Source organism: Pseudomonas sp. MDV22-iso1, from assembly GCF_058145095.1.
This window is the reverse complement of sequence record NZ_JBYVMF010000011.1, coordinates 113,332-169,108: the sequence shown is the minus strand read 5'-3', so window position 1 is coordinate 169,108 and position 55,777 is coordinate 113,332. Positions and strand designations below refer to the sequence as shown.

Here is a 55,777-nt window from a genome sequence, read left to right as displayed (position 1 = left end):
AACCCCAGGTCTTGCTGGATCTGTGGCAACGCCACCATGACGATGAGAAAGTCCATTTGCAGCATGAGCTGGGCGCCAAGGATGACGGTCAACGCCAGCGCTCTGCGGCTAGAGTGCCGGGATACGCCTGGCGCAGTAGCGCGAGAAGATTGAGGCATGGTCATTTCCTGGATGAATCAATGGCAAAAAAAGGGGTGGCAGACCACCAGGCGAGCTAAACCTGCGACGCACCACCATCAGCAAACAATTCGACGCCGTTGATGTAGCTGGCTGCATCACTCGCCAGAAAGGCCACCGCAGCAGCGATTTCGTGGGCCTGGCCGATGCGCCCGATGGTGCTTTTTTCACTCAATAACTTGATCACCTCTTCCGCGTGTTCGGCGAGCATATTGCGCAACGAATCGGTATCCACAGGGCCAGGGCTCAACAGGTTGATCCGCACCCCGCTGCCTTTGATATCGAGAATCCAGCTTTTCACCAACGTGCGCAGTGCAGCTTTGGTCGCACCGTAGACACTCAAGCCTGGGCCCGGATCGATTGATGCAGTGGAGCCGATGATGACGATACTGCTGCCCTTGCCCATCAGCGCAAGTGCACCCTGAACGGTGAAGGTCACGCCCTTCACATTGGTACTGAATACCCGGTCGAAATACGCCTCGGTAATGCTGCCAAGCGGTGCGACCTCGCCCATGCCAGCGTTTGCGACCAACACGTCGATTCGACCATGACGGGACTTGATTTCATCGAACAACCGGGCGAGATCCGCTCCCACTGACACGTCCGCGACCACCGCAATAGCCCGGGATCCAAGTCTTGATCGCGCCTGGTCAAGTTGCTCCTGCCGACGACCGGTAATCACCACACTCGCCCCCTGCCCTGCCAGCTCTTCAGCGATGGCGAGCCCCAATCCCGACGAACCGCCGGTAACGAGAACGACTTTGTCTTGAAATTGCATGCTGATGTACTCCGATGTGCGCTGACGATGAGAAATTTATATAGCGGACACTACATATCGGTCAGCACGGATGCAATCTATTTAGTACTTGCTACATAAAGTTCGTGCCGAGCCCCGCAGTGTTGCCCAGGCATATAGCGCTCGCTACAATGCCTGCCTTACTGAAGAGATCACCATGACCGACAAAATTCGCCAACGCCGCCCTGCTTTCGACAGAGAGGCAGGAGTCGCCATCGCCCAAGCCATGTTCCACGAGCACGGCTTCGACGCGGTGAGCCTCACGGACCTGGTCGAAGCCATGGATATCAAGCCACCCAGCTTCTACGCTGCGTATGGCAGCAAGGCTGAGTTGTTCGAGAAGGCAATGTTGCACTACGTCAGCGAGAATGCTTTGCCGCTGGACAAACTGCTCGCGCCTGGTCGGCCAGTACCTGAGGCGCTGGCCGCGTTGCTGACTGCAGCAGCGAAGCAGTATGGAAAAGACAGCACGTTGCGAGGTTGCATGGTCACCGAGGGCATGCGTGCCGACGACGAGGTCGCCCGCAAGATGGCGGAAACCTTGGCCAATGAGGGCATCAAGGCGATTCGTAATTATCTTGATCAGGCGCTACCCGAGAAAGCCCAGTGCCTCACTGACTACCTGACCGTCACCCTGCGCGGGCTATCAGCCGCAGCTTGCAATGGCATGCCGCGTAAACGGCTGATTGAGGTCGCGCAGACGGCAGGCCGGTACATTGCGTATGAGTTGGCTAACTCGCGGGTTTGAAAAAATCGACCTTCGCTCAAGAGGCGCGCGCCACTGCGCACGGCTTGGTTTGTCACTGCGCCTAGTAACCCACACCACGCACCCCGCCCGACGCTCGAATGGACTCACCAGTTATCCAATGTGAATCCTCAGAGGCGAGGAATATCGCTAGCGCCGCGATATCCTCCGGCTCGCCAAAACGACCCAACGGCGTTCCCGCCACCAGCTTCTCGCCAAACTCACCCGCAAAGTTGCCATTCGTACCGGGCGTATTGGTGTGCCCTGGCAGGATGGAATTGACCCGGATACCCCGTCCGCCCAGTTCCCGTGCCAGTGCAAAGGTCAGGGTGTCGACGGCGCCCTTGGTTGCCGAATACACGCTGGACGCCAGGTAGGGGTCGGTGCTGAGGATGGAGCTGATATTGATGATGCTGCCCTTTGCACCCAGGAGTTTGACGGCCTCTCGCACAGCCAGCAGATAGCCCAGCACGTTGAGGTTGAACTGTGTGTGGAAGGCCTCCTCGGTGAGGTCATCGATCATCTGGAACACCGCCACACCCGCATTGTTGACGAGGATATCCAGGGTTCCATGTTCAGCCTTTAAGGTATCGAACAGCCGTACAACATCGGAGCCGACGCTCATGTCGGCCCGTATGGCACAGGCGCGACCTCCCAGCTCCGTGATGTGCGCCACTACGGCCTCAGCCTCGGTCTGGCTGGAGGCGTAATTGACGATGACGGTCGCGCCCTGTGCGCCGAGTGCCTTGGCGATGCCGGCGCCGATGCCTTTGGAGGCACCGGTAACCACCGCGATTTTTCCTTCGAGTTTCATGATCAATGTGCTCTGAGTGAAAGTTCTACCAAAGTGCGCTGCCACCGGCTGGTTGCCGGAACGCAACGAACTGCATGCCTGAGTATTCCTCCCCCGCGGCCTGCGCCGTTTGCCAGTTTTTCGCGCATCCTTGCCTATTCTTCTCACATGGCTTGCGCCACCCCGACAACAGGGCCATCGTCCGGGTCATGGACAGAGCAATGACAGAACTGCGCAGCATCGTGATGCGCGCACACGACAAGTGGACGGATACCGGGTTGCCGCGGGTGCAAATGGTCCGGGCAGAGGCATGCGCCGATCAGGTCTATGAGCCAATGCTGCACTTGGTGCTTCAGGGCCAGAAGACGCTGTCGATCGGTGATGAGGTGTCTCGTTATGTAGCGGGCAGCTATTTTCTGGTGCCGGTCGATGTGCCCGCGACGGGGCAGATTCACGCTGTCGCCACTGACCAGCCTTATCTCGCGGTCAGCCTCGCCCTGGACCCGGCGGTGATCTCGACGTTGTTGATGGAAGACGACAAAACCGCAAAAGCCTTAGGCGATTCCCGTTTTGAACCCGTGGCGGCACCCGCCGAGATGATCGACGCCTGGTTACGCATGATGAGACTGCTAGATGCGCCCCATGAAGCCGCTGTGCTGGCCCCCATGATCGAGCGCGAGATTCTGTTCCGCGCCTTGCAAGGACCGCTGGGCGCCATGCTGCGCGACGTTGCGCGCCCGGACGGTCGACTGGCCCAGGTTCGGCGGGCGACTCAGTGGATCCGCGAACACTACACCGAGCCGTTTCGCGTGGAGCCATTGGCGAGGATGGCGGACATGAGCGTGGCGGCGTTCTACCGTCACTTCAAGTCCGTGACGGCCATGACGCCCATTCAATACCAGAAACGTCTGCGCCTGCTGAGGGCGCGCTGGCTGCTGCTGTTCGACACGCGGGATGCCACGTCCATTGCATACGCTGTGGGCTATGAAAGCGCCTCGCAATTCAGCCGCGAGTACGCGCGGCTCTTTGGTCTGCCACCGGCACGCGATGCAGCAAGATTCAAAGTCCCCACTGCATCGAGCGATCTGCAGGAAGCACTCGAAAAGCGTTGACTCAGGCCTGCAAAGACTTGAACGCAACGGCACTCAGCCGTCGCGTCACTCCATCCATCGAGACTACAAATCGGTGATCGTCGTCCCGGCGATGGTACTGGCAAATTCAACGCCAAATACGCTTACGGGGGTCGTAAATCCGGCCTGCCGGTCACCGTCCAGCACTCTTCGTGCCGCTTCAACCGCCGCCAGCGGAGTAAAGGTGTAGCCGTTGACCGTCTCGATCACTGAACGCAGCACGCTACCGTCAGCACCGGTCACTTGCGCCACTGCGCGGGCACGATTGGCGTCACGTTCCTGCGCGCTGGGGCCATCGGGTAACTGTGACAAATCGCCTTCGGGAAAGGCATCACCGGCGACATGCACGAACATCGCAATGTTCGGAATGCGCGTCGAATGCCAGGCGGTCACCAGATCACCGAATGACAATGGCGCACACGGAACCGGGCCGTCTCCGAAATCAAACTGGCGTGGCTGCGCGTCAGGTGTCGGGACAAGCGCCCCGTCGATTCGCGTCAGCACCCCTGCGCCGATGATCTCGCTGACGCTCATCGCCGAACCTCGGGACATCGACCCCGGGACCTGCAGCGCAATACTCAACGCCACAGGATTGGCAACGCGCCGGGCGATGTGCGCAGCCAGGCTGTCGGTGGGGACGACATCCCAGCCAACGCCCGGCAACAGCATCACCCCTGATGCTGCCGCGTCGGCACCCAAACGTTCGGCCAGCCGATAGACATTGATCTCGGCCGTGATGTCCAGGTAATCGACCCCGGCTTCAATACACGCCGCCATCAAGTCAGGCGCCGTGTGTGCAAAAGGACCCGCGAAGTTCAGCAACACACGGATGCCCGACAGCGAGCGCGCCGAGTCGGGGCCCGCCTCGAACACGCGCCAGGGAACATCCAGTTGTGCAGCAAGATCGACCAGCTGTTGGCGATTGCGGCCGGCAATTTCGAACGGCAAGCCGAGCGCCTTGGCCCGTTGTGCGGCCATGCGACCGGTATAGCCCGTCGCGCCATAGATCAGAAGAGTGTTCATTGGACGTGCTGCCAGTTCTTGTAGACGAATTCCAGGCTGTACCCGTCCGGGTCCAGCACATTGGCGGCGTAGTAATCGGGGTCGTAGTGCAAACGCGCGCCGGGGGCGCCGTTGTCGACAGCGCCATGGGCCATCGCGGCGGCATAGGCGGCCTCCACTTCGGCCTTGTTATGCGCCACAAATCCGACGTGTACGGCTTGCCCTTCCACTACGCCCTCGCGTAACCAGAAGAATATTCGGCCGTTGGCGCCAAAGCCTTTGAGATCAGGATGCCCGGGCGGGCCATCCTTGCCGTCGTAGTCCAGCCGCGCGGTAATGCCCAGTGGCGCAAGGGTTGCTTCGTAGAAACGGATGGAACGTGAGATGTCGCTGACGGACAGAAAAATGTGATCCAGCATGGTGTGGCCCTCGATGGTTCAGATGATGTAGCCGCCCGCGACTTCGATGCTCTGCGCATTGATCCAGGCGCCCTCTGGCGACAGCAACATGGCGATGACTCGCGCCACGTCCTCGGGTTCGCCCACTCGGCCCAGCGCCGTTTGCCCGGCCAACAGGGCTTCAAACTCATCATTGAGCCCGCCCCCCAGTTCGGTACGAATCGCTCCCGGTGACACCGAATTGGCCCTGATGCGGCGCTCACCGAATTCCTTGGCCATGTAACGCGTGAGTACTTCCAGGCCGCCTTTGAACGCCGCATAAGGCGCAACCCCTGCGGTGGCTACTCGCGTGGTGGCGCTGGTGAGGTTGACGATGCTTGCGTTCTCTTCAAGCAATGGCAGCAAGGCCTGGGTCAGAAAGAACGGTCCCTTGAGGTGGACATTGAAAAGACCATCGAACTGCGCCTCGCTGACCGACGCCAGTGGATTGAACAGGCCGTAGCCCGCGTTGTTCACCAGACCTGCGAGGGTACTGGCGCCCCACGTGGTCTCAAGGGCCACGACAACCGCCTCGCGGAAGGCCTTGAAGCTGGCGACATCGGCAACGTCGAGTTTTAGCGCAACCGCTTTGCCGCCGGCCTGTTCGATGCGCCGCACCACAGCATCTGCGGCGTCCGGACGCGTGTTGTAGGTGAGGATGACTCCCATGCCACGCTGAGCGGCATGCTCCGCTGCACTGGCGCCTATGCCACGACTGCCACCGGTAATGACGATAACGCCCATGTGCCCGCTCCCCTATCGATTGAATGAGCCTCCACGGTAAAGGACAGCGACTTCGCCGGCGTGGCGGTTCCTGCTCGAAACCTGCCTGTTTCTGCTTTTTGCTTGCACTGGGCATCCTCGCCACGTCAGCATGCCCACCATGAACAGCCCACTGAATGAACTCCGCGCCTTGGCCGCCAACGCCGAAAACCGTCGTACGGAGACGGGAATTCCGCGCGTCGCCATGGTCCAGGGCAAGATCCCGGAGCACATGCTCGCGGCGGTCTACGACCCGATGATCAACCTGATCCTGCAAGGCAGCAAAACCATGACCGTGGGTGACCGTACGCTGCGGTACGACCCCTCGACCTATTTCGTCATGTCCATCGAGCTGCCCGCCGTGGGCTCGGTGCACCCTGCCCCCACCGGCGAGCCTTACCTGGCCGTCAGCCTGACGCTGGATCCCCTGGTGTTATCCACGCTGCTCGCGGACTTGCCTAAACCTGCTGGACGTCACGACAACGATCCTGGTTTCTCGGTCGCCGCCACCACGCCAGAACTGATGGACGCCTGGGTTCGGATGTTGCGCTTGATGGGCAAGCCTGACGATATCGCGGCCCTCGCGCCCGCTTACGAACGCGAGATTCTCTTCCGCGTTTTACAGGGGCCGCATGGCTGGATGTTGCGCGAAATCGCCGCGCCCGACACGGCCATGGCCAGGGTGAACCAGGCCATTCAGTGGATTCGCCGCGACTTCGCCCATCCCATCCGGGTGGAGAGCCTGGCGCAAAGAGCGGCCATGAGCGTCTCGGCCTTCCATCGCCACTTCAAGGCGGTCACGACCCTCAGCCCCTTGCAGTATCAGAAGCGGGTACGCCTGCTTCAAGCGCGTATGCTCATGCTCGCCAACGCCAAAAGTGTCACGGCGGCGGCGTTCGAGGTGGGTTATGAGAGCGCAACCCAATTCAGCCGCGACTACGCGCGAGTGTTCGGACTTCCCCCCGCGAAGGATGCGGGAAGAATCCGGGAAGCAACAAAGGCCTGACAAGAATTGCGCCTCTGTTGTGTTGTTCCGAGAGCTACTGTTAAACGCCGCCGTTGGCACTGGCAGGCTGCTCCACCATTACCTCCACAAGGAACCCCAAATGCCACCCGGAAAACGTGAACTGGCGCGGATCGAACGCCGGTTGATTACCACGCTCACTGAAGCGTGCGAAACAGCAAAAGGTGAAATCAAGGGTTTTACCTGGCTCACCCACACCGCAGATTTGAACGCGCTGGCGGAAACCCTGAAGTTCATCTGGGTGTTCGAAACCGAGGCTGACAGAGAGCTCGCCCAGGTAAACGCAAAGATGCGCATCTTTGAGCTGACGGCCATCGCGTTGAGTGAGGCCGACATCGATCTGAAGCCTTCCGACCACACTGTCTGCTTCGATTCCGAGCAAGCGTGCCAACGCATTCACGGTGGCGACTGGAACGCTCGCCTGGCTCAAACGCGCGGGGCCAAAGGTGGCTGACAGTGGCTAAAGAAATGGCCGCTGTACAAAGGGCTAATGTGCGTTTGTACTGTCGCCAGTAATAGAAAAATCGCTTTTCACACAGTATTCCAAGGAGTGGTATGGGCATTTTGGATAGGTTGTTTGGTGGGCGCTTTACCATGCCCCCACCCGAGGAAACAAACCTCAGCGCTTCAGCGATCATGAAAGAATTACGGCCCGGCCCACCCGACTCCACACGGAAAAAGGCACTCGAGGCTTTTACCCAGGCGCTGTTGGCGGTGGTTCCCGAAAAAGAAAGCGCCCGACTTGTAAGGCGCGTCATGCGTAGATACGCGATGGGAGACGACGCATGCGGTGCTCTCACCGCTGGATTGCTGGAGGGTTCCAAGGCGCAAAAACTTGAACAGCTCGTTTTAATGAGCGTGGATTGGAAAGGTTTTGATGTGTTTGAGTACCAGGCTCCCTGTCTGGTGAGCGCCAACGGCTTGAAAGAGCCCTATGTCTACGTGCGAGACGGCGCTTCATCAATGCCGGAGGTGCTTGCTGAATTCGACCGATGGTTGATTCGATTTGGTAAACGTTATCTTCACCTGGACTCCGGCAGTGACAATTACGATGGTTTTATTGTTGACGCTGACCGGGTGGAAGAAACCATTGAGCTGGCCGGACGTGCGGGCATTAAAGTCAGTCTTGAGAACTTCTGACGTTGACAGTGCCTATACAAAATGGTCGGTGCGACGACCGTGTTCCAGGGTTGACGGGACTTGGAAAGCCTTTCGGCAGCGGTCACGCGTCACGGAACCCGCGTCGTCAAAAGCGTCTAAGATTCATAGAGACATCCCGCCCTTGCGAAGGAACGACTCATGCCCAGAACTCGCTCACTCATTGCCGCCTTTACCTGCCTCGCGCTGATCTGCGGCTCAGCGACTGCATTGGCCGATCCTGGTAACGGGAAGGGCCAGGGGAAAGGACAAGGAAATCCGCAAAACGGCCAAAGCCATGGCAACCAGCAAGGGCACGAAAACAAAGGTAAAAATGCTGGTGGCGATTGGGATCATGGCCCAAGCATTAATCACGGTAGCGTGCTCGGCATTGTGGGTGGCTATCGAGACTACTGGAGCGCAGGCCCTGCTTTACCACCGGGCATTCAAAAGAACCTCGCGAGGGGCAAACCGCTTCCACCCGGAATTGCAAAGAAACTCGATGGTCGATTAGTCGGCAGGCTGCCTCATTACGATGGATATGAATGGCAGCAAGCAGGCACCGACTTGATACTGGTCGCGCTGGCAACCGGGCTCATCTACGAAGTTCTCAACGGTGCATTTGATTAGTGCATGGGGTCGGAGATTGCGACACTGCACAGCCCCTTCCGTCTGTCGCCGAACTTGAACTATGCGGGGCCGATCGCGTCTGAAAGTACGCGATATCAACCCTACGGAAGCAATCATGCTTTTAAAGAATAAGAGTCTCGTTGCCGTCATGTCCTGCGCCATGATGCTTGCAGCCGCCCCATTACTCCCAGTTGACCTCTCTATCATGAACTCTGCCTATGCGAAGGACGGTGGTGGTGGTGGTGGTAACGGCGGTGGCGGTGGCGGCGGCGGTAATGGTGGTGGTAACGGCGGCGGCGGTAATGGTGGTGGTAACGGCGGTGGCCATGGCGGCGGTACAGGCGGTGGTCACAGCGGCTCAGATCACGGAAACGCCAATAGTAACGGCCGTGGCAACGGTCTAAGTAGTGATCATGCAGGCAAGGCTGTACGCGACCGTGGTGAAAGCGGTAACCACTATGGCAGTGATCGCAATGGTGATCGCGGTCATGGCTCCACGACTTCAGGCATCGCCCATTCCAACGATGCGCGAGGCGTGGCCAAAGCTACTGCCATCTCGGACTCGACTCCTGGGGATCACAATTCGAAAGGGTTGAGCAAAGCCGGAACGTCGGCAGCAAAGAACTCGCACTGATCCGCTGTAGCACGCAACCATAAAAAGGGCGCCCGACAAGGCGCCCTTTTTTACGGATTCGCGCTACTAAATAGAGGCGCTTTGTACGCGCTTTGCTGTAACAAACGGGAGCGATTTGTTTTCCATGTTGTTGACTCCACGCCCATCACTGATCGTCAGATCATCGTTCCAGACAACATGAAATTGCTTATTTCCAAGTGATTGGAGGATAGGTGAAGGAGGCGCTATTGCTCTATGGATGGCCCAGTCCCATGCGGATCACCGGTCGGCGGTAAACGATCAAACCGCAACGCATCAACGACCAGTGAAAACGCCTGGGAGGGTTGTCGACGGCTGGGGTAGTACAGATGATAGCCGCCGAAGGGTTCACACCAGTCCTCCAGTACCCGGACAAGCCGCCCTTCGCTCAGATGCGGGGCAAACTCGTCCTCGGGCAGATAGGCGATGCCCAGCCCACTCACCGCAGCATCGGCGATATGGGTGGTGGAGTTGAATATCAACTGACCGTCTACACGAACCTTGAGCTTCTTGCCCTGGCGTTCGAATTCCCATGCATCCACGCCGTCATAGGTGGGAAAACGGATATCGATACAGCGGTGTCCTGCCAGATCGCGAGGATGTTCCGGGGCGGGGTGTTTCGCGAAATAGCCTGGCGCAGCCACTACGGCCATTCGTATCGGCGGGCCAATGGGCACGGCGATCATATCCTGGGCCACCGTGTCGCTGAAGCGCACGCCGGCATCGAAACGGTCGGCGACGATGTCGCGAAAGCCATAGTTGATATCGAATTCCAGCTTGATATCCGGGTACATCTGTAGCAACGGCGCCAACTTGGGCAGCAGGGTTGTCTTGATCACGTTGTCGCCGCAGGTAATGCGTACCGTCCCGGCCGGCTTGTCGCGCAGCTCGGTCAACGCTTCCACTTCTGCCTCGATTTCATCGAAACGATGGCCCACTGCGTCCAGCAATCGCTCCCCCGCCGCTGTCAGCGATACGCTGCGCGTGGTGCGGGTCAGCAAGCGGATTTTCAGACGCGCTTCCAGTGCGGTCACCACCTGGCTCACTGCCGATTGCGTCACTCCAAGCTGTACCGCCGCGCGGGTAAAGCTGCCCACCCGCGCCACGGTCACGAAAGCCAGCAGATCATTGAAATTGGGTTTGGCCATGGCGGGCATGCTCGATCGATTGATTAGTCATGGTTATAGCCGCATTAAGCATTCATTAGCTAATCAAAATCTCATTATTGCGTAACACTACTCCGCACCCCAACCTCTCGCCATGAAAAGGAGCGAGCCTCGCGCTGCGCCACCTTCAGCTTTCCCTCAAAAGGACGCCCCATGAAAAGACTTCTCGTCATGCTCGGGTTGCTAATCAGTTCATTCACCGCATCAGGAGCCGATATGTCCAACGGTGCCGATAATTTCTTTAAAAGTGACCAGGTGACCGTGCAAAAGGTCAGCTTCAAGAATCAGTACCAGCTCAATGTCGTGGGCAATCTATTCATCCCCAAAGGGCTGGACAGCGCCAACCGTAGCCCGGCCATCATTGTTGGCCACCCCATGGGCGCGGTAAAGGAGCAAAGCTCAAACCTGTATGCGCAAAAATTGGCGGAACAGGGCTTCGTAACCCTGGCGCTGGATTTGTCGTTCTGGGGCGAAAGCGAAGGCCGACCACGTAATGCTGTACTGCCAGACATGTACGCCGAAGACTTTAGTGCCGCCGTGGATTACCTCGGTTCGCAGCCTTTTATCGACCGCCAGCGCATAGGCGTGCTGGGGATTTGTGGCAGCGGCAGTTTTGTCATTAGTGCAGCCAAGATCGACCCGCGTATGAAAGCCATCGCCACCGTCAGCATGTATGACATGGGCGCCGCCAACCGCGACGGTCTCAAGCATTCGCAAACCCTTGAACAGCGCAAGCAAGTCATCGCAGCGGCGGCCGAGCAGCGTTATGTGGAGTTCGCGGGCGGCAAGATCGAATACACCGGCGGCACAGTGCAAGAGCTGAAAGCTGACACCCACCCCATCCAGCGCGAGTTCTTTGACTTCTACCGCACCCCACGTGGTGAATTCACCCCAACCAGTTCCACGCCGCAACAGACCACCCGCCCGACGCTGAGTAGTAATACCAAGTTCATGAATTTCTACCCATTCGTCGATATCGAGAGCATTTCGCCTCGCCCGATGTTGTTTATTGCAGGTGCAAACGCCCACTCCCGCGAGTTCAGCGAAGAGGCGTTTCGCTTGGCAGGCGAACCTAAAGAGCTGGTCATTGTGCCCAACGCAGGCCATGTCGATCTGTACGATCGCGTCGACCTGATTCCTTTCGCACAGCTGACCCGATTCTTTCAGGACCACCTGAAATGACGGCTGACGTCCACTTGCCAACCAACGCCTTGAGCGAGACAGGTAAGCGTACCGGTCATTGGGGTGGCGTTTATGCAATGACGCTGTGCGTATTCGCGCTGATCGCCTCGGAGTTCATGCCCGTTAGCCTGCTGACACCCTTGGCGAACGACCTGCAGGTTAGCCAGGGCTTGGCGGGCCAGGGGCTTGCCATCTCTGGCGCGTTTGCGGTGTTGGCGAGCCTGTCGATCAGCTGGATCGCCGGCAACCTGAACAGAAAGACCCTGCTGCTGGCCTTGACCGGTTTGATGGCCCTGTCGGGCATCATTGTGGCGCTTGCCCCGAACTACCTGATCTACATGACTGGGCGAGCCCTGATCGGCGTCGTGATTGGCGGGTTTTGGTCGATGTCGGCAGCCACGGCAATGCGCCTGGTGCCGGCTGCACAAGTGCCCAGGGCACTGGCCGTTTTCAACGGAGGCAACGCCTTGGCGACGGTGGTGGCGGCGCCACTGGGCAGTTATCTGGGCTCGATTGTGGGATGGCGAGGTGCGTTCTTGTGCTTGGTGCCAGTGGCGTTGATTGCGCTGGTTTGGCAGTGGATCAGCCTGCCAGACATGCCGGCACAGAAGCGTTCGCCGGGTGCTGGCAATGTTTTCGAACTGCTGAAAAATCGCAAGGTGGCGCTGGGCATGGCCGCCGCGGGCTTGTTTTTTATGGGCCAATTTACGCTGTTCACCTACCTGCGCCCTTTTCTGGAATCGGTCACCCAGGTCAGCGTGCCCATCCTTTCTCTGCTGCTATTGGTGATAGGCGTCGCTGGCTTTTTAGGCACAACGCTGATCGGTGCTGTCCTCAAGCGCAGTCTATACGGCACCTTGACTACCATCTCACTGCTGATGGCGGTAATCGCAGCAGCCCTGATTCCTGCAGGCACCTGGGTTATCGCTGTAGCGGTATTGCTCGGACTTTGGGGCTTTATCGCGACGGCGGCACCAGTAGGCTGGTGGAGCTGGATTGCGAATGCCTTGCCGGATCATGCCGAGGCAGGCGGCGGCCTGATGGTGGCGATTGTTCAATTGGCTATCGCAGTGGGCTCCACCGTCGGCGGGGTACTGTTTGACGCGCTCGGCTACCAGAGCACGTTTATCGCCAGCGCCGTGATGTTGATGCTCGCCGCGCTGCTGACCTTTCTAACCGCTCGTTCGCCGGTGCCCCACACCCGATGACCCCTCTATTCCAAGGAGCAAGGCCATGTTTATCGATCGTCCCACTGGATGGAAGGGCCTCTGGTTCGCCGCCTTGATGCCCTTTGCTCTATCGGCTTTACCCCTCGCCGCCGCGACAGATCTGGAGAAAAAGATAGTGACTGAACAAACCCTGACTGCAAAACAACTGACCATCGCCCCTCTCGGCGCCAGCATGGCCAGCGGCGATATGCCCCGTTTACGTGATGCACTCAATCGTGGTCTCGACGCCGGCCTGACGATTAGTGAGTGCAAGGAAATCCTGGTCCAGCTTTATGCGTATGCCGGGTTCCCGCGCAGCCTCAATGCGCTTTCGCAACTGATGAGCGTGTTGCAAGAGCGCGAGACACGCGGCACTCAAGACGAACCGGGACGCGAACCGGGCCCTGTGCCGTCGGGGCATGCTTTGCTCGAACTGGGTACAGACAATCAAACCCGTCTGGTGGGCGCACCGGTCTCGGGACCGCTGTTTGAGTTCGCCCCTGCGATTGACCAGTTTCTGAAGGTTCACCTGTTCGGCGATATCTTCGCCCGAGACAACCTCGATTGGGTGGCTCGTGAACTGGCCACTGTCGGGGCACTTGCCGCGATGCCAGGGCTAGAGGCGCAGTTGGAGTCGCACCTGAAGATCAGTATGAATGTTGGCCTAACGGCGCAGCAGTTGAATCAAGTGGCTAGCGAACTCAAACACCGTGGTGACCAGGGTGCGGCTGAGCGCATTGTTTTGGCCCTGGAAAAAATCAGAGGCTGACCAGGCTACACGCGCTTGCCCTCGCCGGGATGGATACTAAAATCAGTGATCCGACAGGAGTGATCGTCATGCGCAGTTTTTCAATTCAACGTTTAGACCATGTTGTACTTCGGGTGCAGGACATCGAGCGCAGCCTGGCGTTTTACACATCAGTCCTTGGATGTGAGGTCAACAAGCGCCGTGACGACCTTGGCATGATTCATCTGAGCGCAGGGACATCGATGATTGACCTGGTTGATGTGAACGGGCCGATCGGTCGTCAGGGTGGTCAGCCGGCGGGCAAGCAAGGACACAACGTCGATCACGTCTGCCTTCGGGTTGAGCCGTTTGATGAACAGGCCATTCTCCGCCACCTGGCTGAGCGCGGTGTATCCGCGGAGAAGGCGGCGATGCGCTATGGCGCAGAGGGAACAGGGTTGTCCATTTACCTCAATGACCCGGATGACAATCAAATCGAGTTGAAAGGCCCTGCTGTGCAATCCTGATGACATTCGCCAGCCGATGAACGTGTATGCGGCGCCAACTTGAACCACGCCCGAACTGATGAGAAAGCCAGCGCTATCATTAAGAAGCAGACATTCCGCTCGGCCGCGTTCGACCCCAAGAAGCCCTTGCGGTGTGTTTTGCTGGTTATTGGCATTCATGGAGGATTCTGACTGATGGCACGCGTGGGATTGATACTGACACCCGGTTTTGCGGACTGGGAATATGCGTTCATTGCGGGCACTGGCTCCCCGTTTTACGGGATCGACGTCAGGTTTTTTGCGCCCTCTACGGGGCAGTTCAGCTCGCAGGGTGGACTGACGGTCTCTGTCGATAGCAGCTTGCAACACTGTCGAGACTGGAAGCCAGACGTGATTGTCGTGATTGGAGGAATGATCTGGGAAAGTGCAGAAGCGCCGGACATCCGGGACTTTCTTCAAGCCAGTCATTCAAGTGGAGCGACAATCGCCGGTATCTGTGGCGGAACGCTGGCACTTGCCAGGGCCGGGCTTCTCGACACGGTTCCTCATACCTCGAACAGCGCTGATTTCTTACAACAGAACGCCTTGAATTATGAAGGCCGCGCGCTGTATCAAAACAGTTCGGTAGCCGTGGTCGCAGACCGCATCATCACTGCCCCAGGCCCTGCCCCGGTTAGCTTCACCTGCGCCGTGTTCGACAGTGCCGGGCTATCTTCAGAGATCGTTTCTCAGTTCAGGTCAATGCTGGCAGCAGAACATCGGTGACCGCGTCGCCCCTGCATGTCGGGCACATTATCAGGAGATGATTTATGAGCGCTGATGACGTGCCCGCGACCATGTTTCGGTCTGGTGCTCTCTCAGCGACCCGCAAGTGTGTTGCATCGGAGAACAACCCGCCGAAAAACCAGCATTGTTGCGTTTGATTGAGTCTTTGGCACCGTTCGGTTTTTTATGAAATCGGCGCACTACACTTGAAGGAATCGATCGGGCCGGCATGGGCAAAGGGCGCTGGATACCTTGTCGTCGATGATTTCCTCGCTGGCAAGACGTCCCACTATCGCCGCCAAAGTGACGCCAGGATGCATGACACACACATAGACGCCGCCCACTTTTGGTAGATAACCGATGATGGGTAGGCCATCCGCAGGCATGGGTCTGAGTCCGACACAAGCCAATTGCACATCGATGGAACCCGTCCCATGGAGTTGGTTGCGGATTGTCCTGGCAGTTCGAAGCGCTATCGCTGCGGGCTGATTCTCAATGGCGTCGTCCAGATAATCTTCTGCTGCCAGCAACGCACCCTCCGCACTTTGTCGCACTTCCATCTCAGCGCTGGATATAAGGGTGTGCACGAGTTCGGGTTGAGACTTGTAACGGATGAAAATGGCAGGCGAGGCCTCTATTGGAAGAGACACCGCAAGCCTGTCTGTCAGTGTCGTGATGCCTGTTCCGGCCGCAAGTACGACCACATCAGCATCGATGATACCCATTGTCGTTTCAACGCCCGTCACCGTAGCGCCCCGGATTACAAAGCCCAGAACACGCGTATGGGTGTGAATCTTCGCCCCATTTGCCTGGGCACCTGCGATCAACGCATGAGTAACTGCCACTGCGTCCAGCGCCCCTTCATCAGCCGCGTACACAGCAGATTGAGGAGGATTCTTGAGATTTGGTTCAAGGCCGAGAATCTGCGATCGATCTACCAGATTTGCCGAAGCCTGATGACCTGAAGCTGACAGCGCTTCACTTGCCGTCGCGTTGAAAGACAAAGCACCTGTCCAGCGTATGTTCAGGTCAGGTAACCGGGATTCGAGTCGACGATAGGCCTCGATTGCAGCTGCGCGCAGCTCTGCAATGGGGTCGGGGTTTGCGTGTTGGGTGTTGATCCATGCGAATGAAGTTCCAGTCACTCCCGACGCGATATCTCCAGCCTCAACCACGGTGACATTCGCGCCTTTAGCAGCCAAATGATACGCCAGCGAAGCACCCACGATGCCAGCACCAATGACCACCACTCGTTTGCCCTGAGCATTTCCCATATCAACCTCCATACTGTCGACCTGCCCATGGTACGACGGCTGGAGCATTTCACCACCTGAAAACCTGATCGCTCAGAACGCGGTTTCAGTGTCTTCACCTGGCCGGCTGCGGTCTTTCGTGACAGTCAGAGAACGGCCAGAAGCGGCCATTACTGCAAGTGCCTTAAGCGTTCAAACCGATCCAGCCATGGAAGCCCACATATAGGCCAACACCTATAATCAACAAGCTGGACAGGTACGGCGCGCGGCGTGCCACAGTGCCGAGCCACGGCCAGCGGTTGGAAGCTTGTTGAGCACCAATCGCCGCCGCCGCACCGACGGATACCAATGTAAGCGCCAAGCCAAGGCTGAAACACAGGACCAGCACGCCTCCCAAGGCGACTTCCTTGACCTGAAGGCAGAGCAGCAGAACGGTAATAGCCGCTGGGCAAGGAATCAGCCCCCCTGTCAAACCGAACATGGCGATCTGACCCGTGGTGACCTCGCGGTTGGTGAAGCGCTTACGGATATCATTGGCATGGGCACGCTCATGCACATCCTGATACCCATCTATCGACAATTCCAGGCCTTCCAGCTCGGAGTGCTCCTGACTGTGTCCGTGCTCCCGATAATCCAAATCGTAATCATGGGAATGGCCCGCATGCCCAAGACTCAAACGAGCACTAAAGTCGTGAGGCTCAGGAATATCGGCGGTCGATTCCAGGAAACCTTCGCGCTCGACGAACGAGAACGTTTGAATGCTGCCATTTGAGCGGGTAGTCGTCAGTCGAACCTTTGCCGCTGACCAGGCTTGTCCATTCAACGCTTTCATGCGCCAGCGCGGAGGCATTTCCTGTTCGAAAATCGACAGTTCGATCCGCCCGTGGCCCGTATCAATGCGCTGAGTCTCATCGTGATGAGCATGGGCATGGGCATGGGCATGTTCACCGTGATGGTGATCATCACCTTGCTCGAACTTGAGCATCTGTTCGCCGCGCCAGGTACGCCACAACATCCACACCGCAATCAGAATGATCAGCGCGGAGGACGCGAGCTGGAAGTATGGCTCAGTAGTTTGAGCGTCTAGGCCTTTGCCCAGATACATGCCACCGATGGCAACCAACCACACCACTGCGGTATGCGAGAGCGTTGCGGCCAAGCCCAGCAGCACAGCCTGTTTCACCGATCCACGGATGGCGACGATGAACGCTGCCATCATGGTCTTTGAATGGCCAGGCTCAAGTCCGTGCAACGCACCTAGTAATATTGCGCTCGGAAAGTAGAGCCACGCGTGGGTGCCCCCCTGTTGAAGCAGTTCTGCAAAATTTGGCATGACAGGATCTACTTCGAGTAACGACGGATGGCTTCGAGCAACTCTTCGACGCCTGTGGCGCGCTCTTCATCGCTCAATTCAGGGTTCGCGACGTGGGCGTGCGCATGTGCTTCAATAATTTCATCCATGAGACCGTTCATTGCCCCGCGTGTGGCAGCGACAAGATGCAGCGTTTTGGCACAGTCAGCGTCCGCCTCCAGCGCCCGCTCTATAGCCTGAACCTGACCGGCGATACGTCGAACACGTTTCAACAAGTCGTCTTTTTGTCCATGCACATGCGACATACCCTACCCCCCTATCCTATATTGATGCGCATATTTACTCACAAACCAGGCATTCGCAAGCCAGCATTCGAGTGGCTCACGGCCAAAGCTGCGGTTGAAGCTGACAAAACCGTAATCTTTAGCTCAGCCTTCTGAAAGGTTGTATCCATTACGATCTTCATCGAAATTGGCAGCATCTCCTGTTTGCTCTGTCATCCTACTGACTGGGAACAAAGCGTCATGCGACCTGAAACATCAAGACGAACCTTTGTGAAGGGGCTCGCCGTCGCCGGGATTCTCGGCGGCCTCGGGCTATGGCGCACACCTGTTTGGGCGATCACCAGTCCCGGCGAGGCGAATGTCCTGGCCGGTACTGATTTCGACCTGATCATTGGTGAAACCCCGGTCAACATCACCGGCAACCCGCGCACCGCGATGACCATCAACGGCGGCATTCCCGGCCCCCTGCTGCGCTGGCGCGAAGGCGACACGGTCACGTTGCGTGTGAGGAACAAACTCGACGCTGATACTTCCATCCACTGGCACGGCATTCTGCTGCCGGCCAACATGGACGGCGTGCCGGGCCTGAGCTTTCATGGCATTGAACCGGGCGGGATGTATGTCTATCAATTCAAGGTCAGGCAGAACGGCACTTACTGGTATCACAGTCATTCGGGGTTTCAGGAACAGTCCGGCGTTTACGGCCCATTGGTGATCGATGCCAAGGAGCCGGAGCCGTTCCAGTACGACCGCGATTACGTGGTGATGCTGACCGACTGGACCGACGAAGACGCGGTCGGTTTGATGAAGACGTTGAAAAAACAGTCGGACTACTACAACTACAACAAGCGCACCGTGGGTGACTTCATCCACGACGTCAGTGAAAAAGGTTGGGGCTCCACGGTCGCAGATCGAAAGATGTGGGCTGAAATGAAGATGAATCCCACGGACCTGGCCGACGTCAGCGGCGCGACCTACACCTACTTGATGAACGGCCAGTCGCCGGACATGAACTGGACGGGGATATTCCGGCCCGGCGAGAAACTGCGCCTACGTTTCATCAACGGCTCCGCCATGACCTACTTCGACGTACGCATTCCCGGTCTGAAAATGACCGTGGTCGCCGCAGACGGTCTGTACGTCAAACCGGTGAGTGTCGACGAGTTTCGCATCGCGGTGGCGGAGACTTTCGATGTGATCGTCGAGCCGACCCAGGATGCTTATACCTTGTTCGCCCAGTCGATGGATCGCACTGGCTATGCCTGTGGCACGCTGGCAGTGAAGACCGGTGTGTTCGCGCCGATACCACCACTGGACCCGAGGCCGCTGGTGACCATGGATGACATGGGTATGGGCGGTATGGATCACGGTAGTGCGGGCGGCGACATGGCAGGCATGGATCACAGCGGCATGGCTGGAATGGGCGAAATGCAGTCCCACCCCGCGACGGAAAGCAACAATCCGCTGGTGGACATGCAAGCCATGACCACCTTACCCAAACTCGATGATCCTGGCCTCGGCCTGCGTGACAACGGTCGTCGCGTCCTGACCTATTCCGACCTGCGCAGCACCTTTGAAGACCCGGACGGCCGCGACCCCAGCCGCACCATAGAATTGCACCTCACTGGCCATATGGAGAAGTTCGCCTGGTCATTCAACGGCGTGAAGTTCTCCGATGCCGAACCCCTGCGCCTCAAATATGGCGAGCGGGTTCGGGTGGTGCTGGTCAACGACACAATGATGACTCACCCCATCCACCTGCACGGCATGTGGAGCGATCTGGAAGACGAAAACGGCCAGTTCATGGTACGCAAACACACCATCGACATGCCGCCAGGCTCACGGCGCAGTTATCGGGTGACCGCCGACGCGCTCGGCCGCTGGGCCTATCACTGCCACCTCCTGTATCACATGGAAATGGGCATGTTCCGTGAAGTTCGCGTGGAAGAATGAGGCGCTACCCATGATCAGGATCACTCCGATTTCTTTGGCGCTCGTGACCGCGAGCCTGACACTTTCCTCGGCAATGGCCGCCACGGACGACATGCAGAACATAGATCATAGCCAGATGCAGGGCATGGACCACAGCCAGATGCAAAGCATGGACGACGGCCAAATGCAGCCTGCCGCACCTACCGAAAGCCGCACGCCGATTCCGGCATTGACCGATGCCGATCGCGCCGCCGTGTTCGTCAGCCCGGGTGGGCATAACGTGCACGACTCCGCGCTCAATACGTACTTCCTCGCCGACAAACTTGAATGGCAGGACGCCGATGACGGCAACACCCTGGCCTGGGATATCTCGGGCTGGATCGGCGGCGATATCGACCGCCTGTGGCTGCGCTCCGAAGGCGAACGTACCAACGGCAAGACCGAAGATGCGGAAGTCCAGGCACTGTGGGGCCACGCCATCTCCCCGTGGTGGGACGTGGTAACCGGCGTGCGGCAGGATTTCAAACCCGGCGACCCGCAAACCTGGGCGGCGTTCGGCGTGCAAGGCATGGCGCTGTACAACTTTGAAACCGAAGCCACGGCGTTCATCGGTGAAGGTGGCCAAACCGCCGCGCGACTGGAAGGCGACTACGACATCCTGCTGACCAACCGACTCATTTTGCAGCCAACCGCCGAACTTAATTTTTACAGCAAAAACGACCCGCAACGAGGGATCGGTTCTGGCTTGTCTAACACTGAAGCGGGCCTTCGCCTGCGTTATGAAATCCGCCGGGAGTTTGCGCCTTACATCGGCGTGACCTGGAACCGTACCTACGGCAACACCGCCGATTATGCTATGGACGACGGAGAGGATCGCAGTGAGGCACGTCTCGTCCTTGGTGTTCGGCTGTGGTTCTAGAACGCGTCAACTAACAATGACAATAATTACCGCTCGAAGCGGTGAGAGGCCTTGTATGCGATTAATCAAAACCACCGCTGTTGCCATCGCACTTTCTAGTGCACTGCTTATGAGCACATTCGCTCAGGCGCACCCGAAATTGCTCTCCTCTACCCCGCAGGAGGGTGCGGACGGCGCGGCCCCCAGCAAGATCGAGCTGCACTTTTCCGAAAACCTCATGACCCAGTTCTCTGGCGCGAAACTGGTGATGACCGAAATGCCTGGTATGGCCCACTCCCCGATGCCCATGAAGGCCAAAGTCTCCGGCGGCAGCGACCCGAAAACCATGGTTATCACGCCGCTCTCTCCTTTGCCTGCTGGTAGTTATAAAGTCGAATGGCGCGCGGTGTCCTCGGACACTCATCCGATCACCGGCAACGTTAAGTTCAAAGTGAAGTAATTGATGAGCGATTGGGCCAGCATTGCCCTGCGCTTCGGCTTGTACATGGATTTGATGCTGCTCTTTGGCCTGGCGCTTTTCGGGTTGTACAGCCTTAAAGGAAGAGAGCGGGTGTCGGGTGCCGTGTTGCCTTTTCGGTCTATCGTGGCGGGTACGACGGCGCTCGGTGTGATGGTGTCTGTCGCCAGCATGGTGACGATGGCGAGTGCCATGAGCGGGGAGTCGAACTTCACTGAGCTGCGTCCGCATATTGAGATGATGGTATTTGAGACGGACGTAGGGCTGGCCTGGGTCGTGCGGATCATCGTGTTGATCGTTGGCGGTTTAGCGGCGCTGCTCAACCAGCGTGCATCGGGCGTTAGCTTGTTGGTTGCAGCTATCGCTGGCGGGATCGCCCTCGCCAGTCTGGCCTGGAACGGTCATGGGGCGATGGATGAAGGCAGTCGTCGTTTTTGGCATTTTGCAACGGACATACTGCACCTGCTGGCGGCGGGCGCTTGGCTCGGCGCGTTAGTCGCATTTGCCTGGCTGACAAGGCTCGACACGCTGAAAACCGAAGAGCGCATCAGATTGCTCGCTCGGGCCGTCACCCAATTCGAATCGGTGGGCGCTTTGATCGTAGTTGTCATCACGGTCACAGGCGTCGTGAACTACATATTTATTGTCGGCCCAAAAATCGATGACGTAGTCCTAACCACCTACGGGACTTTGTTAATCTTTAAAGTGGCCTTGTTTACTGGGATGCTGGTGCTGGCTGCACTGAACCGATTTCGTCATGGCCCGCTTCTGGAGCGGTCATTGCGGAAGGGGGAGTATCGAATGGCGGTGAATGCGTTAAGGCGTAGCGTGTTGGTCGAGTTATCGGCAGCGATCTTGATTGTGGGGCTAGTGGCTTGGTTGGGTACCTTGAGTCCCGAAATGGAGATAGCATCACATTAGTGTCGCCAATCAAGGCAACCACTGCGATGAAAGTGTTGCTCAACATAGCAGCACTCATCCAAATTTAGACAATGCTGACCGGCAGCTTTGGATCGAAACCAGCCCTTCGTGACAGGCAACACTCGGCCAATAGCAGCCCTTCATGATCGGCTGCCATAGGCAAACAAAATAGAACTGGCCGGCACCGATCTACGTGTCAGCGGTGGGTCGCACTACTTCGATATCACCAGCGCTGGTGGCTGCCAGCTGCCTTTGCCAGCGGGAAGAATCGAAGGCGGTGCAGTCTTCGGCCAGTACAGACGCATCACCAGATAGACCGTGTCGTCAGGTGCCGGCAGCCAGTTGGCTTCCTTGGCCTTGCCGGGAGAGTCCTTCTGGATATACAGCGTCAGTGAGCCATCCGCGTTTTTCTTCATGGCCGGCAGCATGGGTGAATTGATCAGGTAACGGTTGAGCGGATTCTTGATCAGCAGTTGGCTCTTGCCGTCGTACATAGTCACCGACCAAAAGGCATTGACTGGCGGCAGCTTGCCGGCCGGAAACGTAAGCGTGTAGTTGTGCTTGCTGGTATCGAGCGTCTGGCCGTTGCCGTCGGTGCGGGTGAAGGGGTACATCGCCTCAACGGCGTCATTGCCGTAAAGACCGCCCTTCGCGGCGCCGGCGCGCATCAGCCAGTCGGCCTTGTAGAACGCCTGGTCGCCAAAGAACGCGCCGACGTTCCAGCCATTGATATTTTTCATGCCACTCGAGAGAAACTTGTCAACCTTCTCATCGCCAGCTTTCATCCCCAACAAGACCACTGCCTTGTGTTCGAGCGAGAGGTCTTTGAATTCGAAACGCCGGCCGGGGCCTACGCCGATGCTGGCCAGCCTCGACCGAATCTCCTTGTCATCAGCCGATGGCGGCACATACTCCAACGCGGCCGACAGGTACTCGAAGAAATTTTCCTTGATCCCTGCCGTGGTGGCCGGTACGAAATCAATCTTCGAGGCCGCGAGCGGTGCTGGTTGATGGAGGAAGGCTGAAAGCGGCTGGACCTTGAAACCCGCCTGAACCTTCTCGACATTGGGCATGTCGGCGGGGTTAAACAACTGGGTCCGGATCAACGTCAGGGCGAAGGGGGTTGTTGAGTTGAACACTTTATCGATGCCAGGCGGTGTCGCCCCTTTCCAGTCAGGCCCTGCAATCAGGTAGTTCCCGGGGGCGCTGGCCGTTGCCCGGCTGCCGATGTAGCCGTAGTTGTAGGTATTGCCGTCGATCAGCTGCACCGAGTAATAGCGTTTTTTGGAAACTGCCGGCACGCTGATCACCAGAGGTTCAGCGCGCAAATCAGTCCAAAGTATCGAGTATGGGGTGTCGCTGTTTGGCGTAATGACGGCAGTGTCAGCGGGCGTCGCGACCCGATGTTCATTATACAGTCGGTTGAAGGGAGCCTTGAACTGGCTGGACTTGGGGTCCACCGCGAACTCGTTCATCACGGCGTAGTTCATCACCAGCGGCAAGCCGTAGATAAAGCCTTCCTCGGCGATAGCCTTCGTCTGTTCGAGGCTCGGCGCGGGTACGCCCTTGGCCACATCCGCCTTGTCTGCCTGTGTGATCGGATCGTTCTTGCTCGCACATCCCGTGAAAAGCGTTGACCCCACCACGACGAGGGCCGCAGCTAGTGTCCAGCCCCGGTTTAACGACCTTTTCATGTCCACCTCGTTTGTTCTGAGCAAGTCGGCACCATGAGTGTTCATGGCCACGGTGAAATAATTTTAACGCCTGGCCAATAACGGACGGTCCATAGAAGCTAATGGCCCATTAATCAATTCAAACGTCAGGCGCAAGCCATCTGAAGCGCCAGTCTGACGACTGAATGCCTGCAAGAACCCTAGGCACAGGAGGCTACCTCGTCAAACAGACCTGGACATTTTTGAGCTTCATCAGTCCTGCGGTCACTGCGGTTCTCGCTGTTCTGGTCGCGAAGCCGGAGTGAATACGCAGACTGGATATCTTTAGCGTCGGGTTCGCTAGACACGACCTTAACGAGCGCTCAACGGTCAACCCAAACCTGCAACAATGCTGCCTCTTCGGGCTTCGCAACTTGTGTGGCGAACGTTCAGGTATTTGAATAACAAATTCGCGGGGAGCCGCCACATTGGAATTGAGACAACTGCGCTATTTCGTAAAAATCATCGAGCTTGGCAGCCTGGGCCGTGCGGCACTTGAACTGGACGTGGGTGTGTCAGCCCTCAGTCAGCAAATCTCCAAGCTGGAAAGCGAACTGTGCACCCGCCTCCTGAATCGAACCTCTACCGGCGTGACGCCCACTAGCGCCGGTTTTGCGTTTTTACACCATGCCCAATTGACGCTACGTCAGGCGGAAAACGCAATCATGGCCGCCCACCGTGGGCGAATGAGCGGTTATGTCAGCGTCGGCTTACCACCGACTACTGCGACGGTGCTCGCGTTGCCGTTGATCAACGCAATGCGTGCGCGTTATCCGGACATCCAGCTGCATTTGGTGGAGATGCTTTCCGGCCACTTGGCGGCGCAGCTCAATGCACGGCAAATTGACCTGGCCATTCTGTTCCAGCTCGAAGGGGGTAAACGCTGGAGCGTGACCCCGCTGCTGGATGAAAAGCTGTTTGTCATTGCCTCGCCCAGCCTGCCTCAAGCGCCTTCTGGTGACAGCGTGCAGATAGCCGACCTCGGCAGCCTGCCGCTGGTGATGCCCAGCGCGCAACATGGATTGCGCTCGGCATTGATGAGCGCATTCGAGCGGGTCGGGTTAACACCCAATGTCATTATGGAGGTCGACGGTCTCGCCGTTTTGATGAACGCCGTTCGGGCCGGTCATGCGGCAACGATACAACCGGGCGCGGCCGCTGCATTGAAAGACGGGTCCGGACTTTCACTGGTCAGGATTGCCGATCCCCATGTGGGCCGGCGCAATCTTCTGGCGACGCTGGCTGACGACGAACTCTCTCCGGCGGCGCTGGCAACGCGGTTGGTTATTGTCGATGTGGCGCGACAACTGGTCGTCGATAAACAGTGGCCTGGAGCGACATGGATAGAGGGTGTCGACACGTAATCCTCTTCCACACCGGACACATGGGTCTCTCTTGACGAAAAGCCTTTAGAAAAACTAAACACCCCACGTCAATCGCAGCCTTTCGGCCATTCCTTCCCCACCCTATCGTTCTCCCCACTCGCAAGGAGCACTTCGTTCCCGCTTCCTTGCCAATCGAGGAGCGATAATGATCGATGTCTTAATCATAGGGGGTGGCAACGCTGCCTTGTGCGCCGCTCTGATGGCGCGAGAAGCGGGCGCCAGCGTGATGCTGCTGGAAGCCTCCCCGAAAATCTGGCGCGGTGGCAACTCCCAACACACCCGAAACCTGCGGTGCATGCACGACGAACCGCAGGACGTGCTGATTGATGCCTATCCGGAAGAAGAATACTGGCAAGACCTGTTGAAGGTCACCGGTGGCCTCACGGATGAAAAGCTTGCGCGCATTGCCATTCGGGCATCGTCTTCCTGCCGCGACTGGATGCGTTCCCACGGCGTGCATTTTCAGCCACCGCTATCCGGCGCTCTGCACGTGGCGCGGACCAATGCATTTTTCATGGGCGGCGGCAAAGCGCTGGTCAATGCGTATTTCCGCAGCGCCGAGCGCCTGGGTGTAAACGTTCGCTACAACACGCAAGTCACCGACATCGAGTTGGATGAGGGGAAATTCGTCGCCGCCCATGTGGCCGAACATGAGGTCGACGGTCAGCGTTTCGCCGCAGAACGCATTGAAGCCCGGGCCTGTGTGTTGGCGGCTGGCGGCTTCGAATCCAACCGTGAATGGCTGCGCGAAGCCTGGGGTCAGAACGAACGCGGTGAATGGCCATCGGACAATTTCCTGATCCGCGGCACCCGGTTCAACACCGGCGTTTTGCTACGGCGCATGCTCGACCTTGGCGCCGATGTGATCGGCGATCCGACGCAAGCCCACATGGTCGCCATTGATGCCCGCGCGCCACTCTACGACGGCGGCATCTGCACCCGAATCGACTGCGTGTCGCTGGGTGTGGTGGTCAATCGCGAGGGCGAACGCTTCTATGACGAAGGTGAGGATTTCTGGCCAAAACGTTATGCGATCTGGGGGCGCCTGGTGGCCGGGCAACCTGGTCAGCAGGCGTATTCGATCATCGATCAACAAGCCATCGGCCGCTTCATGCCGCCGGTCTTTCCCGGCACCACCGCCAATACGCTGCAAGACCTTGCCCGCCAGCTGAAGCTGCCTCAAGAAACATTCGTCAAGACGGTCGAGGACTACAACAGCGCCTGCCACGTTGGCACGTTCGATCACACGGCGTTGGACGACTGCCACACCCAAGGACTGACGCCCGCCAAAACCCATTGGGCGCGGCCATTGGTGAAACCACCTTTCTACGCCTACCCGCTTAAACCGGGTGTCACGTTCACCTACCTCGGCCTCGCCACCGACGAAACCGCTGCCGTGCATTTCAACGGCAAAGCGAGCCCCAACCTGTTCGTCGCGGGAGAAATGATGGCCGGCAATGTGCTGGGCAAGGGTTACACCGCCGGCATCGGCATGGCCATCGGTACCGCGTTTGGTCGCATCGCCGGTGTGCAGGCGGCCGCTTCAGTGGGCTTTGGCGTTTCATCCGCAAACACGGAGTCTCGACATGCAACTATTTGATCCCCAAGCGTCGGGCGGGTTGATCCCGGTGTTGAATCTTGACGAAAGTGAAGTCCAGCGGCAGATGACGATCTGCAATGCCTGCCGTTATTGCGAAGGCTTCTGCGCGGTATTTCCGGCGATGACCCGGCGCCTGGAATTCACTCAGGCCGACATCCATTACCTGGCGAACTTGTGCCATAACTGCGGCGCGTGCCTGCACGCCTGTCAGTACGCCGCCCCACACGAATTCGACGTCAACATCCCCAAAGCCATGGCCAAAGTGCGCCTGGATACTTACGCCGAATACGCCTGGCCGCAAGCCATGGGCAAGTTGTATCAGCGCAACGGCCTGACCCTGGCGCTGGCTTCCGGTGGGGGACTGGCGTTGTTTTTGTGCCTGACCCTGATGCTCATGGGCAACCTGTTCACGGCCATTCCCGGCGGCGACTTCTACAAGATTTTCCCGCACAACACCCTGGCCCTGATGTTCGGCTCGGTTTTCGGCTTTGCGGTACTTGCCCTGACCATGGGGGTACGGCGCTTCTGGCGCAACGTTTCACCGGTCGCAGCGTCACTGCCGTTGAAAACGTCCGCTGCATTGGAGGCGACGGCCAACGTCGCGAAGCTCAAATACCTGGACGGTGGCCATGGCGAAGGCTGCAACAACGCCGACGATCAATTCACCTTGTGGCGACGCCGATTTCACCACCTGACCTTCTACGGCTTCATGCTGTGCTTCGCCGCCACCGGTGTCGCCACGCTCTTTCACTATCTGCTGAAGTGGTCGGCGCCTTATCCGATCTTCAGCTTGCCGGTGATGTTGGGTATTGCCGGTGGCATCGGCCTGCTGATCGGCCCGGCGGGTCTTCTTTGGCTGAACCTGCGTCGCAACCCTGCGCACGGCGATGAAAACCAGAAACCCATGGATCGCGGCTTCATCGCGCTGCTGTTTCTGGTCAGTGCAAGCGGTCTGGCGCTACTGGCTTTTCGTGAAACCAGTGCCTTGGGCTTGATGTTGGCGATCCATCTCGGCCTGGTCATGGCGTTTTTCCTGACCATGCCCTACAGCAAATTCGCCCATGGAATCTTCCGCAGCGCGGCGCTGCTCAAACACGCGATCGAGAAGCGTCAACCCAACCCGATCAACGCCGGCAGCGACTGACGAATAAAGCACTCATTCCAAAAACAATAGTGAGCATAACGGTAGCCATGATGAAAACGACAACGGCAACAACCCAGGCAAAGGGGTCCAAATTGGGCGCCATTTTGCGAGTCACGAGCGGTAACTTTCTCGAGCAGTTCGACTTCTTTCTGTTCGGGTTCTACGCGACCTACATCTCCCAGACGTTCTTTCCAGCCACCAGCGAGTTTGCCTCGCTGATGATGACCTTCGCGGTGTTCGGCTCCGGATTCCTGATGCGTCCTTTAGGCGCCATTGTGCTGGGGGCCTACATCGACAAGGTGGGCCGTCGCAAGGGGCTGATCGTGACGCTGTCGATCATGGCCGCCGGTACCGTATTGATCGCGTTGGTGCCGGGCTATGCCACCATCGGCGTGGCAGCCCCCATTCTGGTGTTGCTGGGCAGGCTGCTACAGGGCTTCTCCGCCGGCGCGGAAATGGGCGGTGTTTCCGTGTATCTCGCGGAAATTTCCACCCCCGGCCGCACCGGTTTCTACACCAGTTGGCAATCGGCGAGTCAGCAGGTGGCCATCGTCGTCGCAGCCGCGTTGGGCTACACGATCAATGCCACGATGCAAGCCGCGGAAATCGCCGATTGGGGCTGGCGTATTCCGTTCTTCATTGGCTGCGTGATCATCCCGTTCATTTTCATTATTCGCCGCTCACTGGAAGAGACCGCTGCCTTCACTGCTCGTACCCATCGTCCAACCACTCGAGAAGTTTTTCGCTCGATGCGTGACAACTGGCGCACCGTACTGGCGGGCGGCTTGATGGCTTCCATGACCACCACCACGTTCTACCTGATTACGGTCTACACACCGACGTTTGGCAGGACAGTACTGAACCTGAGCACCACCGACAGCCTGGTGGTCACATTGCTGGTCGGCATCAGCAACTTCATCTGGCTGCCTATCGGCGGCGCCCTCTCCGACCGCATCGGCCGGCGGCCACTCTTGCTGGCGATATCGCTGCTGTGCATCTTCACCGCCTACCCCGCCATGCACTGGCTGGCAGAGGCGGCGAGTTTCGAACGGCTGCTCGCTGTTCTGCTGTACTTCTCATTCTTCTTTGGCATTTACAACGGCGCCATGGTCGCGGCACTGACCGAGGTCATGCCACAGAACGTGCGGGTAGTCGGGTTCTCACTGGCCTTCAGTTTGGCCACCGCGGTGTTCGGCGGTTTTACCCCGGCAATCTCGACGCTGCTTGTCCAGGCCACGGGCGACAAGGCATCACCTGCCTACTGGCTGATGTTCGCGGCGGTCTGCGGGTTCACGGCGACGACGATTCTGTATCGTCGACAAAAAGCTTTGGCAGTCAGAACCGCTTAGTTCCTAACTAGTAGTACCCAAGCGTTTGCAACGTTCTGGCAAGATTCAGGACAGGCTGTAATTTTTCATCAAGCAACGTCCACCACTCATGCTCAACCCATTCACCAGTCTCTATCTGGTGCATGGGTGGCATCCAGTCTTTATGTAGATCCAAAACATCCGGGATGGCTCGCGCCAGGGCTGAGAGTTCATCTTGGGTAAAGCCCTCTTTTTGAAGCTCAACGGCCTTCGCCAGCACCAGACGATAATCTTCAACGTAAGTCATCGCTGGAGTGGAACTAGCGACCCGTATCAGTTCGGGCAGTGCTGACTCCAGTTTCTTGAGCTGACTCAATCTATCCGCGTTCGTGTAACGGTATTCAGCCATTGTGATTCCCTGTTATCGGTTGGCTAGCTGCACCAAAATGCTCGGCGCACGAGTCGCGACCCCATTGCCTGGCGTCGATCTGATTTAGCGGCGTTGAACAGTTTGCCGAGGATGCAGTCAAACAGGCGCCGGGACTGTGAGCACTATTAGACCTCAATGGCCTGATCCTGCGTACGTAATACACAATTGACCTAGCATTCAAAGTTGTTTCCACCCCTCCAAAAATGCTTTCCAAAGGATAGATAAAAATGAGAACACTCATTTCTGTGGTCGCTGTAGCGACTTCATTTGTCATTGGTACGGCATTCGCTCAAGTACCCGCGAAACCTGATGTGAATCCAGTCACAAATGATGCGGTCAATATGGCATCTACGCCTACTGGCACCGCAGCAAAAACCGCAGTGACCAGCGACGCTGGAGCATTGAACGAATGCTACAGCACCCTTGGCGATCAGCCCCGGACAGCGTTGCAGTCTTGCCTTGAGCGTAAGACTCGCGAAGTCACGTCACAAATGAATACCGCCTACAAAAAACTGGAAGCCAAGACTAAGGAAATCGATTCGAGTGCGACGGCCAAAGCCCTTGCCTCGCTACTCGCCTCTCAGAAGGCTTTCGAGAAGTTCAGGGATGCTCAGTGTCAATGGGAAGGTGACTCGGCGATGGGCGGCTCGGGCGCTGGAGATTTTGTAAGTGCTTGCAAAGTCGATTTGATGCGCTTCAGAACCCAGCAACTTTCCGATTGAATTTATTGACATAGGCGGCTGGCTATCCCACTAACGAGAACCCGTTCGCCATTGAAGCAGCCACCATGGAGCTATCGAGCAGGGGTTGAGGCGCGCGGTTCGGCCGACCTTGCAAGACCTGCGCGTCAACGTTAAGGTCTGCGTCATGACGACACCACGCCTCAACTCGACCACAACCCTCACGACCACCACAGGTGGGTCGCGGGAGGTTGTGTGAGTTAAAACAACGAATTACCCGAAGACCCGCCAGCAATGGACCGGGTCTTTTTTTTTCGCCCTGGATTTATTGGCACAACCGTAAGGAAACGCACATGTATGCACTACTGATTCTCGACATGCAGGTAGGCCTCGTTCACGGCCCGGACAGGCCCTGGGGCGGTGAAGCGCTTTTAGAGACATTGAATACGCTGATGAGCAACGCACGGGAGGCCGGCGCCCCCATCTTTCTCGCCCGCCACCTCGGTCCGGTCGGCTCCCCTATCGAGCCGGGCAGTCCGCTCACCGAGCTTGTCCAGGAGTTGCAGCTGATGGGTGACGAAGTGATTTTCGAGAAAAATCGTCCCAACGCCTTTGCAGCGACTGAGTTGGCCGATCAGCTACGCGAACGCGGCTGTGAAGGTATCGTCGTGACCGGCATGAAAACTCAATACTGCGTAGACAGTACTTGCCGTGCCGCCCGGGATTTGGGTTTCGACGCTGTGCTCATCGCCGATGGACATACCTGCTCCGATACGCCCACGCTCAAAGCAGAGGTCATCATTGCCCACCACAATGCAACGTTGGCGGGGCCATTCTGCCGGGTCGTTCAGGCTGAGGAATGGCGTTTCTCGAGACAGACCGCCAACGGCCATTAACCGACATCCCGTCCATGCCGCCGCCCTGAATCGATAAGGCCTGGAAAACCTTTCGTTTCCCCGTTTCAACGAGGAGAATCAATCCAGACAGCCTCCCAAACTCCCTCCTGATTGAGCTTGGGCACCATTGAGCGGGGAGTTGGAAAAATGAACTGGAAGGAAGGTCTGAGACAATCGGGTGTACTGGCCGCGCTCGGTGCCGCGGTGCTATTCGGCGCAGGCACGCCGCTGGCGAAACTGCTGCTGGACAGTGTCAGTCCCTGGCTGCTGGCGGGTTTGCTTTATCTGGGTTCCGGACTTGGACTGACGCTATATCGAGTGCTGAGCCGCGCGCCCGCCGTGCGTCTGCCACGCCATGAAGCGCTCTGGTTCGCCGGTGCAATTGCGGCGGGTGGTGTTGCCGGGCCGGTATTGCTGATGGTGGGATTAACGGGCATGCCTGCCTCGGGGGCATCACTGCTGCTTAACGCCGAAGGTGTATTTACCGCCCTGCTCGCGTGGTTTGCCTTCAAAGAGAACTTTGACCGGCGTATTGCGTTGGGCATGGTCGCTATCGTGGCCGGCGCGCTGGTTCTGAGTTGGCCCACTGAAGCGAGCTTTTCCGGGTTGTGGCCAGCACTGGCGGTCCTCGGCGCCTGCTTTGCCTGGGGCATTGATAACAACCTGACTCGCAAGGTGTCCCTGACGGACGCAACCTGGATTGCCTCGGTCAAGGGTTTGGTCGCGGGTTCAGTCAACCTGGTCCTGGCTTTCTGTGCAGGGGCGACCTTACCGCCACTGCCCAACCTGGCAGGCGCCCTGGTCGTAGGCTTTCTGGCCTATGGCGTCAGCCTGGCATTGTTCGTCATCGGCTTGCGCCACCTGGGCACCGCCCGTACGGGCGCTTACTTCTGCGTGGCGCCGTTTTTAGGGACATTGCTGGCCGTCGCCATGGGCGATCCCGTCACGCTACCGCTGCTGATCGCCGGATCGCTAATGGCCGTTGGCATTTGGCTACACCTCACGGAACGGCATGAACATGAACATCGGCACGAGCCCATGGAGCACAACCACGAGCATGCACACGACGAACACCACCAACATGATCACGACGAACCCGTCGCGCCCGGCACCAAGCACCAACATTGGCACAGGCACGAGCCAATGAAGCACACCCATCTGCACTTTCCAGACGCGCACCACAGGCATGAACATTGAGTGCATGTAAAGATGCGCCCGTTAGCGTAACTCTGGGGACTCCGCTCGGCAGTCCAGTGCTTAGGCAGCTACTGCCCGGCAAAAACAACACCCACCTTCCTTGCATACTGCAACCACGCATCCTTGAGCCGTTGTACCGTCTCTGGCCTGGAGGCAGCCAGGTCTGCGGTTTCGCCGCGATCCTGCGCCAGATCAAATAATTGCCATTGCAATGGTTGCGCGTTTTCACCAAAGCCTGCCTGGGGTCGAAGGCCCAACAACTTCAGATTTCCCTCCCGATAATAGGCATTACCAAACAGCTCACCAGCCAGGCTGTCAGTGGTGTGCGGGCTGCCATTACCGGTAAGCATTGGCAGCATTGATTTACCGGTGATCGGGTGTTTACGCGCATCCGTTGGCGCTTCGCTTGGCAATGCGATACCCGCCAACTCTAAAAACGTCGGGGCCAGGTCATCTACTCGCGCAACGCCGCGCTCCATGCCTTGGCGACGCAGTGCCTTGGGCAACTGGATGATCGCCGGCACGCTGATACCGCCCTCTGCGGTGGTGCCTTTGAACAAGTGGAATGGCGCTGCGCTAACCTCAGCCCAGCGCAAGCCATAGTCGATCTGAGAACCCTTTTGCCCGAGGTTGGCAACGCTATTGTCAGTGAGTGCGCCCGGCGGATAGAACTGTGCATGGTTCTCCCCCGCCGCACCGTTGTCCGACATGAACACAATTAAGGTATTGTCGTACTGCCCGCTCTGGCGCAAGTAATCGATCAATCGGCCAATGTTATGGTCGAGGTTATCGACCATGGCGGCGTAGATTTCCATCTTGCGCGCTTCAATACGCTGCTGCTCAGGGCTCATTTGTTGCCACCCTGGCAGCTTGGGATTCACCGGCAGTGGCTGCGCAGGTCGGGCATCGCTGGCCACGACACCGAGGTCTTTCATACGCTGGATACGCGCCAGGCGCACGCTGTCATAGCCCTGATCAAATCGTCCCTGATACTTGTCGAGATATTCCTTGGGTGCTTGCAGTGGCCAGTGCGGCGAGGTGTAAGCGGCGTAGGCAAAAAACGGCTTACCCTCCTTTTTGCTGTTTTGCAGGTAACTGATCAGCTTGTCGGTGTAGAAATCCGTGGAGTAAAAATTGTCCGGCAGCCCCACGGCCTTACCGTTTTCGCGATAGTGCACTTGCTCAAGCTTGCTGGGGTCTACGCTGGCAGGTTTGAAGTGCGATGCGCCGCCCTCGAGCAGGGTGAAAGACTGCTCGAAGCCGCGATGATCCGGGCCTTGGTCGGCTTCAAGGCCCAGGTGCCATTTGCCCACCATCAACGTGCTGTAGCCGCCCTTTTTCAGCAATTCGGCGATCGAGTAAGAGTGCTGGTTCAGATAGCCCTCGTAACCCGGCTTGCCACGCTGGAACGGTTGCAATGCCTCAGCCATGGTGCCGAGTCCGGCCAGGTGATTGTCGGTGCCGGACATCAGCATCGAGCGGGTGATCGAACAGGTTGGCGTCGCGTACATGTTGGTGAACTGCAACCCGTCCCTGGCCAGTTGATCCAGGGTTGGTGTGCTGATTTCGCCGCCATAACTGCCCAGGTCGGAATACCCCAGGTCATCCGCCAGGATCAGCAAAATATTCGGCTGCGCCGTATCAGCACTCGCCGCCAGGGCAAGACTGCTGCCCAGCGCCAGCACTGTCGCCAGTAATGTTTTTGGCAGACAAAAAAGTGGCATGTTCTTTTCTCTTATTGTGTGGGTCCGAGGCCTGTTTCTGCATTTTCCGCAGGCGCCCTACTCTTCGAATATCGCCACCGCCCGAACAAACCCGGCCGATGCGTGCTTGATCTTGTAAGGGAAACACGACACCACGAAGCCACTCGATGGCAGGGACTCCAGGTTGGCCAGTTTTTCCATTTGCCCGTACCCGATATCGCGTCCGGCCTTGTGCCCTTCCCAAATAATCGAGGCATCGCCGTCGGCTGCAAAACGTTCACGGGTGTACTTGAACGGAGCATCCCAACTCCAGGCATCGGTGCCTACGACACGCACTCCTCGCTCGAGCAGATACATCGTGGCTTCACGACCGATGCCGACGCCGGCATCGAGATATCCCGGCTGGCCGAACAACGCGCCGGCACGGGTATTGATCAGCACGATGTCCAATGGCTGCAACGCGTGGCCAATGCGCGCAAGTTCAGCTTCTATTTCGTCAGCGGTCACCACATGACCATCGGCCATGTGCCGAAAATCCAGTTTCACACCGGGTTGCAGGCACCAATCGAGCGGCAGCTCATCGATACCAAAAGCCGGCTGCCCCCCATTGGTGGTCGACGCGTAATGCCAAGGCGCATCCATGTGCGTACCGCTGTGTGTAGTGATGTGCAGTCGCTCTGCGGCCCAGGATTCGTTGCCCGGCATCTGCTCAAGTTGCAAGCCTGGAAACATTGCGGCCATTTCGGGCCAGCCTTGCTGGTGATCCATGTAATCGATCTTCGGCAGCAACGGTGGCGGATCGGTATAGGGGTTATTGTCGAGGGTGACCGAGAGGTCGACGAGACGACGTTTTGACTTAGTTGGCTGCGACATGAAACGTGTCTCCGTTCAGTGGCGAATGTCGAGGATTCGAAGGATTAAGAGCATTGCGGACCAGCGTTGCAGCATTGCGGTCATGGTTGAAACCGGCGGCGCGCGCCTGCGGCGTTTTCAATGGCGGCATACGTCCGAACAATGCTTCCAGCCTGGCGTCGGGCGCATGGCTGATCAATGCCCGGCGCTCTTGCCCATAGCGCTCAGCCAATGCGTCGATGACCTGGGCAATCGACAAATGCAGCACCGGCAACTGCCATACGCGCTGTGCCGCGAGCAAGGTACCTTCCAGTTCTGCAGCGTGGATCAGGTTGTTCACGCAACAGCGGGAGGACATCCACCACGCCGTTGCCTCTGGCGAGACCGGGCATTGATAGGGTTCATCTTCGGCAAAGGCCCGCATCAGGTCGCTCATGAATGCAGAGCGCAATCCATTGGGTTCGCGAGGCCGGGCGACGATGCCAGGCAGGCGTAACACACGTCCGTCAACATCTCCCCGTCGGGCAAGATCACTGATGGCGCTTTCCACCATGGCTTTGTGGGTGCCATAGGACAATTCGGGGTGCAGTTCGGCTGTCTCGTTCATTCGCGCGGGAAGCACCCCGCCGTATACCGCAACACTGCTCGCATACACCAAAACTGGCGGCCGGGTTTTGTTGCGCAGTTGGTTGAGCAATTCCAGGCTGGCCAGCAGATTGACCTGGTAACCGAGTTCGTAATGCTCTTCCGCGGCGCCACCTGGAACACTGACCAGATGGAACACCACATCAATGCCGTCGGCCAAGACCCGACGCATCAAGGCCTGATCCGTCACGCTGCCGAAATGACGGCGAAGACGGGTGTCCTCCGGCAAGTCCTGCAAGTCTTTATCCAGTACCAGCAACGAACCAATGGCCTGCCCTCGCAAGCGGCCAACCGCCAGCAGGCAACGCACCAGCTCACGCCCGACAAACCCATTGGCACCGGTAATCAACACACGCATATGCCGCTCCTCAGTCCTGAGCCTGAACGACGCACTGATCGATTGCACCGAACAGCGACTGCCCATCGCTGCCCGTGACATCCATGTGCACGCGGTCACCAAAGCGCATGTAGCCGGTCTGGGCGGCACCATGCTCAATCATCTCGATGGCGCGACGCTCGGCGATGCATGCCGATCCCGCGCTTCTTTCGGCATTGGAAACCGTTCCGGAACCCATCAGCGTGCCGGCACGCAGCCTGCGAGTGAGCGCGGCGTGAGCGATCAACTGACCGAAACTGAAGTTCATCTGCCCGCCGTGCGGATGACCAAACCACTGGCCATTCCAGTGCACCTGCAAAGGCAAATGCACACGGCCGTCGCGCCAGGCATTGCCCAATTCGTCCGGCGTGATGGCCAGCGGAGCAAAGCTGGAGGACGGTTTGGCCTGCAAGAATCCAAAACCCGTACTCATTTCCCGAGGGGCCAGGGCGCGCAAACTGACGTCGTTGATTTGCAGGATCAGCTTGATGTGTTGCTGCGCCTGCTCGGCGTCGCAGCCCATAGGCACATCATCCACCAGCACCACAAACTCGCCTTCGAAGTCGATGCCCTGACTCTCGCTCGGCAAAGCGATATCGTCCCGTGCGCCAATGAAATCGTCGCCGGCCCCCTGATACATCAGCGGCGTGCGTTCGACCCCGTCGATGGGGTCGAGATTGAACGCTTTCTGCATCAGCGCACCGTGGCTGAGAAAGGCCGAGCCATCGCACCATTGATAAGCGCGGGGCAATGGCGCCATCGCCTGGGCGGGGTCGAAGGCAAAGGCCTCCGCCGCCTCGCCCGCATTCAACTGCTTCGACAGCAGCTGCAAGCGAGGCTCGGCGCTACTCCAGTTTTCGATGGCCTCTTGCAGGGTAAGCGCCACAGAACTGGCATCCAGCGCCCAGGCGAGATCCCGCGAGACCACCACGAGCTGACCATCGCGATGGCCGTTTTTCAGTGTAGCGAGCTTCATGCCGATGCTCCCTTGATGTTGCTCAATTCAGCGGCATAGCGCCCGTCGAGCAGGATGAAAACCATGCGTGCCATCGCTTCGGTGCGGTTGCTCCAGGCGTGATTGGTACCGCGTTGAACCACCACATCGCCGCGTTTGAGGTGCACCTCTTCCTCATCCAGCACCAGCCACACTTCACCTTCGGTGACGATGCCGTAGTCGAGGGTCTCGGTGCGGTGCATCAACTTGTGTTTGGAGTCACGTTGACCGGTGCCTGCATGGACTTCACCTATTTCGGCGAAAACCGCCGCAGCATCGTCGGCGCTGACCTGGTTCTGCACGCTGTCCGGTGGAATATCCACCACCCGGATGACACTGCCCCCAGCCACGGGGCTGAGTTGCAATGGCTTGTTGCTTGGGTCACTGGCGTTGTCGAGCAAAGCGGGGCTGGCAGTACTGTTCCACAGTTCATAAAACACCGTGCCCGGCACCGCCGTTAGCGGGAAAACGTTAGGCGTCGGCCCGTTGCTGGCGATGATGGCCTGGCCCTGCTGATCGTGACCGGTGACCACTCGTTTGAATTCAGGAAGCGCTTGCATGGAAAATCCTCGTTCAGTTTTCGTCGGCGATGGTCGTGCCACCGGCCCCGTTTGCGTCGTGCAGCAGACCACCAAGCCTGGGCACGGCCAGACAAAACAGCGCCACCAGCAGTTGCAGGCTACCCACGATGGCCAACGCCAGAGGAAGCACCGTGGAGTCACCACGGGTGATGCCAAGAACAACGAGAGGGCTGATAAATTCGCCGGCAAAAATGGCGGCGGTGAAACACCCGGCCGCCTGCCCGCGGTGATGGAAACTGACGTGGGACATGATCCAGGTGATCAGGGTTGGCAGCATCAATCCGATGCCCAGACCATTGATCGTCACTGCAACCACGACCTGCATATGGGTTGTGGCAGCCGCCATCGACAGCCCGCCGATGCCCGCCAGTGCGTAGGCAACGAGCAGCAGGTACTGCCCGCGAATCCCGCTGAACAAACGAAAACTCAGCGCACCGACGAGCACGCCCAGTTGGTTGGCCCCCATGGTCATGCCGATTTGTTGCGGAGCATCCACATGCAGCAGATTAAGCAGGTAGCCGGCCTGTACCGGCACGATGAACAAGCTCAAACCGGCCAGTAACGACAACCCATACAGGGGCGTAAGCACGCGCCACGGAAACTTCCCGGTCGACAATGACGGCGTCGGTTGCTCCGGCTGCGTGCGGGCTTGCGGCTCCCACAGTTGCCAGGCCATCAGCGGGAGAAAAATCAGCCCCACCGCGTACAACGCAAACGGCGTACGCCAGTCGTTTTGTCCCAGGAAGCCACCCAGCGCGATGAACGCCGCCGCCGACAACGACGTCGCAACCATCTGCAAGGCAAACAGACGCTCGCGTTTGGCACCGCTGTAGTAGTCACCCATCAGCGTGGTACAGCAGGTCATGATGCCCGCCTCGGCCAAACCAATGCCCGCCCGACTGAGCACGATCGCGTGCAGCGAGTCGAGCCACAGCGGCAACACGCCACAGAGGACATACAGCACCATGCTCGCCAGCAGTAACGGCTTACGCCCCAGTCGATCGGCGATCAGCCCGGCGAACGGTGCCAGCAACGCAATCATCAATGCCGGCAGCGTCAGTACGATAGGGACCAGCACGGCGCTGCCGTCGACGCTGGCAAAATGCGCCTGCATCCTCGGCAACACGGGGGCCAGCAACACGGCGCCCAACACCGGCAAGCAGCTGCCCAACAGCAGCAACAGCGATTGCGCCAATCCGGCTTGCCGGACGGGCTTTGCGAAGGTATCAGCGACCAAGACAGTGCTCCTTTATTTCCCGGTGGAGGACGTCCGCAACCACTGCCTTCTCAGGACCCTCCGTGATGTGTATCGGCGCATCAGCTCCCTGCACCTGGCGGCGTGCGGGTAGCAGGAAGTACGCCAGCGCCGGCAGCAATACCAATGCGCCGACCATGTTCCAGACAAACATGAAGGCCAGCAGCACGCCCATGTCGGCCTGGAACTTGATGGGTGAAAACGTCCAGGTCGCTACACCGATGGCCAAGGTAATACCGGTCAGCATCACCACCTTGCCGGTGGAAACGAGTGCGCGGTAATACGCTTCGGACAGGCTCGCCCCCTGACGCAGATGGCCCAGGAGAATGCTCATCACGTACAACGCATAGTCGACGCCGATGCCGACACCCAGGGCGATGACCGGCAGCGTCGCGACTTTGACACCGATATTCAGCCAGACCATCAAGGCTTCGCAGAGGATGGACGTGAGCATCAGCGGAATCACCGCACAAAGCGTTGCGCGCCAGGAACGGAAAGTAATCAGGCACAGCACAATGACCGCGCCGTAAACCCAGATGAGCATCTCGCGGTTGGCTTGCTTGACCACGATATTGGTCGCCGCTTCGATGCCGGCGTTACCGGCCGCCAGGAGGAATTGCACGTCGTCTGTATTGTTCTCGGCGGCAAATTGTTCCACGTGGTCGACCAGACGAGTCAGCGTTTCGGCCTTGTGATCGGTGAGATAGGCGTACAACGTCAACAGGCTGCAATCTTCGTTGTACAAGCCCCGCGGCGCGCTGGCGGTGATCATATTGAGCATCGCCTGATTGTTCTGCAGCTCGTACCACTTGGGATTGCCTTCACTAAGGCCGACCAGCATCCGCCGGTTCAGCAACGCCAGTGAATTGGTCGAATCAACGCCCGGCAAGGCGCGCAATTGCCAATCCAACGCATCGACTTTGGCCAGGATGTCATAGCGCGCACAGCTGCTGGCCGGGGTTTTCACCATCACCGCAAACAGGTCGCTGCTGGCGCCGTAATGACGGGTCAGATAGGCATCGTCCTGGTTGTAGCGCGAGTCCGCACGCAACTCCGGTGCACCGGCGTCGAGGTCACCGATTTTCAGTTGCAGGCTGACCAGGAAGCCGACGGCTGCCAATGCGAGGCTGATGGCGATGCACAGGCTGGCCCAACGCCGATGAGTAAACAGGTCCAGAAAACGCCAGAACGCATGGCGCGTCTGGCCCGTTTGCTCGGCTTGCTCGCTTTTGAGGCTCAGTTGCGCGGCGCGGGGCGTCACACCGACATAAGAGAGCAACACCGGCAGCAAAATCAGGTTGGTGAAAATCAGCACGGCCACGCCGATACTGGCGATGACCGCGAGGTCTTGAATGACCTGGATTTTGATCAACATCAGCACCGCAAAACCCACGGCATCACACAGCAGCGCTGTCAGCCCGGCAAGGAACAGGCGTCGAAAGGTGAATCGCGCAGCCACCACCCGGTGCATGCCACGCCCGATGTCCTGCATGATGCCGTTCATTTTCTGCGCGCCGTGGCTCATACCAATGGCAAACACCAGAAACGGCACCAGCACGGAATACGGGTCCAACTGGTAGTTCAGCAATGGCAGCAACCCGAGCTGCCAGACCACCGCCACCAGCGAGCACAGCACCACCAGCACCGTACTTCGCAAGCAGCGGGTGTACCAGAACAGCACGGCGGTGGTGATCAGGATCGCGACGGCGAAGAACAGCAGGATCTGCTTCAGGCCGGCAATCAGATCGCCGACTTTTTTCGCGAAACCAGTGATACGAATGTCGATGTTATCGCTTTGATAAGTGCTGCGTAACGTCTCCAGTTGCTCGGACAAAACCGCGTAATCCAGCGGCCTTCCGTCTGAAGTGGCGGCCAGTAGCGGCACGTAAATGATGCTGGAGGTCTGATCGAGGGCTACCAGTTGGCCAAGTTCGTTGGAGCGCTGCACATTGCGCCGTAGCGCGTCGAGGTTAGCAGCGGTGCCGCTGTAGTCATCCGGTATCACCGGGCCGCCATCGAGACCCTCTTCAGTCACCGCGACCCAGCGCGTGGCCGGTGTCCACAGCGACTTCATGTACGCTCGATCGACACCCGGCATCAGGTAGAGTTTGTCGCTCAGGGCTTGCAGGGTTTTCAGGTACTCGGCGTCGTAGATATCGCCGTGTTTGTTGGCTACGACGATCCGCAGTGCGTTGCCTAAACCCGTGAGCTGTTTCTGGTGCTCAAGATAATTCGCAATGTAGGGCTGCTGCGTGGGAATCATCTTTTCGAAGCTGGCATTGAGCTCGATACGCGTGGCTTGATAACCCAGCACCAGGGTCGTCAGTACACATAACACAAGGACCCACAGGCGGTGATTGAACAGCGTGCGCTCTACCACTGAACCGGAGCGTGGATCGAAATTCGCCAGGCTTGCCGTGGCGTTGTCGAAAGACTTCATAACCTCACTCCGAAGCGTTGGCGACTGACGGCGACAGGCGCGTCAATCCAGTGAAACCCGCCAGCGTCAGGCTGCCATCAGCGGCCTGGATAACACTGGAGACGGGCTTGCCGAGCGGTTTGCCATAGGGCACAAGCGTCGCGCCGGACGGTTTGTCGGTGCGAAACAAGGCGCCACTCTGATTGACCAGCAACAACTGGCCGTCGTCGGTACGAATGGCATCGCTGAAAGACACCGGCATCGAGACCGGTGCAGGCTGAAAGCTTTGGCCCAGGTCACTCGAGACAAACGCATTGCCCTTTAACCCGGCCACCAGCAACACACCGTTGTCGCCCGTTTGCGCGGTGAAGAAGCTCCCGGTGTAAGGACTGTCCAACGGCGTGAATGAATGGCCGGCATCGTCGGAACGAGCGAGGTAGCCCTGCTCGCCCGCCAGAAACCAGTGCTGTCCCTGTTGAGTGATCGCAGACAAGTGCGCACCCATCGGGTTATCAATGTCCCCCATGATGGAATGCCAGGTGGTGCCGCCATCGTCGGTTCGGAAGGCAAGGCCATACGCACCCACGATCAGGCCGTGTCGGTCGTCAACAAATTGCACAGCGAGAAACGGCTTGTCAGCCCCCTCGCTGGCCAGTCGTTCAGCCGTTTGCACCCGTGCGGCGGCGGCAACCTGATCGGTGGCCGATGGTTGTTGCTGACGAGCGCTTACCAGCTCCAGCTGTGCGGCACGCAGGCCATCGAGTTGCACCACCCAGTGCTCGCCACCGTCATGCGTGACCAATACAACACCCGCATGCCCGACGGCCCAGCCCGTAAGGGCGTCGACAAACTGCACGGCCGTCAGGCTGACGGAAACCGGTACCGTCGCTTGACGCCAGCTCACGCCGTGGTCATCGGAAAGCAGCACGATGCCCCGCTCACCCACCGCCACCAGCCGCGCACCTGCCCGAGCCAAGTCCAGCAGCACCGCGGATTTCGCTTGAGGCGCCTGCATTGCCGGAGTATCGAGCATGTTGCCCACCGATGCGGCATGCGCCAGGCCCAATGGCAATGCCATCAGACACATCAGCCGACCAACCACCTGACAGATTCTGTTCATTACCGACCTCGAAAAACCTTTTGAAACCGGATCAGGGTTCGCAAACCGCGACCCGGTCTTTCTCAACGAACGCCGGCACCCGCCATCGCCGCCGGTGAAAACTCGGAGGCCTTGTAGCGATCAACCATGCCGTACTGTTCCGACTGGCCGGTGTAGACGTTCTGGATAAACCAGGCGCCGGAGGTCAGGTCGTAAAAGCCCGAGGACAATTGCGCTTGTGCGGGCAGGTCAGGAAGTACCGCCGGCAACGACCACAACGTCTTGGCGAGCTGGCCGTTGGCATCCCAACGGTCGCCCAACATGGCTTGCCAGGTGTCCTCATCAAGGTAGTAGCGGCCCTTCGGCAACTGGTGACGCTTGCCCGGTGCCAGGTCCGCTTCCACGACCCACACCCGGTGCAGCTCCCAGCGCACGTAATCCGGATTCATGTGGTGAGGGAGAAACAGGTCTTCCGGTTTGGCGGCGGTTTGCACCTTGTTCGTGTTGTAGGGGATGTACATCTCCTGCTTGCCCACGAGCTTCCAGTTGAAGCGGTCAATGCGGCCCTGGAACACGCTCAATTCGTCGAACGACATCACCCCGGCAGTCGCGGGCGTCGGCGTATCGCAGCAAGCATTGGGCAATTTGCGCACACGGCGTTGGCCGGTCAGATAAACGTGCGCCTGAGACAGGTCGCCGTTGATGTTGGTACGCCCCATGATCTGCTCGCCAGCGCGCAATGGCGGCCCGACGTTGAGCAGTCGGAATAGCCAGTAATCACCGGCAAACGATTCCGGCGTCCCATCCTGGTAGTAATACGGCATCTCCTGAATGGCTTGCCCGTCGGTCGTCATGACCTGCTTGCCATCTGCAGTCATCAGGTAATGACGGAAATGCATCGATACCGAGGTGCCACGCCAATTCAGTACGTGGTTCCACATGGCTTCGGCGCCGTTTTGCGGGATCGGAAACGGAATGCCGCCAAACGCGCCTTGAGGTACCGGACCCGCGCTGCTGTCCACCAGCTTGGCGCGCGTGGCGTTTTTCAGGGTGTTGTCATACACCCATTGCGGTGCGGCAGCCGTACGACGTGTCGGGTAAACGTCGATGCGATACGTGTCCGGGAAACGCTTGAACATCTCCTTGGTGCCGTCGCTGAGTTTGCCCGCGTATTGGGCGAGATTTTTTGAGGTGATGCTGAACAACGGCTTGTCTGCCGCGAACGGGTCGCTACGCTTGCCGCCTTCCTTGTACGACGGATCGACCTTGGTGTAACCACCGTCCCAGGCGGGAATCGAGCCGTCAGCGTTACCGGCGCGCTCGGCACCGAACGGTGTCAGGCTCTTCGACAGCTTGGCCGCGTCTTCAGCCGTTGCCGCCAGCGTCACCTGGCTGAAAATGGCCAGGCTACCCAGCAGTGCGAAGCAAAGCGCTTTGAGCTTGAAAGCTCCGATTTTGTTGTTGTGAGTCATGCGCAAGTCCTCTTAAAACGTGGTCTTGACGGAGAAAGCCAGGTAGTCCCGGTCTTTCAGCGATTGCTTGTAGTTGAACTGGCTGGCCGCATTGAGGTTGGTGTCCTCGGGGCCGTAGTAATGCGTGTAGGTCAGGCCGGCGGTAACGCGATCCAGGTAGGTCGCGGTAATACCGATGTTCATATCGCCGCCGTTGTCCGGGCCGAAGGAGCTGACCACGGCCGATTTACCCAGCGGGAAGTAGCTGAGACCGACAGGGATGCTGATATCGATACCGGAGAAGAACTGGCGATAAGTCGGGGTGTACACCACCTTGAAACCAAGGCCGTCATCGGTGGCATTGGGGTCGAGGGCGGCACGGTTCTTCGTGACGTTCAGGAGTCGGTTCCAGGCGATCTCACCGACCAGCCCCGACTCCCTTGCGATGAAGTTCGGCCCGAACGAGGCCAGGACGTTGAGGTTGACGTGAGCAGTACGGCCGACCGCGTAGAGCGCATCGTCATCGTTGTCAGCGACCACGCCAGGCAGGACGGTTTGACCGTTGGAAACCAGCGGCATGTTCCAGCGCATGGAAGCTTCACCGGCGAAGCTGTACTCGTCGACGGTGGTCGAAAAACTCGCTCCAAAGGCGCGAATGTCTTCCGGGTACACCCAGTAGTACTCGCCGATCTGGCCGGTACTGAAGTTCGGTGTACCGGTGGATGGCTTGAGGTACAGCTTGGGTGTTTTGTCGTGATACTGAATCGCGTACAGGCCGTACTCCACCGTTTCCGCGCTGTACTTCAACTGCAGGCCACCCTGCCCCGAACTTCTCGCTTCCTTGTCATTGCCATGGAAGAACGCTGCCGGGCTGCCAGGATTGCCACCGAGGAATGCAGGAAATGGCGCTCCCACGATCAAGCGTTCGTTGCCTTCACCAATGGTGTCGCTGGTGGAAAAGTAACTACCGGCCCCCGGCAGGCGCGTCTCTTCCCACTCGAGTTGGTAGTAAGCGCCGAGCGACACATCATCTGTCAGCTGGAAGGTCCCCGACAGTTGATTGACCGGGCGGGTGATTTCCTTGAACTGGGTGTTCGGTACGGACTGCGCCTTCACCACATCGACCGGTCCCATGCCACCGGCAATGCCGTTGGCACCGAAGAACAGGCTCTCGCCCCAGATCAAGCCGTGGCGACCGGCACGCACGGACGTGGCGTGATCGGCCAGCTCACCGTTCCAGTACACGAACGCATCGAGCAATTCGCCGTCGCCGCCATGCAGGTGACGGGTGTCGTCGGTGAATTCGTCATAGGCCACCGAACGCGCGTTGGCCCGTGCCGGATCGTCATTGTCGTTGTCGTTCTGGTATTCGGTGTCGTACCAGGCGGCGCCGCTGAGGCGTGCGCCGACGTTTTTGAACGACATATCCATCTCGGAGAGGATGTCCGTACGGTTGGAAATCAGACCCTTTTTGAAAGCCCGATCGCCATCGTCCTGATTGAGTGCCACCTGCCCCTCGGTCAGTTTGCTGCCGGGATTCTGGGTTCGCCAGGCGGCGCTGTACTTCACCGTGTTATCCCAGCGCAGGTTGAAATCCGGATTGCCGGTATCCACCTGAAAGGCATGGGCAGCCTGGCTGCACAGCACCAACGCGGCGGCCAATGTGAAACCAAAGGGTGCAGACGTGCAGACCGGGCGGCGCGCAAGCGTCGCAGTCGTGGAGCTAACCATCGCGTTAACCTCTTGTTTTTATAGTGGTAACAGCTGTGGGGGACAGATCTTTCGAATCAGATGGGCTCTGCCGTGCGCGCCAGCATCTGCTTGACCAGGCCGATACGGTCGAATGCACGGTCGTGTTGCATTTCCTTGTCTCCAGCCAGTACAGAGCTCTCGCTGATGTACTTGCAGCGCTCGAACCGGCGCGTCATGAAGCGCTGGAGCTGTTGCTCGACGCTGCCGTCGCGGGTCAGTTCTTCACTGAGCACGATGGCATCTTCGATCGCCATGCCGGCCCCTTGGCCAAGGTGCGGCGTAGTCGCGTGTGCAGCGTCGCCAATCAGCAGGACGCGACTGCGATACCAGGGCTCATCGACGAAGACCACTTCCATCGGCTTGTAGACCACTTGGCTGCTGTCGGTGATTTGTTCGCGCAGCTCACCGATGAGGCCAGTAAAACCCTGTAGGCGTTGGCGCATCTGATCGGCCAGCGTCGCCGGGTCCATCCACGGGTTGGACGGTTCGTGGGACGTGAGAAACAGGTACATCAGGTCACCCGCCAGCGGCACCAGGCCGGCGTTGCCTTCGGCGCTCTGGTAGTTGGCGAGGTGATCGATCTGCGGAGCACGCGGGAAGTTGTAGCGCCACACCGACTGGCCGGTGAAACGCGGGGTGTAGGTGTCACCAAACAGCAAATCGCGAACCCTGGAGAACAGACCGTCGGCGCCGACGACCAGGTCGTAGGCAGCGCCAGTGCCATCGGTGAACACTACATCGACGCTGTCGCCTTTATCGTCCAGGGATTCAACGCTCAGGCCCAGGCGTACTTGCGCGCCCAGTTCCAGCGCCGTTTCACTGAGGACCTTGTGCAATGCCAGGCGTGAAATGCCCACGTTGGCCGGGTACGCAGGCCCTGCCAGTCGTTGACCGGGGATGCGCGCCAGTTGCTGGCCGGCCGGGCCATAGATGGCGACGTCTTCGAAGGCATACGCCGCATCAAGATACCCATCCAGCACACCCAGTTTGGCCATCTCGCGGACAACGTTGCTTTGCTGGATGATCCCGACGCCGTACACCGTCCACTCCGACTTGAGTTCGATCAGATCGACTTCAATGCCCTTGCGCCGCAGTGCAATGGCGGCACACAAGCCACCAATACCACCGCCCACGATCAGAACTTTGTTCACTGCACTCATGGTTTTCTCACTTTTTTATTCTTGTGATTCGATACAGCGTCGGGCACTGCGTCGTTAGGTTCAGCTTCCCGCCAAAGCAGGGATTTGACTAATCGCGAGTAGGGATGCGATGTATCTCCAAACGCGATACCTCGAGGTGGGTCGATGCGCACTCCGTGTCGGGCATTTGCAGCACCAGCCAGCCCTCCTCCAAACGCCATCGCAACGCCTCCAGTGTCTGGCCCAGACAGGGGCCGTAGACGCATTCACCCGTGCTCGGCAGAAACTGTGCACCGTGCGCGTAACAGACAATCAACTGGCCGTCGGCCGATAAAAAACGATCCTTGCGGTACTCCAGGCGCACATCCAGATGCGGGCAGCTGTTGCGATAAATCCGCACCTGCCCCTCGTGCAGCAAAGCAAAAACACTGTCCCTGCCGCGCTGCAATGGATCGAATCCACGCGCCTGCCCTTGCGCTAGCTCGTCCAGCCGGCACAGGAAAAAATCCCTTTGGCTCCTGGCTGACATCTGCACTCAACCTTGCTTGGGTGGTGGACCGCCAGGCGCCCATTTTTCTTTTGAGCTGAACAGAAACAGTTGCGAGTTATCGGCTGACAACGGTGCGCGACGGGCTTCCCAGGCGTCATCGTGTTTGTCCATGTCGGCGTCGTATTCAATATGGCAACCGAGCGGACTGTTGAAGTACCAGAACCAGTTGGAGCCAAAGAGGTGACGGCCAGGGCCCCAGAAACTGGTCCAGCCTTTTTGCTCGAAACGAGTACCGGCCAACAGCACTTCGGTGCCACTGCCCATGTGAAAAGTGAAGTGCTCGCAGCCTTTCATGTGTGGCGGGGTCTGAATCATGAACAGGCAATGGTGATCATCGGAACTTGCCGGGCGCATGAAAGGGCCGGCGCCGATGAAGGTGTCCGTGGTCCGAAAGCCCAGGCGCTCGGCATAGAACGCTTCGGCCTTGGTCGCGTCGGGGACGAAATACACCACGTGGGACAAGGTGCGTGGCACCGCGCTCATGTCGAGGGTGATGCCGGGCTGGTTCAGCGGGCGTTGTGGCGCATGACCGGCGGCGTTGGTCAGGTCGTCCGGGGCGTCGTACGCCTTGCGCACGGTGACCTGGAAAGCGATCGCGAAGCCCATGTCATCGACGCTGTGCAGTACGCCGTTTTCCCGGGAGACCTGGCGGTCTCGCGCCAATTCGTCCTCGATGGCGTCGAGGTCCGCCGCGCTGGCAACGCCGTAGACGGTTTCGCGAATCGACGGCGCCGGGCCGATGGCCGCCGGAAGGGTCGGATCGTCCGCACGGCGAATGATCACGGCCGTGCCGTCCAGTGCTTCAAAACGCCCGCCATCGCTGTCGACGTCAACCGGCGCAAGGCCGTAGTCACGCAGGCAATCGGTACAGGCTTGAATGTCATCGACGCCAAAGATCAGGGCATCAAGGCCAATGATGTTCATGGCTTACCACTCCATTGAAATTATGATCCGGAGACTGCTCGACCAGGCCGTTCAGCTGCGCATGGAATCCGGTGGTGGTGTCGGCCAGAGGTCCGACTGCGGCGAAGATTGACGCGCGGTTTGGCAACTGACTAATCGCGAGTGGGGATGCGACCTATCGGCAAACGCGATACCTGGTGGCGCGGGATGACCGCGTGAAGGCGGGGTTGACGGGACGATCAATTCACCGGAATGTATCGTGAAAATAAATACAACAGTGGGCATGCCTGATGCGCTTCAACCACCTGGATCTCAATCTGTTGGTGGCACTTGATGTGTTGCTCGAAGAGCAGAACATCACCCGTGCCGCCGAACGACTGCACATGACTCAATCCGCAACCAGTGGCGTGCTCGGACGTCTGCGCAGTTATTTCGAAGACGAACTGTTGGTGCAGGTGGGGCGCAAGATGCAGCCCACGCCTTATGCCCAGAAGCTCGCCAAACCGATCCGCGAAGTGCTGCTGACGATTCAGTCCTCGATCACCGCCAAGCCGGTGTTCGACCCCACCACCAGCAAGCGCCACTTTCGCCTGGTGACCTCGGATTACCTGATCAGCGTGCTGTTTGCCCAGGTGATCCAGAAGATCCATCAGGAAGCGCCGAACATCACGTTCGAGATGCTTGGCCCTGGTGACAACTCCGGTGAATTACTGGTTCGCGGCGAAGTCGACCTGATGATCGTGCCTGAGCGCTACATCATCGAGGGTCACCCTCACAAACTGCTGTTCGAAGAGGAACACGTCTGCGTGGTGTGGGACGGCAATACTCAGGTCGGCGATAGTTTGAGCCTTGAACAGTACATGGACATGGGCCACGTCTCCGTCGGTTTTGGTCGCACCCGGCACTTGAGCATCGAAGAGTGGTTCATGAATCAATACGGCTTCAACCGCCGTATCGAGGTCATCACCAATGACTTCAACACCCTGCCGCAGCTGGTCGTCGGCACTCAACGCATCGCCACCATGCACCAGCGTCTGGCGCGGTTGTATGCCGAACACCTGCCGCTGCGCATCCTCAATCCTCCCGTGAAAATTCCTGTCATGCGCGAGGTCATGCTGTGGCACCGCAGCGTGGACGGCGATCCGATGCACCGCTGGTTGCGCGAGCGAATCAGCGAATTCATCCAGCATCTGGAGCACGATCATATCGCCGCGCGCGATACCTCTCATCCCGAGTCACGATTGGTCAATTAGCCCGAGCGTCCTTAACGTGCCTTGTGAACGCTCAAGGCAACCAAAAGGACAACAACAATCATGTTCCGTTATTTCCCGACCAATTACGTGTGGAATCTCTCCGTCGACCTGGCCATCGAGATGGGCGCCCGCATAGGTGAAATCGAAGAGATGTGCGCGCCGCTGCAAGAAGCCGCCCAGCAGCCCGACGCCGCCGGAACCAAGGCGTTTCGCGAAACCTGGGCCAAGATGGCCGACAAACTCTGCGGCCTGGCCGAGGAAGATGAAGGTAACGGCCGTCTTCTTTCAGCGGGTGAAAAGTACAACCGCGCGGCCACTTATTACCTCACGTGCGAACGACTTCAGGCCCACGGCGCGCCCGGCCGTACCGAGTTGTACCAGCGCTTTCTGCAGACCTTCAAACGCGGTATCGAACTGTCGCGGGAGAACTGCGAGCGCGTCGAAATCCCCTACGAGGGCAAACACATTTCCGGTTTGCTGGTGCGTGCCGAAGGCGTAACCGGTCCCGCCCCGATTCTGGTGCAGGTCAATGGACTGGACTCGACCAAAGAAATGAAATATCGCGTCGGGCTGCCGGCGTGGTTGGCAAAACGCGGTGTCTCATCGTTGATCATCGACCAGCCCGGGACAGGCGAAGCCCTGCGCCTGCATAACCTGATTGCCCGTTTCGACAGCGAGCATTGGGCCAGTCGCGTGGTCGACTGGCTGGAGACCCGTAGCGACGTGGATGCCAAACGCATTGGCCTGGAAGGTGTTTCTCTGGGCGGCTATTACTGCCCGCGTGCCGTGGCGTTTGAACCACGGTTTGCTTGCGGTGTGGTGTGGGGCGCCAACCATGACTGGCGCGATGTACAAAAACGTCGCCTGGAGAAAGAAGGCAGCTTCCCCGTACCGCACTATTGGGCGCACGTGCAGTGGGTGTGGGGTGCAAAGGATATGGATGAGTTCATGGCCATTGCCGAGAACGTGCACCTGGACGGCGTACTGGACCGCATCAAGGTTCCGTTCCTGGTGACCCACGGTGAAAAGGATTCGCAGATCCCGCTGAAGTGGGCACAGCGTACGTACGAGCAACTGGTCAACAGCCCCAAACGTGAACTGAAGATCTTCACCGAACGCGAGGGTGGCGTGCAGCATTCGAGTTTTGACAACAGCATCAACGCCGGTCAGTACATCGCCGACTGGGTTGCTGAAAACCTGGGTGGCCATACGGCTTGACCGGACTGGTGTAGGTGCTGGCTAGCGGCGATGGCGGCCTCCCAGCCGCCACATCTCTCGCGGCCCTATTTGATCCACTGTGGGAGCCAGCCTGCTGGCGAAGGCGGCCTGACAGCCGACCTCTTGTTTGTTGACCGCGTACATATCCATTGCTGCGGTAACGGCCACTTATGGTTTCGCTCTTACAGCGAGTCACTTGGAAGTGCCTGTAGGAGCAAGCTTGCTCGCGATGGAGGTCAACGATGATGCGGGGAGCCTGACACCCCGCAGTGCTCTCAGGTTTTTCGCGAGCAAGCTCGCTCCTACAGGGTCCCGCCGCGATGGGGCAAGGAAAATCTAAAGCCAAAGCAACGGCAACGGTGGGCTTCTTGAGATTTGTGAGTGTTCACAGCAAAACGCCGGAAGTCCTTAGGGCTCTCCGGCGTTTTCATAGAGCGTTGAATGAACTCAGTCAGGTGCACGCGTTCCATGGAACGAGCTGATCTGCCAACCCTCTGCACCGAACGCCCAGACCTGGGTGGCAAAGCCCTCGCCGCGAATCGACTGGTCGCCGCCGCGCTTGCGCAAGGTGTTGCATTGCGTACCGGTCATCACTGCCAGGTGTTCGCCGTAGAAGCGGATCTGCAATTCGCCACGTTCAATGTCCAGATACTGCACAGCGCTTTTGGCGTACTCCAGGTAGTCCGCCTTGCCTTGCACCAATCCGGTGGTGTGCACGTACACCAGGTCATCGGCGAACAGCTCGGCGACGCGTGGGTAGTCTTCTTCGACCAGGGCCCGGCGGCGTTCCTGCTCAAGTGCCAGGAGTTCGGTTCTTGCAATTGCGGTGGTCATGGGACGGCGCTCTGTAGGTGAGGAACGCGCACCATAGACGTGCGATACAGCCGGTAAAAAATCGTCGATCGCGATGCCAGCCATCTCGACTCGCGATACCCGCCTCCTGATCTCCCTCAGCGCTGCCAAGGCCCCGCCCGTGTTGGGCTTGAGCACCTATCGACGCCATCAATACCCGGCCATTGATGCAAGTTGATGGTGGCTACCAGGGTCCTGCCCTAGCTTCGCTTGCATAACAATCCGCAAAGTGAAAACGCCATGAATGCCCTGCACCTCAAATGCCAGACCTTGTTCGACGGCACTGGCCTGAAAACCCGTCAACAGCAAACCCTGATCGTGGAAAACGGCCTGCTGTCCTATGTGGGACCGACTGCCCTCGCCCCACCGCTGCAACCGGGAGACAACCTGCTGGATGCCGGCGACAACTTTGTCATGCCGGGTCTGGTGGATGTGCACACCCACTTGGCTTTCGGCAACGCGCAAAGCGAAGAAGACATTGATATCTGGACCAGTGACGAATTCCGCGCGTTGCGTGGCATGTTCTTCGCCCAACATGTGCTGGCCGCCGGCGTGACCAGCATGGTCTGTCCGGGTGATAGCGGCCAACTCAGCATCGCGGTGCGCAACGCAATCGCTGCCGGTCTGTTCGAGGGCCCGCGGATTGCTGCCAGCAGCCGGGTCATCACCAATCGACAGAGCCTCAACGACTGGTTCCCGAGCCGCATGGGTGCACCGGAATTTTTCACTGCGCGCCTGGTGACCAGCCGCAGCGAAGCGTTGGCTGAAATCCGCAAACAGGCCAAGGATGGCGTCGACCTGATCAAGATCGCCATGGACGGTACCCACCGTCGCTCGAATGGTGAAATCATCGCCGCGTTCACCGCCGAAGAAACCTGTGAGATGGTGCAAGAAGCCCATCGCCTGGGCTGTAAAGTGGCGACCCATGCCTATGGCCGTGAGGCGGTGATGTACGCCGCACGCGCCGGTGTCGACCTGGTGTTCCACGCCTTTTACATGGACGACGCGTGTATCGAGGCGCTGCTCGAAGCCGGCAGCATCCTTGCGCCGACCATGACCTTCCCACAAAACACCGTGGACTTCTGCCAACCCCACGACCCGGCCATCAGCACCGGTTACGCGGGCTACTGTGCCCGCACCCTGGAAGTCGGTTCGGCAGTGCTCAAACGTGCCAAGGCCGCTGGCGTGCCTTTCGCGTGTGGCAGCGACAGCGGCTTCGCGGTAACGCCTTACGGGGAGTGGCACGCGCGTGAGCTGGAACTGTTGGTCACCCGACTGGGCTTCACACCGGCAGAAGCGTTGTATGCCGCCACGGCGGTCGGGGCACGTTGCATGCCTCGCGGTGAGACGATCGGTTCCCTCGAAGTGGGCAAGCAAGCGGACTTCTTGCTACTCGACGGTTCTCCCTTGCACGATATCCGCATTTTACAAGACCGCTCTCGCCTGAAAGCCGTGTACAAGGCCGGCCAGCCTGTACGTATGGAACGCAGCCCCTACAACCCCAAACAAGTATCCGATTTCAACTCGTTGAAATGGACTGACCTGTACACGCGAGACCGCGTCACCCAATTGAGGAAGTGGGCACAATGAGGACCAACACCCTGCAGCAACTCGACTTGATGACCGCCACCGACCTCGCCGGTAACGCCATCCGCATCGCCCGGGAAACGGGCATCAACCCCCTGGCGGTCGCCGTGCTGGATGCCGCGGGTCATCCGCTGGCTGTCCTGCGAGATGAAGGTGCGAGTTTCCTTCGACCACAAATCGCCACTGGCAAGGCACTGGGTTGCCTGGGAATGGGCTTTGGCGGACGCGAACTTGCCAGGCGCGCGCAAGCGATGCCGGCGTTCTTCGACGCCATCAACAGCCTGACCGGCGGCGGGGTAATACCCGTCGCCGGCGGCGTGCTGATCCGCAACGCCGAAGGACTGATTCTGGGCGCCATTGGCATCAGCGGTGACACTTCGGACAACGACGAACGATGCGCTTTGCACGCTATTGCACTGGCTACGCTAGTGGCGGACAACGGTGATCAGATCGTGCGCTGATCAAGCAACGCGGCCTGCTCCGACAACAGGCCGCGAAACCAAACCATGGCCGGGTCATGGTTCTGATAAGGATGCCACTGCAGGACTTGAACGGCGTCGGGAAATGCGAGCGGTGCCGAGAGAATACGCAGTGGGTAATGTTGAGCAAAGCGCTGCGCCTGTCGTCGAAATACGGTGGCAATGCGTGCAGTACCGATGATGAATTCCGGTATCAATACGAAGCTTTCAAGAGCCACCGCCACTCGGCGTTGAACGCCCACCTCATGCAAATGCGCTGCGTCCATCGCCAGGTTTCGGCCATCGGCAAATTCACGAACCACGTGCTCAGCGTTGCAATAATCGGCCAGGCTCAAACCGTCGCGGAACCGGGTTTGCCCAGCGCAGACGATGCAACAGAGCTGGTCGTTCATCAGCGGTACATGGGGGTAAGCCGGGTTCAATCGTCGCTGAGGCACAATCACACAATCACTGCGGCGATAATCGAGCGCTTCGCTGACCACGTCGCCGTCACGCGGTACAGGCATGTCCCGCAGACTCAAGCGCACACCTGGTGCGATTCGAGCCAGTTCAAGACTGACGGCTGGCAGCAGCACCCCGGCCACGTAGTCGGACGCCACCAACGTGAAGTGTCGAACGCAGCTGGCCGGTTCAAAGTTGACCGGTGCATCGACAATTTCCCGGGTCAGTGCCAGCGCTTCACGCACTTTTGGAAGCAGCGTCAGACCTAATGCAGTGGGCTCCAGTCGCCGCCCAACCTGGGCCAGCAATGGATCATTGAAATGCTCACGTAAACGTCCCAGCGCCGAACTGGTTGCCGATTGCCCCAGGCACAATCGCTCGGCAGCCCTGCTGACGCTGCATTCACTCAGCAACGCTTCCAGCGCGACAAGCAAGTTCAAGTCAAGGCGTCGATAACGCATGTTGTGTCCAGTTTTGGTTGATCGGTATTTGAATGACGGCCCTGATCGCCCCCAGGGCATCAGGTCATAATCGTCCACTCCCCGGACGTACTTCACGTGTCGCGGTGAAATGCCTTAACCGCTTCACCAAGGCTGACACTTAGCCGCTGCAAGTTGCCATTGGCCATTTCCAATCGAGCGCACTCCTCGGCATTTCGCTCTACTACCCAGTCGACTTGACCAAGCGCTGCATCCACTCGGCAGGCTATGTCGTGTTGCGATGCTGTGGCTTGGGCAATGCTCTGTCCGCTCTGCTCAACACGCGAGATGGCCTCGGTAGTCGCATCCAGGACCTGGCTTGCGCGCACAGTCAGTTCAACGCCTTCGGCAGTCAGTCGCTGGCTATCGCAAAGACTGGCTGCGGTGTCGCCGGTGACCTTCCAGAGACGCTGAATCATGCTGTCGATTTCGCCGGTCGACGCTCGCGTTCGACTGGCGAGGGCCCTCACTTCGTCCGCCACTACAGCAAAACCGCGCCCCTGCTCACCGGCACGGGCTGCTTCGATGGCGGCATTCAAAGCCAATAGATTGGTCTGTTCGGCGAGAGCGCTGATCACATCAAGCACACCGGTAATAGCCTGGCTTTCGGTCTGCAGCAGTTGCATGGAATTGGCACTGTTGGTCATTTCCCGCGACAGTTGCTGAAGGCTTCGACTCGCCTGCCTTACCAGATCGTCACCGCTATGAATCAGCGTGCAGGCTTCACCCAGGCTTGCCTGGCTACCCGCGACTTGCGAGTTGACCTGTGCGGTGGCGTGGGTCATATGCTTCATAGCCTCAACCACCTCGGCGGACTGTTCGCGCTGTGCACGCACGCCCTGTCCGGTGCGATCAACCATTGCACCCAGAGACACGGCGGCATCGTCCAGCTGTTGCACATCGCTGCCGATTCGCCCCACAAGACGGCGAAGCGCCTGCAACATCAGGTCAATAGCGTTGCCGAGTTGGCCCAACTCATCTTTGCGATCAATCAGCGCGGGGCGATCCTTCAGATTACCGGCGGCCACCCGTTGCGCCAGACCTAGCATTATCTTCAAAGGAGCGACAATCGAACGCTGGATCAAAAGGCATGCACCGATGCTGAGCAATGAAGCAAGCAGCACCATCGCAGCCAGTTGCAGATCCAGACGTTTTCGAAGTAACACATAAGAGTGCGCAGCCTTCGCGCGTTCACTTTCCAACAGCGTCGTCACTTGCTCAGCCGAAACCGACATGCTCACTTGTTGTGTCATGGCCTGCTCACCGCTGCTGGCAAAACCCAGAAAAGCCTTCCTGTACTCGGTCAACGCTGCGCTGGCTTCTTCCAGTGCACGACGACGATCGCCTTCCAGCTGTGAACTCAGGGTAGCCAACGCACTGACAAGCTCGTTGATGCGATTGACCCAATCGTCCCGATAACTGTTTTGCGGATCCAGGGAGAAATACAGTTCGCTGTCACGCAGATTGGCCAAGCGTTCGCG

The 55,777-nt window shown here is 58.7% G+C and carries 55 protein-coding genes and 1 pseudogene (1 of these 56 cut by a window edge); 27 read left to right on the top strand and 29 right to left on the bottom strand.

Features of this window, described 5'->3' with window-relative positions:
- Together AC3ZVB_RS14965 and AC3ZVB_RS14960 are read right to left on the bottom strand one after the other, a co-directional pair.
- Positions 1-158 carry the 5' portion of an MFS transporter gene (locus AC3ZVB_RS14965; protein WP_490146971.1) on the bottom strand. The gene continues 1,255 nt to the left of window position 1, outside the view, so 158 of the gene's 1,413 nt are visible here — the first part of the coding sequence; its start codon is at positions 156-158; its stop codon lies off the left edge, out of view.
- 56 nt (positions 159-214) lie between these two features.
- Positions 215-955 carry an SDR family NAD(P)-dependent oxidoreductase gene (locus tag AC3ZVB_RS14960; RefSeq protein WP_490146970.1) on the bottom strand — a complete coding sequence of 247 codons (741 nt, stop codon included), beginning with the start codon at positions 953-955 and terminating at the stop codon, positions 215-217.
- Positions 956-1,130: 175 nt separating this feature from the next.
- On the opposite strand from AC3ZVB_RS14960, the gene AC3ZVB_RS14955 reads away from it, so the two are divergent.
- Entirely contained in the window at positions 1,131-1,721 is a 591-nt protein-coding gene (locus tag AC3ZVB_RS14955) for a TetR/AcrR family transcriptional regulator (RefSeq protein ID WP_490146969.1), read from the top strand.
- A gap of 61 nt (positions 1,722-1,782) precedes the next feature.
- Here the strand turns inward: AC3ZVB_RS14955 and AC3ZVB_RS14950 are convergent, their stop codons facing one another.
- Positions 1,783-2,532, bottom strand: coding sequence for an SDR family oxidoreductase (locus AC3ZVB_RS14950; RefSeq protein ID WP_490146968.1), 750 nt, complete (start codon positions 2,530-2,532; stop codon positions 1,783-1,785).
- Positions 2,533-2,732: 200 nt separating this feature from the next.
- Here AC3ZVB_RS14950 and AC3ZVB_RS14945 point away from each other — a divergent pair, with 200 nt between their 5' ends.
- Positions 2,733-3,623, top strand: coding sequence for an AraC family transcriptional regulator (locus AC3ZVB_RS14945; protein WP_490146967.1), 891 nt, complete (start codon positions 2,733-2,735; stop codon positions 3,621-3,623).
- 63 nt (positions 3,624-3,686) lie between these two features.
- Here AC3ZVB_RS14945 and AC3ZVB_RS14940 read toward each other — a convergent pair whose 3' ends face one another.
- From AC3ZVB_RS14940 to AC3ZVB_RS14930, 3 genes are read right to left on the bottom strand one after another with little or no spacing between them, the layout of a single operon-like run.
- Positions 3,687-4,664 carry a saccharopine dehydrogenase family protein gene (locus AC3ZVB_RS14940; RefSeq protein WP_490146966.1) on the bottom strand — a complete coding sequence of 326 codons (978 nt, stop codon included), beginning with the start codon at positions 4,662-4,664 and terminating at the stop codon, positions 3,687-3,689.
- Complete coding sequence (locus AC3ZVB_RS14935; RefSeq protein WP_490146965.1) at positions 4,661-5,062, bottom strand: VOC family protein; 402 nt, start codon at positions 5,060-5,062, stop codon at positions 4,661-4,663. The genes AC3ZVB_RS14940 and AC3ZVB_RS14935 overlap by 4 nt, the downstream gene beginning before the upstream one ends.
- An 18-nt stretch (positions 5,063-5,080) precedes the next feature.
- Positions 5,081-5,824, bottom strand: coding sequence for an SDR family NAD(P)-dependent oxidoreductase (locus tag AC3ZVB_RS14930; RefSeq protein WP_490146964.1), 744 nt, complete (start codon positions 5,822-5,824; stop codon positions 5,081-5,083).
- Between the two features lie 139 nt (positions 5,825-5,963).
- On the opposite strand from AC3ZVB_RS14930, the gene AC3ZVB_RS14925 reads away from it, so the two are divergent.
- The 5 genes from AC3ZVB_RS14925 (at position 5,964) to AC3ZVB_RS14905 (ending at position 9,267) form a co-directional block, all read left to right on the top strand.
- The gene (locus tag AC3ZVB_RS14925; RefSeq protein ID WP_490146963.1) at positions 5,964-6,848 is read left to right on the top strand and encodes an AraC family transcriptional regulator; all 885 of its coding nucleotides are present in this window, start codon (positions 5,964-5,966) and stop codon (positions 6,846-6,848) included.
- A 100-nt stretch (positions 6,849-6,948) separates the two neighbouring features.
- Positions 6,949-7,320: a hypothetical protein gene (locus AC3ZVB_RS14920; protein ID WP_490146962.1), complete on the top strand. Its 372-nt coding sequence runs from the start codon at positions 6,949-6,951 to the stop codon at positions 7,318-7,320.
- A 101-nt stretch (positions 7,321-7,421) separates the two neighbouring features.
- Positions 7,422-8,006: a DUF6630 family protein gene (locus tag AC3ZVB_RS14915; RefSeq protein WP_490146961.1), complete on the top strand. Its 585-nt coding sequence runs from the start codon at positions 7,422-7,424 to the stop codon at positions 8,004-8,006.
- A 159-nt stretch (positions 8,007-8,165) separates the two neighbouring features.
- Positions 8,166-8,633: an anti-virulence regulator CigR family protein gene (locus tag AC3ZVB_RS14910; protein ID WP_490146960.1), complete on the top strand. Its 468-nt coding sequence runs from the start codon at positions 8,166-8,168 to the stop codon at positions 8,631-8,633.
- Between the two features lie 115 nt (positions 8,634-8,748).
- The gene (locus AC3ZVB_RS14905) at positions 8,749-9,267 is read left to right on the top strand and encodes a hypothetical protein (protein ID WP_490146959.1); all 519 of its coding nucleotides are present in this window, start codon (positions 8,749-8,751) and stop codon (positions 9,265-9,267) included.
- Positions 9,268-9,491: 224 nt separating this feature from the next.
- Here AC3ZVB_RS14905 and AC3ZVB_RS14900 read toward each other — a convergent pair whose 3' ends face one another.
- On the bottom strand, positions 9,492-10,433 hold the full coding sequence (locus AC3ZVB_RS14900) for a LysR family transcriptional regulator (protein WP_490146958.1): 942 nt from the start codon (positions 10,431-10,433) through the stop codon (positions 9,492-9,494).
- Positions 10,434-10,604: 171 nt separating this feature from the next.
- On the opposite strand from AC3ZVB_RS14900, the gene AC3ZVB_RS14895 reads away from it, so the two are divergent.
- The 5 genes from AC3ZVB_RS14895 to AC3ZVB_RS14875 all read left to right on the top strand — a co-directional run bounded on the left by AC3ZVB_RS14895 (position 10,605) and on the right by AC3ZVB_RS14875 (position 14,839).
- Positions 10,605-11,633: an alpha/beta hydrolase gene (locus tag AC3ZVB_RS14895; RefSeq protein ID WP_490146957.1), complete on the top strand. Its 1,029-nt coding sequence runs from the start codon at positions 10,605-10,607 to the stop codon at positions 11,631-11,633.
- Positions 11,630-12,841 carry an MFS transporter gene (locus AC3ZVB_RS14890; protein ID WP_490146956.1) on the top strand — a complete coding sequence of 404 codons (1,212 nt, stop codon included), beginning with the start codon at positions 11,630-11,632 and terminating at the stop codon, positions 12,839-12,841. The genes AC3ZVB_RS14895 and AC3ZVB_RS14890 overlap by 4 nt, the downstream gene beginning before the upstream one ends.
- A gap of 25 nt (positions 12,842-12,866) precedes the next feature.
- Positions 12,867-13,610 (top strand): carboxymuconolactone decarboxylase family protein, encoded by a 744-nt coding sequence (locus AC3ZVB_RS14885; protein ID WP_490146955.1) that lies wholly within the window; start codon positions 12,867-12,869, stop codon positions 13,608-13,610.
- A gap of 68 nt (positions 13,611-13,678) precedes the next feature.
- Positions 13,679-14,095: a VOC family protein gene (locus AC3ZVB_RS14880; RefSeq protein ID WP_490146954.1), complete on the top strand. Its 417-nt coding sequence runs from the start codon at positions 13,679-13,681 to the stop codon at positions 14,093-14,095.
- A 174-nt stretch (positions 14,096-14,269) separates the two neighbouring features.
- Positions 14,270-14,839 (top strand): DJ-1/PfpI family protein, encoded by a 570-nt coding sequence (locus AC3ZVB_RS14875; RefSeq protein ID WP_490146953.1) that lies wholly within the window; start codon positions 14,270-14,272, stop codon positions 14,837-14,839.
- A 200-nt stretch (positions 14,840-15,039) separates the two neighbouring features.
- Here AC3ZVB_RS14875 and AC3ZVB_RS14870 read toward each other — a convergent pair whose 3' ends face one another.
- The 3 genes from AC3ZVB_RS14870 to AC3ZVB_RS14860 form a co-directional block, all read right to left on the bottom strand.
- Positions 15,040-16,113, bottom strand: coding sequence for an NAD(P)/FAD-dependent oxidoreductase (locus AC3ZVB_RS14870; RefSeq protein WP_490146988.1), 1,074 nt, complete (start codon positions 16,111-16,113; stop codon positions 15,040-15,042).
- Positions 16,114-16,276: 163 nt separating this feature from the next.
- Complete coding sequence (locus tag AC3ZVB_RS14865) at positions 16,277-17,425, bottom strand: nickel/cobalt efflux protein RcnA (RefSeq protein ID WP_490146952.1); 1,149 nt, start codon at positions 17,423-17,425, stop codon at positions 16,277-16,279.
- A gap of 8 nt (positions 17,426-17,433) precedes the next feature.
- Positions 17,434-17,709 carry a metal/formaldehyde-sensitive transcriptional repressor gene (locus AC3ZVB_RS14860; RefSeq protein WP_490146951.1) on the bottom strand — a complete coding sequence of 92 codons (276 nt, stop codon included), beginning with the start codon at positions 17,707-17,709 and terminating at the stop codon, positions 17,434-17,436.
- A gap of 219 nt (positions 17,710-17,928) precedes the next feature.
- On the opposite strand from AC3ZVB_RS14860, the gene AC3ZVB_RS14855 reads away from it, so the two are divergent.
- The 4 genes from AC3ZVB_RS14855 to copD are packed head-to-tail and all read left to right on the top strand — an operon-like array spanning position 17,929 to position 21,917.
- On the top strand, positions 17,929-19,641 hold the full coding sequence (locus tag AC3ZVB_RS14855; protein WP_490146950.1) for a copper resistance system multicopper oxidase: 1,713 nt from the start codon (positions 17,929-17,931) through the stop codon (positions 19,639-19,641).
- A 10-nt stretch (positions 19,642-19,651) separates the two neighbouring features.
- Complete coding sequence (locus AC3ZVB_RS14850; protein WP_490146949.1) at positions 19,652-20,539, top strand: copper resistance protein B; 888 nt, start codon at positions 19,652-19,654, stop codon at positions 20,537-20,539.
- A 55-nt stretch (positions 20,540-20,594) separates the two neighbouring features.
- Complete coding sequence (gene copC, locus AC3ZVB_RS14845; protein ID WP_490146948.1) at positions 20,595-20,978, top strand: copper homeostasis periplasmic binding protein CopC; 384 nt, start codon at positions 20,595-20,597, stop codon at positions 20,976-20,978.
- A gap of 3 nt (positions 20,979-20,981) precedes the next feature.
- Entirely contained in the window at positions 20,982-21,917 is a 936-nt protein-coding gene (gene copD / locus AC3ZVB_RS14840) for a copper homeostasis membrane protein CopD (RefSeq protein ID WP_490146947.1), read from the top strand.
- A 212-nt stretch (positions 21,918-22,129) separates the two neighbouring features.
- Here the strand turns inward: copD and AC3ZVB_RS14835 are convergent, their stop codons facing one another.
- Complete coding sequence (locus tag AC3ZVB_RS14835; protein WP_490146987.1) at positions 22,130-23,611, bottom strand: DUF1254 domain-containing protein; 1,482 nt, start codon at positions 23,609-23,611, stop codon at positions 22,130-22,132.
- A 446-nt stretch (positions 23,612-24,057) separates the two neighbouring features.
- Here AC3ZVB_RS14835 and AC3ZVB_RS14830 point away from each other — a divergent pair, with 446 nt between their 5' ends.
- The 4 genes from AC3ZVB_RS14830 (at position 24,058) to AC3ZVB_RS14815 (ending at position 29,107) form a co-directional block, all read left to right on the top strand.
- On the top strand, positions 24,058-24,993 hold the full coding sequence (locus AC3ZVB_RS14830) for a LysR family transcriptional regulator (RefSeq protein WP_490146946.1): 936 nt from the start codon (positions 24,058-24,060) through the stop codon (positions 24,991-24,993).
- A gap of 166 nt (positions 24,994-25,159) precedes the next feature.
- A complete protein-coding gene (gene tcuA / locus AC3ZVB_RS14825) occupies positions 25,160-26,614 on the top strand; it encodes an FAD-dependent tricarballylate dehydrogenase TcuA (RefSeq protein WP_162438977.1) in 1,455 nt (484 codons plus the stop codon).
- Positions 26,601-27,758, top strand: coding sequence for a tricarballylate utilization 4Fe-4S protein TcuB (gene tcuB, locus AC3ZVB_RS14820; protein ID WP_490146945.1), 1,158 nt, complete (start codon positions 26,601-26,603; stop codon positions 27,756-27,758). Before tcuA ends, tcuB begins: the two co-directional genes overlap by 14 nt.
- Positions 27,759-27,805: 47 nt before the next feature.
- Positions 27,806-29,107: an MFS transporter gene (locus tag AC3ZVB_RS14815; protein WP_490146944.1), complete on the top strand. Its 1,302-nt coding sequence runs from the start codon at positions 27,806-27,808 to the stop codon at positions 29,105-29,107.
- Positions 29,108-29,114: 7 nt separating this feature from the next.
- On the opposite strand, the gene AC3ZVB_RS14810 is transcribed toward AC3ZVB_RS14815, so the two are convergent.
- The gene (locus AC3ZVB_RS14810) at positions 29,115-29,474 is read right to left on the bottom strand and encodes a hypothetical protein (RefSeq protein ID WP_490146943.1); all 360 of its coding nucleotides are present in this window, start codon (positions 29,472-29,474) and stop codon (positions 29,115-29,117) included.
- Positions 29,475-29,722: 248 nt separating this feature from the next.
- Between AC3ZVB_RS14810 and umoC the strand changes: the two genes are divergently transcribed.
- The 3 genes from umoC to AC3ZVB_RS14795 all read left to right on the top strand — a co-directional run bounded on the left by umoC (position 29,723) and on the right by AC3ZVB_RS14795 (position 32,268).
- Positions 29,723-30,217 (top strand): UmoC family flagellar biogenesis regulator, encoded by a 495-nt coding sequence (umoC, locus tag AC3ZVB_RS14805; protein WP_490146942.1) that lies wholly within the window; start codon positions 29,723-29,725, stop codon positions 30,215-30,217.
- Between the two features lie 311 nt (positions 30,218-30,528).
- Positions 30,529-31,071, top strand: a complete 543-nt coding sequence (locus AC3ZVB_RS14800; protein WP_490146941.1) for a cysteine hydrolase family protein — start codon at positions 30,529-30,531, stop codon at positions 31,069-31,071.
- Between the two features lie 147 nt (positions 31,072-31,218).
- A complete protein-coding gene (locus AC3ZVB_RS14795) occupies positions 31,219-32,268 on the top strand; it encodes a DMT family transporter (protein WP_490146940.1) in 1,050 nt (349 codons plus the stop codon).
- A gap of 68 nt (positions 32,269-32,336) precedes the next feature.
- On the opposite strand, the gene AC3ZVB_RS14790 is transcribed toward AC3ZVB_RS14795, so the two are convergent.
- The 13 genes from AC3ZVB_RS14790 to AC3ZVB_RS14730 form a co-directional block, all read right to left on the bottom strand.
- Positions 32,337-33,992, bottom strand: a complete 1,656-nt coding sequence (locus AC3ZVB_RS14790) for an arylsulfatase (protein ID WP_490146939.1) — start codon at positions 33,990-33,992, stop codon at positions 32,337-32,339.
- A gap of 57 nt (positions 33,993-34,049) precedes the next feature.
- Entirely contained in the window at positions 34,050-34,844 is a 795-nt protein-coding gene (locus tag AC3ZVB_RS14785; protein WP_490146938.1) for a cyclase family protein, read from the bottom strand.
- Entirely contained in the window at positions 34,828-35,826 is a 999-nt protein-coding gene (locus AC3ZVB_RS14780) for an NAD-dependent epimerase/dehydratase family protein (protein WP_490146937.1), read from the bottom strand. Before AC3ZVB_RS14780 ends, AC3ZVB_RS14785 begins: the two co-directional genes overlap by 17 nt.
- Before the next feature lie 10 nt (positions 35,827-35,836).
- Entirely contained in the window at positions 35,837-36,820 is a 984-nt protein-coding gene (locus tag AC3ZVB_RS14775; protein ID WP_490146936.1) for a fumarylacetoacetate hydrolase family protein, read from the bottom strand.
- Positions 36,817-37,398, bottom strand: coding sequence for a cupin domain-containing protein (locus AC3ZVB_RS14770; RefSeq protein ID WP_490146935.1), 582 nt, complete (start codon positions 37,396-37,398; stop codon positions 36,817-36,819). Before AC3ZVB_RS14770 ends, AC3ZVB_RS14775 begins: the two co-directional genes overlap by 4 nt.
- 13 nt (positions 37,399-37,411) lie before the next feature.
- The gene (locus tag AC3ZVB_RS14765) at positions 37,412-38,656 is read right to left on the bottom strand and encodes an MFS transporter (RefSeq protein WP_490146934.1); all 1,245 of its coding nucleotides are present in this window, start codon (positions 38,654-38,656) and stop codon (positions 37,412-37,414) included.
- The gene (locus AC3ZVB_RS14760) at positions 38,646-41,114 is read right to left on the bottom strand and encodes an efflux RND transporter permease subunit (RefSeq protein ID WP_490146933.1); all 2,469 of its coding nucleotides are present in this window, start codon (positions 41,112-41,114) and stop codon (positions 38,646-38,648) included. The genes AC3ZVB_RS14765 and AC3ZVB_RS14760 overlap by 11 nt, the downstream gene beginning before the upstream one ends.
- Positions 41,115-41,118: 4 nt before the next feature.
- A complete protein-coding gene (locus tag AC3ZVB_RS14755; protein ID WP_490146932.1) occupies positions 41,119-42,213 on the bottom strand; it encodes a WD40/YVTN/BNR-like repeat-containing protein in 1,095 nt (364 codons plus the stop codon).
- 62 nt (positions 42,214-42,275) lie between these two features.
- Positions 42,276-43,664, bottom strand: a complete 1,389-nt coding sequence (locus AC3ZVB_RS14750; protein WP_162438963.1) for a DUF1329 domain-containing protein — start codon at positions 43,662-43,664, stop codon at positions 42,276-42,278.
- Between the two features lie 12 nt (positions 43,665-43,676).
- A complete protein-coding gene (locus AC3ZVB_RS14745; RefSeq protein WP_490146931.1) occupies positions 43,677-45,374 on the bottom strand; it encodes a DUF1302 domain-containing protein in 1,698 nt (565 codons plus the stop codon).
- Between the two features lie 56 nt (positions 45,375-45,430).
- A complete protein-coding gene (locus AC3ZVB_RS14740) occupies positions 45,431-46,555 on the bottom strand; it encodes an FAD-dependent oxidoreductase (protein ID WP_490146930.1) in 1,125 nt (374 codons plus the stop codon).
- Between the two features lie 88 nt (positions 46,556-46,643).
- Positions 46,644-47,063 carry a Rieske (2Fe-2S) protein gene (locus AC3ZVB_RS14735; RefSeq protein ID WP_162438995.1) on the bottom strand — a complete coding sequence of 140 codons (420 nt, stop codon included), beginning with the start codon at positions 47,061-47,063 and terminating at the stop codon, positions 46,644-46,646.
- Positions 47,064-47,069: 6 nt separating this feature from the next.
- The gene (locus AC3ZVB_RS14730; protein ID WP_490146929.1) at positions 47,070-48,008 is read right to left on the bottom strand and encodes a VOC family protein; all 939 of its coding nucleotides are present in this window, start codon (positions 48,006-48,008) and stop codon (positions 47,070-47,072) included.
- A 269-nt stretch (positions 48,009-48,277) separates the two neighbouring features.
- Here AC3ZVB_RS14730 and AC3ZVB_RS14725 point away from each other — a divergent pair, with 269 nt between their 5' ends.
- Both AC3ZVB_RS14725 and AC3ZVB_RS14720 read left to right on the top strand, forming a co-directional pair.
- Positions 48,278-49,240: a LysR family transcriptional regulator gene (locus AC3ZVB_RS14725; protein ID WP_490146928.1), complete on the top strand. Its 963-nt coding sequence runs from the start codon at positions 48,278-48,280 to the stop codon at positions 49,238-49,240.
- Positions 49,241-49,300: 60 nt separating this feature from the next.
- On the top strand, positions 49,301-50,458 hold the full coding sequence (locus AC3ZVB_RS14720; RefSeq protein ID WP_490146927.1) for an alpha/beta hydrolase family protein: 1,158 nt from the start codon (positions 49,301-49,303) through the stop codon (positions 50,456-50,458).
- Positions 50,459-50,905: 447 nt separating this feature from the next.
- Here AC3ZVB_RS14720 and AC3ZVB_RS14715 read toward each other — a convergent pair whose 3' ends face one another.
- On the bottom strand, positions 50,906-51,292 hold the full coding sequence (locus AC3ZVB_RS14715; RefSeq protein WP_490146926.1) for a nuclear transport factor 2 family protein: 387 nt from the start codon (positions 51,290-51,292) through the stop codon (positions 50,906-50,908).
- Positions 51,293-51,550: 258 nt separating this feature from the next.
- Between AC3ZVB_RS14715 and AC3ZVB_RS14710 the strand changes: the two genes are divergently transcribed.
- Both AC3ZVB_RS14710 and AC3ZVB_RS14705 read left to right on the top strand, forming a co-directional pair.
- Positions 51,551-52,900 (top strand): metal-dependent hydrolase family protein, encoded by a 1,350-nt coding sequence (locus AC3ZVB_RS14710; RefSeq protein ID WP_162438957.1) that lies wholly within the window; start codon positions 51,551-51,553, stop codon positions 52,898-52,900.
- Positions 52,901-52,911: 11 nt separating this feature from the next.
- The gene (locus AC3ZVB_RS14705; RefSeq protein ID WP_490146986.1) at positions 52,912-53,358 is read left to right on the top strand and encodes a GlcG/HbpS family heme-binding protein; all 447 of its coding nucleotides are present in this window, start codon (positions 52,912-52,914) and stop codon (positions 53,356-53,358) included.
- Here AC3ZVB_RS14705 and AC3ZVB_RS14700 read toward each other — a convergent pair.
- From AC3ZVB_RS14700 to AC3ZVB_RS14690, 3 genes and pseudogenes are all read right to left on the bottom strand, one after another.
- Positions 53,343-54,278, bottom strand: coding sequence for a LysR family transcriptional regulator (locus AC3ZVB_RS14700; protein WP_162438956.1), 936 nt, complete (start codon positions 54,276-54,278; stop codon positions 53,343-53,345). The two genes, AC3ZVB_RS14705 and AC3ZVB_RS14700, sit on opposite strands and share 16 nt — an antisense overlap.
- Before the next feature lie 92 nt (positions 54,279-54,370).
- Entirely contained in the window at positions 54,371-55,156 is a 786-nt protein-coding gene (locus tag AC3ZVB_RS14695) for a methyl-accepting chemotaxis protein (RefSeq protein ID WP_490146985.1), read from the bottom strand.
- A 78-nt stretch (positions 55,157-55,234) separates the two neighbouring features.
- Positions 55,235-55,423: pseudogene (locus tag AC3ZVB_RS14690) on the bottom strand (HAMP domain-containing protein); the annotation flags it as partial.
- Positions 55,424-55,777 lie beyond the last annotated feature (354 nt).

Excerpts from the sequence above, each read along its gene's own strand:
- AC3ZVB_RS14960 (WP_490146970.1), bottom strand. The coding sequence starts at position 955 with ATGCAATTTCAAGACAAAGTCGTTCTCGTTACCGGCGGTTCGTCGGGA.
- AC3ZVB_RS14955 (WP_490146969.1), top strand. The coding sequence starts at position 1,131 with ATGACCGACAAAATTCGCCAACGCCGCCCTGCTTTCGACAGAGAGGCA.
- AC3ZVB_RS14950 (WP_490146968.1), bottom strand. The coding sequence starts at position 2,532 with ATGAAACTCGAAGGAAAAATCGCGGTGGTTACCGGTGCCTCCAAAGGC.
- AC3ZVB_RS14945 (WP_490146967.1), top strand. The coding sequence starts at position 2,733 with ATGACAGAACTGCGCAGCATCGTGATGCGCGCACACGACAAGTGGACG.
- AC3ZVB_RS14940 (WP_490146966.1), bottom strand. The coding sequence starts at position 4,664 with ATGAACACTCTTCTGATCTATGGCGCGACGGGCTATACCGGTCGCATG.
- AC3ZVB_RS14935 (WP_490146965.1), bottom strand. The coding sequence starts at position 5,062 with ATGCTGGATCACATTTTTCTGTCCGTCAGCGACATCTCACGTTCCATC.
- AC3ZVB_RS14930 (WP_490146964.1), bottom strand. The coding sequence starts at position 5,824 with ATGGGCGTTATCGTCATTACCGGTGGCAGTCGTGGCATAGGCGCCAGT.
- AC3ZVB_RS14925 (WP_490146963.1), top strand. The coding sequence starts at position 5,964 with ATGAACAGCCCACTGAATGAACTCCGCGCCTTGGCCGCCAACGCCGAA.
- AC3ZVB_RS14920 (WP_490146962.1), top strand. The coding sequence starts at position 6,949 with ATGCCACCCGGAAAACGTGAACTGGCGCGGATCGAACGCCGGTTGATT.
- AC3ZVB_RS14915 (WP_490146961.1), top strand. The coding sequence starts at position 7,422 with ATGGGCATTTTGGATAGGTTGTTTGGTGGGCGCTTTACCATGCCCCCA.
- AC3ZVB_RS14910 (WP_490146960.1), top strand. The coding sequence starts at position 8,166 with ATGCCCAGAACTCGCTCACTCATTGCCGCCTTTACCTGCCTCGCGCTG.
- AC3ZVB_RS14905 (WP_490146959.1), top strand. The coding sequence starts at position 8,749 with ATGCTTTTAAAGAATAAGAGTCTCGTTGCCGTCATGTCCTGCGCCATG.
- AC3ZVB_RS14900 (WP_490146958.1), bottom strand. The coding sequence starts at position 10,433 with ATGGCCAAACCCAATTTCAATGATCTGCTGGCTTTCGTGACCGTGGCG.
- AC3ZVB_RS14895 (WP_490146957.1), top strand. The coding sequence starts at position 10,605 with ATGAAAAGACTTCTCGTCATGCTCGGGTTGCTAATCAGTTCATTCACC.
- AC3ZVB_RS14890 (WP_490146956.1), top strand. The coding sequence starts at position 11,630 with ATGACGGCTGACGTCCACTTGCCAACCAACGCCTTGAGCGAGACAGGT.
- AC3ZVB_RS14885 (WP_490146955.1), top strand. The coding sequence starts at position 12,867 with ATGTTTATCGATCGTCCCACTGGATGGAAGGGCCTCTGGTTCGCCGCC.
- AC3ZVB_RS14880 (WP_490146954.1), top strand. The coding sequence starts at position 13,679 with ATGCGCAGTTTTTCAATTCAACGTTTAGACCATGTTGTACTTCGGGTG.
- AC3ZVB_RS14875 (WP_490146953.1), top strand. The coding sequence starts at position 14,270 with ATGGCACGCGTGGGATTGATACTGACACCCGGTTTTGCGGACTGGGAA.
- AC3ZVB_RS14870 (WP_490146988.1), bottom strand. The coding sequence starts at position 16,113 with ATGGGAAATGCTCAGGGCAAACGAGTGGTGGTCATTGGTGCTGGCATC.
- AC3ZVB_RS14865 (WP_490146952.1), bottom strand. The coding sequence starts at position 17,425 with ATGCCAAATTTTGCAGAACTGCTTCAACAGGGGGGCACCCACGCGTGG.
- AC3ZVB_RS14860 (WP_490146951.1), bottom strand. The coding sequence starts at position 17,709 with ATGTCGCATGTGCATGGACAAAAAGACGACTTGTTGAAACGTGTTCGA.
- AC3ZVB_RS14855 (WP_490146950.1), top strand. The coding sequence starts at position 17,929 with ATGCGACCTGAAACATCAAGACGAACCTTTGTGAAGGGGCTCGCCGTC.
- AC3ZVB_RS14850 (WP_490146949.1), top strand. The coding sequence starts at position 19,652 with ATGATCAGGATCACTCCGATTTCTTTGGCGCTCGTGACCGCGAGCCTG.
- copC (WP_490146948.1), top strand. The coding sequence starts at position 20,595 with ATGCGATTAATCAAAACCACCGCTGTTGCCATCGCACTTTCTAGTGCA.
- copD (WP_490146947.1), top strand. The coding sequence starts at position 20,982 with ATGAGCGATTGGGCCAGCATTGCCCTGCGCTTCGGCTTGTACATGGAT.
- AC3ZVB_RS14835 (WP_490146987.1), bottom strand. The coding sequence starts at position 23,611 with ATGAAAAGGTCGTTAAACCGGGGCTGGACACTAGCTGCGGCCCTCGTC.
- tcuA (WP_162438977.1), top strand. The coding sequence starts at position 25,160 with ATGATCGATGTCTTAATCATAGGGGGTGGCAACGCTGCCTTGTGCGCC.
- tcuB (WP_490146945.1), top strand. The coding sequence starts at position 26,601 with ATGCAACTATTTGATCCCCAAGCGTCGGGCGGGTTGATCCCGGTGTTG.
- AC3ZVB_RS14815 (WP_490146944.1), top strand. The coding sequence starts at position 27,806 with ATGATGAAAACGACAACGGCAACAACCCAGGCAAAGGGGTCCAAATTG.
- AC3ZVB_RS14810 (WP_490146943.1), bottom strand. The coding sequence starts at position 29,474 with ATGGCTGAATACCGTTACACGAACGCGGATAGATTGAGTCAGCTCAAG.
- umoC (WP_490146942.1), top strand. The coding sequence starts at position 29,723 with ATGAGAACACTCATTTCTGTGGTCGCTGTAGCGACTTCATTTGTCATT.
- AC3ZVB_RS14800 (WP_490146941.1), top strand. The coding sequence starts at position 30,529 with ATGTATGCACTACTGATTCTCGACATGCAGGTAGGCCTCGTTCACGGC.
- AC3ZVB_RS14795 (WP_490146940.1), top strand. The coding sequence starts at position 31,219 with ATGAACTGGAAGGAAGGTCTGAGACAATCGGGTGTACTGGCCGCGCTC.
- AC3ZVB_RS14790 (WP_490146939.1), bottom strand. The coding sequence starts at position 33,992 with ATGCCACTTTTTTGTCTGCCAAAAACATTACTGGCGACAGTGCTGGCG.
- AC3ZVB_RS14785 (WP_490146938.1), bottom strand. The coding sequence starts at position 34,844 with ATGTCGCAGCCAACTAAGTCAAAACGTCGTCTCGTCGACCTCTCGGTC.
- AC3ZVB_RS14780 (WP_490146937.1), bottom strand. The coding sequence starts at position 35,826 with ATGCGTGTGTTGATTACCGGTGCCAATGGGTTTGTCGGGCGTGAGCTG.
- AC3ZVB_RS14775 (WP_490146936.1), bottom strand. The coding sequence starts at position 36,820 with ATGAAGCTCGCTACACTGAAAAACGGCCATCGCGATGGTCAGCTCGTG.
- AC3ZVB_RS14770 (WP_490146935.1), bottom strand. The coding sequence starts at position 37,398 with ATGCAAGCGCTTCCTGAATTCAAACGAGTGGTCACCGGTCACGATCAG.
- AC3ZVB_RS14760 (WP_490146933.1), bottom strand. The coding sequence starts at position 41,114 with ATGAAGTCTTTCGACAACGCCACGGCAAGCCTGGCGAATTTCGATCCA.
- AC3ZVB_RS14755 (WP_490146932.1), bottom strand. The coding sequence starts at position 42,213 with ATGAACAGAATCTGTCAGGTGGTTGGTCGGCTGATGTGTCTGATGGCA.
- AC3ZVB_RS14750 (WP_162438963.1), bottom strand. The coding sequence starts at position 43,664 with ATGACTCACAACAACAAAATCGGAGCTTTCAAGCTCAAAGCGCTTTGC.
- AC3ZVB_RS14745 (WP_490146931.1), bottom strand. The coding sequence starts at position 45,374 with ATGGTTAGCTCCACGACTGCGACGCTTGCGCGCCGCCCGGTCTGCACG.
- AC3ZVB_RS14740 (WP_490146930.1), bottom strand. The coding sequence starts at position 46,555 with ATGAGTGCAGTGAACAAAGTTCTGATCGTGGGCGGTGGTATTGGTGGC.
- AC3ZVB_RS14735 (WP_162438995.1), bottom strand. The coding sequence starts at position 47,063 with ATGTCAGCCAGGAGCCAAAGGGATTTTTTCCTGTGCCGGCTGGACGAG.
- AC3ZVB_RS14730 (WP_490146929.1), bottom strand. The coding sequence starts at position 48,008 with ATGAACATCATTGGCCTTGATGCCCTGATCTTTGGCGTCGATGACATT.
- AC3ZVB_RS14725 (WP_490146928.1), top strand. The coding sequence starts at position 48,278 with ATGCGCTTCAACCACCTGGATCTCAATCTGTTGGTGGCACTTGATGTG.
- AC3ZVB_RS14720 (WP_490146927.1), top strand. The coding sequence starts at position 49,301 with ATGTTCCGTTATTTCCCGACCAATTACGTGTGGAATCTCTCCGTCGAC.
- AC3ZVB_RS14715 (WP_490146926.1), bottom strand. The coding sequence starts at position 51,292 with ATGACCACCGCAATTGCAAGAACCGAACTCCTGGCACTTGAGCAGGAA.
- AC3ZVB_RS14710 (WP_162438957.1), top strand. The coding sequence starts at position 51,551 with ATGAATGCCCTGCACCTCAAATGCCAGACCTTGTTCGACGGCACTGGC.
- AC3ZVB_RS14700 (WP_162438956.1), bottom strand. The coding sequence starts at position 54,278 with ATGCGTTATCGACGCCTTGACTTGAACTTGCTTGTCGCGCTGGAAGCG.
- AC3ZVB_RS14695 (WP_490146985.1), bottom strand. The coding sequence starts at position 55,156 with ATGGTTGATCGCACCGGACAGGGCGTGCGTGCACAGCGCGAACAGTCC.